A 54,458-nucleotide genomic window follows, 5' to 3' on the forward strand; every position below is an offset into this window, starting at 1 on the left:
CTCCTTGGGAAACGACTTGGGCATGATGACATCCTTCCAGGCCAGCCCTCTCAGCTAGCCACGTTAGATGTCACCTGTTCCTGCATCAGACCCGACCACCATCTGCGGCTTGAGCTCGTCAGGCCGCTCCAGCGCGACGTGCCAGTTCGCAATCGGGTTCACTGTCGTTATATAAGCCGCATTGCGCAAGGTGAACGTGCCGCCGCCATTGGCGCCGTACGCTTCCTGCGCCGCACCCGCCGCGATCGCCACGTCTCGCTGGAGTTGCGACCATCGGTCGTGCGACACGTGCGGCACCAGACGAGCCCGATCCCAATCGCCACCTGCTGGCTCGCAGGCGTTGACTAGCTCGATGAAGGCGCTACGAAAGTCGCTCAAACGATGGCCTTGCTGCTCTATTCGAGTTGGTGGTTTCCCCATGTCTCCATCCTGGTCCGTGACTCGGACACTGCCCCATTGGACACGCGCCCCTCGGGGCGTCTTCTTACCTCCACCCTCACTCTTGCAAAGATCGAGATGAGAGGTTGAATCAAATCGCGGCTTCGCCCACATAACGCGAGGGCGACTCATGTTGCTGGCCCACGTACGAGACAGGAACCAACATGGCCGACCGCGAGCTTGTGGCTAGCCGCTGGCTTCACACCCTCCTAGGTGAGTCGCTTGGCTCGGCCAGGCGAGCGTCGTCACGACGGACACGATCTACTCGCACCTCTCCCCGACCGACTACGCCCAGCACGTCGCACGATTCGAGCGGTTCGCGGCGCAGGTCTAGAAGGCAGAGCTAGAGATACGAGTCGATCGACTGGACAACGGATGCCACCGAGTTGATCGCGTCCAGCGCGTCCGCGTCCGACAATGGTGTGGCTGCCCCTGGGGTCAGAGGGTCGGAGTCCGCTTGATGGACGATGCGGTTGCGCCGCGTAACCACGACGCCGAGCGCAACCTTCGTGGGGCCAGCAGCCGTGCCGAATACACTGCTCCAGACCTTCGGAACGCCGACAAGCGCCAGCGCTGTACCAATGTCATCCGGCTTCTGGAACGTCTCCAATGACAAGCGCTGTGACACGTGCGTGCGAGCCACAAGCTCGAGATCTGCGGGAGTCGCTGCCCCGATCATCTGCCGAACGGCTTCGAAGCTCATTCCAACCTTTGAAGCTGCCGTGCCCGGCGCGGCGCGTCCCACCATGATGTCAACGGCACGGTCCAGCACGACCCCGTGGAAGTAGTGATCCATCGCGGATACGACTTGAACGAGGCCGGATCGATACATGTCGGTGGCATCGACACGGCCAACGGTTAAAGTCCCGATGCGTTGCCCCAGTCCGACCACATCTCGAGCGCGTGTCGCGTCGCTATCGAAATGAGCTAGCCTCGCGGTAGGCATCAGTTCGTTAGGGTTTCGATCCGCTCAGCGAGATCGCTGAACAACTTGTGGAACGAATCAATGCTTGCTTTTTGAGTATCCCAGACGAAGCCGCGGCTCTCAGTGTCGTCCTTCGTGAGGGCGAACACGGGCTTACGAGCCTGCTGCGAGTTCGTGATAAGCGAGTTGAAGTCCGGAATGCTTACCAGTCGCATAGCGCCATCCATGCCGGCCGCCTCGTAGATCTCCTGCGGGAACAGCATGCCCGCCGCTGCCAGCGCGGGCGCAAGGACGGTTTCAACCTGCTGGTCGAGCTCGTCGAAATACGCTCGGAATCCCTCGGTCGCAGAGCCGCTTTTCAGTCGATAACGTTGGATGACTGTCCCCAAGAATCTCAAGTCAGGAGACGGGAACGGGTAGTCAGCGGTGTTAAGTGCATCCAACTTCGCCGCGTTCTCAGCCCATCGGTTCCAGCGAGGAAGGACACGTGCGAGCGATTCGAGAGCCATTACGGAGAAGACGTCGGGACTCGCGGGCACGATGAAATAGTCAGACGTGGCGACGAGATTCTGGTTAATGGCTCCAAGGCCCGGGCTGAGGTCGAGGAGGACGAAATCCGCGTCATACGCGTCGGCCGTCAAATCGAACAAGTAGCGAAAGCTCCCCGGCAAGTTCTTCAGAGCCTGCACTGACTCGGAGAGTTGCTGGGCGATCCCGAGCGAGACCTCGTCTTCAGCTAGACCGACGTGCCCCGGAATGAGAAAGAGATTCTCGATGCCTTCCACCGGGACGCAGTTGACCGCCTCAAGGGGCTTGGGTCGTGAAGCAAACGCGGGTTCCAGAGCATCGCGCAGATTCCGACCCGGGTTCTCGCGGTAGAAGCTCGAAAGGGCGTCCTCTTCCTTGATGTCAAGGACCATGCCAGTCAAGTTGCACTGGGGGTCTGCATCGACCATAACCACCTTGTGTCCGCGCTCAGCGAGCATCCAGCCAAGGTTGAAGGTTGTCGTCGTCTTGCTAACGCCGCCCTTGTTGTTGAACATTGCGATCGTTTTTGCCACTGAGAGTCCTTTGGTCGTCCTTGCGGTCACAGTAGCGCAACTGGTGCACTCGTCCATCTAATTCGGGCGAACGAGGCTAGATGTCGAACGTTGGCAGACCCCACGACGGGTACAGGACGCTGGTCAGCCTCTTTGGTCCTACTAGGCTCAGGCGTAGCGATAGCGGCTTAGGAGAATGCCCGTATGTTCAACCTTTTGATCGGACTCGACGCTGGCGTAGTTCCTGCGGATCGGATGTTTGAGTATACGGACGACCGCGTTCGTCGTGAGCTTGGCGACGAGTATGAATTGCGAATCGAACGACTGCCTGCGCTCTCGATGCCTGAGATCGGGGACGAAAGGTTCGAGCAGGTGGCCACGCTCGGGCGTATCTTGTCGCTTCGCGCGACCGGGCGAACGCACCGGTTCGAGTTTGAGCCGAACCCAAGGCTCAAACCCATACCCGTTGAAACCGTCCGGGAGCTAGCTGACCGTCTCAACGTCGACCCGGAAGGATGGGAGTTCAGGCGGACGCACTGGGCCGTGAAGCAGGCGGAGTTGTTCGAGGTGTTGTTCGAATACGTGGCCGGCGCGCCAAGGAGCATTGACCGGACGTATAGCCCATCCGCCGCCGTCCAGTTCCCTACCGATACGCCGCTGGACTCGAAGCTCGTGGCGGTGATGATGCCGTTCGATCCGAACTTTGATGTGGTCTACGAGACAATCGCGCTGGCCGTAGAGGACATCGGAATGGAGTGTGTTCGGGTGGACAACATATGGGAACACGATCATGTCATGGGAGACGTGCTGTCGTTGCTCTGGCGTGCTCGGATAGTCGTCGCCGACCTCACGGGCCGAAACCCCAACGTGTTCTACGAGACTGGCCTGGCGCATGCCCTCCCGCGACGCACCATCTTGCTCACTCAGAACGCCGACGATGTACCGTTCGACCTTCGATCGATCCGCTACTTGCACTATGGCATCGGCTCGAAAGCTCGCAAGATGCTGCAAGAGCAACTGAGCGATCGCCTCAGGACCTTGTCGAGCTCGCGTCAGTTGTAGGTCATAGCGCCGTCAGCCCACGGACGGGTTCTCGCCGGGATCCCTCTAACAGTGGGTAGGCGGGAACCCCGTGAATCCCGTACCTGTGCGGTGGGCCCCGTGGGGCTCGAACCCACGACCCGCGGATTAAAAGTCCGATGCTCTGCCAACTGAGCTAGAGGCCCTCACCCCCTAGTCTAGGGCGCGCGAAAGAGGGCCGTTGACGACACAGCTACCGTCAACGGCCCTCTTGTCACCTTCTCGCTCCCCTCCTCGAGAGCGAGTCGGCTATGTATCGGGGGTCCCCACCCGATAACCCGTGCTTACTCAGCCGGGGGCATCAGCACCGTGTCGATGAGGTACACGGTGGCGTTCGCGGTCTGGACTCCACCGCAGATGACGGCTGCTTCGCCGTTGACCATCAGTTCGTCTCCGCTGCCGGTGACCTCGAGGTCAGCACCCTGGACGGTGGTGTGCATGCCGACGATGTCGGCCGGCTCGATCTGGCCGGGAACCACGTGGTACGTCAGGATCGAGCTCAGCGTGGCGCTGTCGGTCTTGAGACCCTCGATGGTGGCCGGGTCGATCTTGGCGAAGGCGTCATCCACCGGTGCGAAGACCGTGAACTCGTCGCCGTTGAGCGTGTCGACGAGGTCGACGTCGGGGTTGAGCTGGCCGCTCACCGCTGCGGTGAGGGTGGTCAGCAGCGGGTTGTTCGAGGCGGCGACAGCTACCGGGTCCTGAGCCATGCCGGCGACGGATCCTGCACCGTCCGGAACGGCGTCTGCGTAGGCCGCGCATCCGGCGCCGACGAGGTTGGCGGCCGGGTCCATCGACGTGTCGGGGGTCGACTCCGACGTCTCGGGAGCCATCGGCTCCGACGACTCCTCCGAGGTCGTGCTTCCCATCGAACAGGCGGAGAGCAGGAATGCGCTCGCCAGAGTAAGGGTGACTGCTGCAGTGATCTTCTTCTTGGTGCTGAACATGTCGAGCTCCTTGGATGACTTTCGCCGCGGCCTCTCCGTGGCGTTGAAAGGTGTTCGGAGCCCCGAGGAGATCGGATGGGAGAAAGTTCAGAAAAGTTTCGGACGGAGCGGATTCGTCGTCGAATCCGCCCTTCGCCTTAAGGGAGGTACGTCGCGCCGTTCGTCGAAGAGGGCGAGCATGCGGCATGCTGGTATTGATGGTCATCGATGGGATGGATGTTCCTGAGGACGGATCGGCGCGTGACGCCGTCGCCGACCTCCTCGTCCGCATATCCTCGGGCGACCAGAACGCCTTCGCAGAGCTCTACGACATGCTCTCCGCCCGTGTGTTCGGCCTCATCCTCCGGGTGCTCGTTAACCGTTCGCAGAGCGAGGAAGTGCTGCAGGAAGTTTTCCTCGAGATCTGGCAATCCGCTTCGCGTTTCGCTCCGAACAAGGGCCAAGGACGAACATGGATAATGACGATCGCACACCGCAGGGCAGTGGACCGCGTTCGAGCTTCGCAGTCCAGCACGGATCGAGATGTCCGCGCCGGGCTTCGAGACATCGGAGTGGCCCACGACAGCGTGGCGGAACAGGTCGAACTGAGCATCGAAGGGGAGCGCGTCGTCGGCGCACTCTCCGGGCTTCCTGAAGCTCAGCGCGAGGCGATCGTGCTCGCCTACTACGGCGGATACAGTCAGAACGAAATTTCGGTGCTTCTGGGAGCACCGCTGGGAACGATCAAGACACGGATGCGAGACGGGCTCACCCGTCTCCGAACGGCAATGGGGGTGACGGCATGAACGAGAAGGACTTCGCAGAGCTCGCGGCCGGTGCCGCCCTGCACGCGCTGTCTCCCGACGACGAGCGACTCTTCCGTCGTGTCCTCGCCGAGCATCCCGAGTGGGAATCGATCGTCGAGGCGGATGCCGCGACCGCGGTGCACCTCGCCGCTCCTTTCACCGCCGAGGTTCCGCGTCCCGACATCCGTGCGGCGCTGCTCGCGCAGATCGCCACCACGCGGCAGAACGGCGATGACGATCGTCCGTCGGCCGATACCCGCGTCGACACCGATACGGATGCCGTCGGGCACAGTGAGAGCAGGAGCGACGATGCCACTGCCCTCCGCCCGCCTCGCCGCTGGTCGCGCGCGATCTTCGCGCTCGCCGCATGCCTGGCCGTACTGGTCGGCGTGGGCGCCGGCGCTGTCGCGCTCAACGACTACCTGAATCGTCCGGCGAGCGTCGTGGCGCTGCAGCAGATCGAAGCAGCCGACGACGCCTCGCAGGCCAGCGTCACGCTCGACGACGGCACGACCGCGACAGCGCACTGGTCGCCGTCTCTCGGGTCCGCCGTTCTGGTGGCCGACGGGCTGGCGGCCCCGGCCGACGGCATGACGTACGAACTGTGGTTCGTGCGGGGCGAGACCCCCGTCTCGGCCGGCGTCTTCGACGTCGACGATGGTGACGCGACCGCTGTCCTCTCGGGCGACATGCACGAGGGCGACGTCATCGCGGTGACGGTCGAGCAGGCGGGCGGATCGCCCAGCGGGCTGCCGACGTCCGACCCGGTCATCATCATCCCCACGGCCTGAACGTCGGCGATCCCGCGTACCCTGGTGGGATGCCCGAGCAGCACCACCGCCCTGTGCGGCGACCGTCCAGCGCCTTCGACAACATCGTGGGCTCGCACGATCCCGCCGAAGAGACGCGCATAGCGCACGCCACGGCATCCGCCCTGCTCGCCCGCGTCCGCGCCGACGAGAGCGGAGTGAGCGCCGACCGCCTCGTCGCGTTCACCGCCGAGCACGGGATCGACGAGATCGCAGAGCTGTGGTCGAAGGCGCAGGCGCGCACGCTGCCCGGGGCGCTCTGGCGCCTGTATCTGCTGCAGCTGGCCATCCATGCCGATCCGCAGACCGCCGCGCTGCTGTACGAGCGAGGTCGCGTGGAGCTGGCGTCGGCCGATGCAGCGATCGCCGGCGCCCCGGTGCCCGCGAGCCCCGATGAGATCGTCGCCTTGATCGACATGATTCTGCGGGGAGCCTTCCGCGGTGACTTCGCCGTCGCCCTGGAGCGCGCGGCCGCGTTCTGCCGTCTGCAGGCCGCGGGAGCGACGCACACCGCCGACGACTACGAGGCGACGGAGCCGGCGCGCGCGAGCGAGCTGACGACCCGTGCTCTTCGGCTGGCCAGCTACGCGCAAGACCTCTCGGCGGCCAGCGTGCTCTGGCGCAGCGGGGGACTCGCCTGAGCGGAATCGCTCAGGGCTACCGCGCCCACATCCGGGCAGAGAAAGACCGGGCCGCAAAAACGCCTCTCGGCGGAAGGCCGCTCAAAGCGGCAAAAAATGGAGCCCGGGGTTATGCGGCCCGGCACGAACAATTATAACGCGACCCGGGCGAGGGTATTCCCCGCCGTCTAGGCTCGGAGCATGACCCGGCGCTTCGCACTGATGATCGATCCCGTCACCGCTGACGCAGAGGGCGGCGACGCGGATCGCCCCGATTACGGTGACACCTTCACCCTCGTCGACGCGGCCGCTCCCGCCCTGAGCGTCGGCGAGCTGAGTACCCAGCGCGGCGACGGCGTGTTCGAGTCGATCGGTGTGGTCGACGGTCACGCGCAAGAGGTGGTGCCGCACCTCGAACGCCTCGCGCACTCGGCGCGGCTGTGCGACCTGCCCGTCCCGAACCTCGTGCAGTGGCGTCAGGCGATCGATCGAGCCGCCGCCGAGTGCGGCGACGGTGAAGCGGTCATCAAGCTGATCCTCAGCCGGGGCGTCGAGCACGGACCCACCCCGACCGCCTGGGTCACGGTGGCCCCGGCGTCCGACTTCCGTGGCGTGCGCGAGAACGGCGTTCGCGTGGTGACCCTCGACCGCGGGTACGACCTCGGCGCCGCCGAGCGCGCGCCGTGGCTGCTTCTGGGCGCCAAGACCCTGTCGTACGCCGTCAACATGGCGGCGCTGCGCGAAGCGCACCGCCGCGGTGCCGATGATGCGATCTTCCTCTCGAGCGACGGATTCGTGCTCGAGGCGCCGACGGCGTCGCTGATCCTGCGCTTCGGCGACCGCTTCGTCACCCCCGCGCCGAACGGCGGCATCCTGCACGGCACCACCCAGCTCAGCGTCTACGACCACCTCGCTGCCCGGGACTTCGAGGTCGGATACGACCGGATCCCGGCATCCGACCTCCCCCGTGCGGATGCCGCGTGGCTCGTCTCGAGCGTGCGCCTCGCCGCCGCGATCACCGCCGTCGACGGAGCGGCGCTGCCCGTGGACCAGGCCCTGACCGACGAACTCAACGAGTACCTGCTCTCGCCTCGCGACTGAGGCATCTGCCGTGCGAAAACAGAGACCGATGGCGTTGTCTCCGGTGAGTCGAAGGCCGACATGCCGAGACAGGGCGGATGGGTCTCTGTTCTTCGCTCGACGGAGACGACGTCGAACCGGGCGGATGCTCAGAGCGATCCCAGGAGGTGTGCGCCTCGGGCCATCATGCCGAGGATCGCAGCTCGTACGAGGTGCCATTCCCTGACGATGAGCGCGTAGGTGAAACGGAGGGTTGTGTAGCCCCCGGATGCGGCGATCGCGTCTCGGCGAAGATCCTTCAGGCGCTCCCTCTCCCGCTCGTGATTCTCCCGACCGTCCGCCTCGACGATCAATCGGTCCCCGATGACGAAGTCGACCTCCCCGACGCGGTCGATCTGCACCTGACTGCGCACTTCGATGCCGATTCGATGCAGCCTCAAGCGGATCAACGATTCCAGTCCGCTGTCCGCATCTGCTCGCGCGAAACCGATCAACCACCGCATCGCGAGCGGAAGGCGGCTACGAAGCCAGACCAGTGCTCCGGGGGAGAGGAGCGAGCGCCGCAGGGCGGATTCGAGGGTGGCGAAGAAGGCATCCTCCCCGCAGCACGTCGCCATCTGCAGAAGTACGTTTGCGGTGGGTGGCGTCTCTCCGACGCGAACGCGGCCGGAATCCCAGTGCATGACGCAGTCCTCGCAAGCCGATCGCGGAGTTCCAGCCTCTCCCATCCATACGTGGTGTCGGCTTGGCTGCTCGAGGACCCACAGGCCCTGGACCGAAGCAGCTTCAGCGCATCCGAGGGTTCCCCCGTGCGATGCAGCGTGCAGCAGGGCGGGCGCTGAATCGGGCAGGGCATAGACTCCCTGCCGCGGCCGGATTACCTCTCCCGCGTGAACCGCTCGCCTGAGCTCGGCCGAACTCACTCCACGGGCCCGCAACTCCGAGGCGCGCGCCATTCTCCCGAGTGTTCGAAGGGCGGAATCTGCACGGGCGAAGGACACGGGTCGATCCTGCGCTCGGAGAGACCGCCCCGACGCACCGGAACGGCGGAGTGTGGATAGGTCACACGCATCCGCCGGTTGTGCAGGGAGCAGTCGAGCGGCCGACACAAGACAACAAAACCCAGACCATCGGTACCCGGGGCGGCGTGTCAGAAGATCACACGCCGCCCCGGAGCGAGAAGGTCTGGGTTTTGTGAAGTCTCAGGCGAACAGCCTCAGCTCAACCGAAGCGGCCGGAAACGTAGTCCTCGGTGGCCTGCACGGTCGGGGTGGTGAAGATCGACGTGGTGTTGTCGTACTCGATGAGCTTGCCCGGCTTGCCGGTGCCGGCGATGTTGAAGAACGCGGTCTTGTCGGAGACGCGGCTCGCCTGCTGCATGTTGTGCGTGACGATCACGATCGTGAACTCGTTCTTGAGCTCGCCGATCAGCTCTTCGATCGCGTAGGTCGAGATCGGGTCGAGGGCCGAGCACGGCTCGTCCATCAGCAGCACCTCGGGAGAGACGGCGATCGCGCGGGCGATGCAGAGACGCTGCTGCTGTCCACCCGAGAGACCGGAGCCCGGACGGTCGAGACGGTCCTTGACCTCGTTCCAGAGGTTCGCGCCGGTGAGGGACTTCTCGACCAGGGCGTCCTGGTCGCTCTTCGACATGCGGCTGTTGTTGAGCTTCACGCCCGCGAGCACGTTCTCCTTGATCGACATCGTGGGGAACGGGTTCGGCCGCTGGAAGACCATGCCCACCTGGCGGCGCACGAGCACGGGGTCGACGCCGGGACCGTAGAGGTCCTTGCCGTCGAGCAGCACCTCGCCCTCGACGCGCGCGCCGGGGATGACCTCGTGCATGCGGTTCAGGGTGCGCAGGAACGTGGACTTGCCGCAGCCGGACGGGCCGATGAAGGCCGTCACGCTGCGCGGCTGGATGTCGAGGGAGACCCCCTCGACGGCCAGGAAGTTGCCGTAGTAGACGTTGAGGTCGTTGACTTCGATGCTCTTGGACACGTGAATTCCTGTTCTGAGTGGTCGGGCGCTCAGCGGCCGGAGGTCTTCGGTGCGAACAGCTTCGCGATGAGTCGCGCGAGCAGGTTCAGCACCATGACGATGAGGATGAGGGTCAGAGCCGCTGCCCAGGCCCGCGCCAGCGACGCGTCCGGGTTCGTGCCCTGGTTCATGTACTGGTTGTAGGCGAACACCGGCAGGGTCATCATCTGACCGTTGAAGATGTTCGTGTTCATGCTCTGGGTGAATCCGGCGGTGAGCAGCAGCGGGGCCGTCTCGCCGATCACGCGGGAGATCGCGAGCATGATCGAGGTCGTGATGCCGGCGATGGAGGTCGGCAGCACGACCTTGAGGATGGTCAGCCACTTGGGAACGCCCAGCGCATATGAGGCCTCGCGGAGTTCGTTCGGCACGATCTTGAGCAGTTCCTCGCTGCCACGCACGACGACCGGGGTCATCAGCACAGCCAGCGCGAGCGCACCCATGATGCCCATCGAGATGCCCGGCTTGAAGATCAGCGCGAACACCGCGTAGATGAACAGACCGGCGACGATCGAGGGGATGCCCGTCATCACGTCGACGAAGAACGTGATCGCCTTCGCGACCTTGCCGCGCCCGTACTCGACTAGGTAGATCGAGGTCATGAGCCCGATCGGCACCGAGATCACCGTGGCCGTGAGCGTGATGAGAACCGTGCCCCAGATCGCGTGCACGATGCCGCCGCCGTCGCCGACGACGTTGCGCATCGACGAGCTGAAGAACTCGGCGTCGAAGCGCTCGATGCCGTTGGAGACGACCGTCCACAGCAGCGAGATGAGCGGGAGGAGAGCGATGAGGAACGCGGTCGCGACCAGCGCCGTCATCAGCCGGTCGACGGCCTTGCGGCGGCTCTCGACGATCGAGGAGATCACCGTGATGAGAACCATGTAGAGCAGGATGCCGATGATCGCGGCACCCGAGATGTTGAAGTCCGCGAGCGAGCCGACGGAGGTCACCGCGAAGATCGCAGCGCTGACGGCGAAGGATCCTGCCAGAAGCGCCCAGGGAGCCCACTTGGGGAGCTTGCCGGCGGTGAGGGCCGAGGACGGAGCCGCGGCCGAGACGGTGGTCGGGGTGGGGGTGAGGACGGTCATGTCAGTTCGCTCCCGAGAACTCGGCGCGGCGGGCGACGATCCAACGCGCCAGCGCATTGACCGCGAAGGTCACGACGAAGAGGATCAGGCCGGTCGCGATGAGCGTGTTGACGCCGGTGCCGTGGGCCTCCGGGAACGCCAGGGCGATGTTCGCGGGGATCGGCGTGGGGTTGGTCGCCGTGAGCACGAGGAAGCTGACGACGGCCGAGGGAGAGAGCACCATCGTCACGGCCATGGTCTCGCCGAGTGCGCGTCCGAGGGCGAGCATCGCGGCCGAGACCATACCGCCGCGGGCGAAGGGCAGCACGGCCATCCGCACCATCTCCCAGCGGGTGGAGCCGAGCGCGAGCGCGGCCTCTTCGTGGAGCTTCGGGGTCTGCAGGAAGACCTCGCGGCAGATGGCCGTCATGATCGGGATGCACATCACCGCGAGCACGAGGGATGCGGTGAGGATCGTCTTGCCGGTGGACGAGACCTGGCCACCGAAGAACGGGACCCAGGAGGCGTTCGCGTTGAGCCAGGCGTAGATCGGCTGGAGCATCGGTGCCAGCACGAGGCCGCCCCAGAGCCCGAAGACGACCGAGGGGACGGCGGCGAGCAGGTCGATGATGTAGCCGAGGAAGGCGGCGAGGCGACGGTGCGCGTAGTGCGAGATGAAGAGCGCGATGCCGATGGCGATCGGTGCGGCGATGAGCAGAGCGATGAAGGATGCCCAGAGAGTGCCGAAGACGAGCGGCCACACGTACACCCAGAAGGACTGGCCCTTGAGGATGTGGTTGTCGGTGGTGTCGAGCTGGAACGCCGGGATGCTCTGGATGATGAGGAAGGCGGCGACGAGCGCGAGGACGACGAGGATGATGATCCCCGCTCCGAGCGCGGTACCGGAAAACACCCGGTCGCCGAGCCGCTGCTTGGCCTTGATCGGTGCGGGCGGCGCTGCGGGCGCCTGCGCGGTCGTGCTCATGGTCTCCCTGTCTCGGGGCTGAGTGGATCGGGGGCTGACCGGGCGGAGCCCCCGCGTCCGATCAGGACGCGGGGGCACTGCCATCAGTCGGTCGGCTGGATCAGCCGACCTGGATCAGGTCGATCGCGGCCTGAACCTGCTCGCGCAGGCTGTCCGAGATCGGGGCGCTGCCGGCGTTGTCCGCGGCGGCTTCCTGGCCCTCGGCGCTGGCGATGTAGGTCAGGTACTCCTTGACCAGCTCGGCCACGTTGGTGTCCTCGTACTGCTCGCACGCGATCAGGTAGCTGACCAGGGCGATCGGGTACGAGCCGTCGGCGGCCGATGCCGGGTCGACGTCGAAGACGAGGTCGCCTTCGCCGCGGCCCTCGACGAGCGGCGAGCCTTCGACGAGTGCTGCGGCAGCCTCGGCGGAGTAGGCGACGAATTCGCCACCGACACCGACGTGCACCTGACCGAGGTCACCGACCTGCGAGGCGTCGGCGAAGCCGATCGCGCCGTTGCCCGCGGTGATGGCCTGAACGACACCCGAAGTGCCCTGAGCGGCTTCGCCACCCTCGATCGGCCAGACGTCGGCCGGCTCGTAGGTCCAGACGTCACCGGCGGTGGCGCTGAGGTACTTGGTGAAGGTCTCCTGCGTGCCCGAGGGGTCGGAGCGGTGGACCGGCGAGATCGCCAGGTCGGGCAGCTCGACACCCTCGTTGAGGGCGGCGATCTCCGGGGCGTTCCAGTTGGAGATCGTGCCGGCGAAGATGCCCGCGATCGTGGCGGCGTCGAGGTTGAGCGTGTCGACGCCCTCGAGGTTGAACGCGACGGCGACCGGCGAGATGTAGAGGGGGACCTCGACGATGTCATCGGTGGTGCAGGCACCGAAGCCGCCGGCGGCGATCTCCTCGTCGTTGAACGCACGGTCGGAGCCGATGAAGTTGCTGCCGCCTTCGAGGAAGTTCTCGCGGCCGGTGCCGGAGCCGGTGGGCTCGTAGTTGACGGTGACGTCGGGGTTCGCGGTCTGGAACGCGGCGACCCAGGCTTCCTGGGCGGCGGTCTGCGACGAGGCGCCGGTGGCGTCGATGGTGCCGGAGAGCGTGGACTCGGTCGGCGCGTCGGACGAGCCGCCGGTGCCGCTTTCGTTCGCGGCGCAGCCGGCGAGAGCGAGAGCAGCGACGGCGCCGATGGCGCCGATGCGAGCGATTCGGGAGATCTTCACTGTGGATCCGTTCGATCGGTGATGGGGTGAGGCCCGGTGCAGGGCACACAGTGACGCTAAGCGCGGCGGTTAACGAGACTCTCCCGCACGGGTGAACGGAAGGTGAACGACTGGCGACTCTCTGGGGTGGTTCCGCGGGATTCCGCGACCTTCGACGAGTTCAGAGATCCAGGAAAAGCGTCACACCTTCGGAATGTGCGTCTCGATCGCGATGATGCCGGAGCCGGGGTTCGTCGCTGACAGATGCACGACGGAGAAGGCGGCGGGCTCGAGATCGGCGGCCCCGCGGATGTACGAGCCGCGGATGGTTCCGGTCGCGAGGGCGATCTCTTCGAGCAGCCCGGGTAGAACCGGCCCGTGGCTGCACAGAATGGCGGCCTTGCCCGCGCGCACGCGTTTGCCGACGACGGTGCGAAGGTCGTCGCTGCCGTCTTCCCACGCATCCTGGCTGATGAGCTCGGTGCGGGTGATCTTGCGCTCGAGCGCCTTGGCGAGGGGCTGCACGGTCTGGATGCAGCGCACGGCGTCGCTGCTGACGATCTTGCGCACGCCGAAGGCACGCAGAGGGCCGACGATGGACTTGGCCTGTGTGCGGCCGCGTTCGGTCAGTGGGCGGGCGGCGTCGGCTCCGTCCCGGTCCGACCGGGAGAGCGCCTTTGCGTGCCGGAGGGCGATCAGCGGAAAAGTGCGCAGAGCGCCGTCGGCGACCACGCCGGCGAAGAAGTCGAGGATCTCGAGGTCGACCGGGTAGCTGAGACGCTCGCGCGCCTTCTTGAGGCTGACCCATTCGAGTGCGGCGATCTCGCGGTTGGGCACGAAGGTCGACGCCCGGATCGCTTCGTCCGTTGCCTCGGCAGCCCAGTAGTGCACGACCTTCTGCTTCTTCGAGGCGAGGTGATAGCGGCTCACTCCGACGGGAACGCCGAGCGAGACCTGGATGCCGGTCTCCTCATGCACCTCGCGCACCGCCGTCTCGGCGAGCATCTCGCCCGGATCGACCTTGCCCTTGGGCAGGGTGACGTCGCGATACTTGGTGCGGTGGATGAGGAGTACGCACAGCTTGTCGTCGACGAGTCGCCACACAACGGCACCGGCCGCGTAGACGGCCTTGTCCGTCCACTTCGAGCCCACCACCTGCTCGGTCTGGCCGAAGGTCATCGAGCCGCTCGCGCTCGACGACGTCGTTGGATCAACCCCATGGTCTTATCCTGCAGGTCGACGAGCGGGTTGCCGTCGGCGTCCACGGCGTGGCGCTCCCAGATTCCTCCGGCGCCGAGGTGCCACGAGCTCGTGCCCGGGTCCATGGCGAGCTCGAAGAAGGCGAGCAGCTCCTTGAGGTGGGCCGGGTCGATCACCCGCACCAGTGCTTCGACGCGTCGGTCGAGGTTACGGTGCATCATGTCGGCGCTGCCGATGTAGACCTGCGGGTCGCCGGCGTTGTCGAACGCGAAGATCCGCGAGTGCTCCAGGTAGCGGCCGAGGATGCTGCGCACCGTGATGTTGTCGCTGATCCCATCGAGGTCCGTGCGGAGGCTGCAGATGCCCCGCACCCAGACGTCGACCTTCACGCCCGCCTGGCTCGCCCGGTAGAGCGCGTCGATGATCTCCTCGTCGACCATGGAGTTCACCTTGATGCGGATGTGGGCGGGCTTGCCGGCCACCGCGTTCTTGCGCTCGTTGTCGATCTGGCGGATGAGCCCCTTGCGCAGGTGCAGCGGGGCGACGAGGAGACGCTTGAACTTCTTCTCGATCGCGTAGCCGCTGAGCTCGTTGAACAGACGGGTGAGGTCTTTACCGACCTGGGGGTCGGCGGTGAACAGGCCGAAGTCCTCGTAGATGCGGCTGGTCTTGGGGTTGTAGTTTCCCGTGCCGACGTGCGAGTAGTGCCGCAGCATCCCCTCTTCCTCGCGGATGACGAGAGCGAGCTTGCAGTGCGTCTTCAGACCGACCAGGCCGTACACGACGTGCACGCCGGCCTTCTCGAGCTTGCGGGCCCAGACGATGTTGTTGGCCTCGTCGAATCGCGCCTTGACCTCGACGAGGGCGAGCACCTGCTTGCCGGCCTCGGCCGCGTCGATGAGCGCCTGCACGATGGGGCTGTCGCCCGAGGTGCGGTAGAGCGTCTGCTTGATCGCGAGCACGTGCGGGTCGCGGGCCGCCTGCTCGAGGAAGGCCTGCACACTCGTCGCGAACGACTCGTACGGGTGGTGCACGAGCACGTCGGACTTGCGGATGGCCTTGAACATGTCGGCGCGCGTGTTGCTGTCGCCCGGCTGGAAGGCCACCGCTGTGGTGGGCACGTGCGGCGGGAAGCGCAGGTCGGGGCGCTCGACGCGCGAGAGGCTGAACAGACCGCGCAGGTCGAGCGGCCCGGGGAGGCGGTAGACCTCCTGGTCGGTGATGTCGAGCTCGGTCACCAGCAGCGCGAGGGTGACCTCGTCCATGTCGTCGGTGATCTCGAGACGGATGGGCGGCCCGAATCGGCGGCGCAGCAGCTCGGCTTCGAGCGCCTGGATCAGGTTCTCGCTCTCGTCTTCCTCGATCGCGACGTCTTCGTTGCGGGTGAGGCGGAAGGCGTGGTGATCGAGCACCTCCATGCCCGGGAAGAGATCGCCCAGGTGGTTGGCGATCAGCTCTTCGAGCGTGAGGTAGCGGGTGATCTCGCCGGAGCCGGGGACCTCCACGAACCGGGGGAGCATCGGCGGCACCTTCAGGCGCGCGAACTCCTGGCGCCCGGTGCGGGCGTTGCGGATGCGGATGGCGAGGTTCAGCGACAGGCCGGAGATGTACGGGAACGGATGCGCCGGGTCGACCGCGAGCGGCATGAGGACCGGGAAGACCTGCGCCTGGAAGTACTCGGTGAGCTTGAGGCGCTCGTCTTCGGTGAGAGCGGACCAGGCGGTGATCTCGACGCCGGCGTCTGCCAGCGCAGGGCGTACGAGGGAGTTCCAGGCGTCGGCATGGCGCAACTGCAGTGCGTGCGCCTCGCGCGAGATGTCGGCGAGAGCATCGGCGGGGGAGCGGCCGATGTTCGTGGGCACGGCGAGCCCGGTGACGATGCGGCGCTTGAGGCCGGCGACGCGCACCATGAAGAACTCGTCGAGGTTGCTCGCGAAGATCGCCAGGAAGTTCGCGCGTTCGAGTTCGGGAAGGCTCGCGTCTTCGGCGAGTTCCAGGACGCGCTGGTTGAATGCCAGCCAGCTCAGCTCCCGGTCGAGGTACCGGTGGTCGGGGAGGAGCGAGTCGGGGGACTCGACAGCGTCGAAGTCGTCGTCTTCAGCGTCGCCGAGACCTGCGTCGGCGAGAGCGGGATCCATCATGGGGTACATCTAAGCACCGTGAGGTGACACGCGCGTGAACGGAGGTGTTCCGTTACCGCGTTCCGACGAGCGAATCGTCGTCGTAGACGTTGAAGCGGTAGCCCACGTTGCGCACCGTGCCGATGATCTGCTCCTGGTCGCCGAGCTTCGCGCGCAGTCGCCGCACGTGCACGTCGACCGTGCGCGTGCCGCCGAAGTAGTCGTATCCCCACACCTCGCTAAGCAGCTGCTCGCGTGTGAACACGCGGGTCGGGTGCGTCGCCAGGAAGTGCAGGAGCTGGAACTCCTTGTAGGTGAGATCGAGCGGTTTGCCGTGCAGCTTCGCCGAGTAGGACTGCTCGTCGATCGTGATGCCGGAGGCCTGTACGCGTGTCGGTGCCGCGGCGTCGTCGCGCCGGGCGATCGCGAGACGCAGACGCGCATCGCTCTCGGCGGGGCCGGCCGTGGCGAGCAGGACGTCGTCGATGCCCCAGTCGCCCGAGACCGCACTCATCCCGCCCTCGGTGACGACGAGGAGGAGCGGAGCATCCTGACCGGTGGCACGCAGCAGACGGCACAGCGATTTCGCACCGGCGAGATCCGATCGACCGTCGACGATCACGATGTCGTACTCGGGGGCGTTGACGAGGCGGGCCGGTTCCGCCGGGATCTGGCGCACCGTGTGGCTCAGCAGTTCCAGGGCGGGCAGGACCGGCTCCTCGGTCGGAGCGTTCGTCAAGACCAGGACCTGGGGCACACGTACTCCTCACCGACACGGATTCGACGCCGTGCCGCAATGATACCGGGGTGAATGAGTCACAATGGACTCATGACGCAACCTGCACTCGCTCCGCGCAACGCCTTCACGGGCGTGGTCGTCGTGTGGGCGGTGGCATTCCTGGCCGCGGCCGCGATCGGCATCTTCGTCGCGGAGGACTGGCGGATCCCGTGGATGCTGGTCGGATTCGGCGGCGCCGTGCTGCTCTCCTTCGCCGTCCAGCTCTGGTACGGGCGCACCGACGGATTCATCTTCCGCGTGGCGGGCAGCATCATCGGAGCTCTGCTTCTGATGGGCGTGATCTCGATCGGATTCGGCATCGCGGCGCTGATTCCCGCCTGACACCACCCTCGGGGCGCGATAAGGTGGAGTCATGGATCTCATGGCGCTCGAAATCTTCTTCATCGGCCTGCTGGGTCTTGCGAGCCTCGCGATCGTCTTCGTCTCCGTCGTGGTGCTACGCAACCTCTTCCGCGGCCAGCGTTGAGCGCATCGTGATCGAGCTCCCCACAGACCTTCCCGCTGATCTCGTCCCGCTCGCGTGGCTGATCGGCGTGTGGGAGGGCACCGGGGTGATCGACTACCCCGTCGGTGAGAACCACCTGCAGGGGGAGTTCTCCCACCGGGTGAGCTTCAGCCATGATGGTGGCCCGTTCCTGAACTACTCCGGCACGGCGACGTTCCTCGGGACCGACGGCTCGGATTCGATGCCGCTGATCGCCGAGACCGGCTTCTGGCGCATCGCGCGGCAGGCGACGGATGCCGATGCCGGTCCCGCTCTGCTGCCTCCGACGGCTCCGGCCGTGGCGCGCACCGTCGACGACGTCGAGGCTCTGCGCACCGAGAACGGCGGCTTCCCGCTGGAGGTCTCGCTGGCGCACGCCGATGGCGCCCTCGAGCTCTACCTCGGAGAGATCAAGGGCCCGCGGGTCGACATCGCCTCGGACGCGATCGTGCGCAGCGCCACGTCCAAGGCGCACACGGCATCCGCTCGCATGTACGGTCTCGTCGACGGGCACATGCTGTGGGCGTGGGACATCGCCGCCCTCGGCACTCCGTTGCGCTCGCACGCGTCCGCCCGCCTGGCGAAGGTCTGATGTGACCGGCTTCGACGATCTCGACGGCGCCGTGGTCGACGGACCGGCGATCCTGCACTTCGGCGATGTCTTCCGTGAGCAGCGCCGCCTCTCCGCCGGAGAAGCGGTCGCGCCGCTCGGCGACCGTACGGTGATCGAGGTCGCCGGCCCGGAACGCCTCAGCTGGCTCGATTCGATCACCTCGCAGTACGTGGGGCGTCTCGCCCCGGGCGAGAGCACCGAGATGCTCGTGCTCGACCCGCAGGGTCGCGTCGAGCACGCCGCCGGAGTCCTCGACGACGGCTCATCGACCTGGCTGATCGTGGACGAGGCCGATGCCGAGGGTCTCGCCGGCTGGCTGACGCGCATGAAGTTCCGCACGCAGGCGACGGTGGGCATCCGATCCGACGTCCACCTGGTCGGGTTCGTCGACGGCGGTCCGGCTGCGACGGCCGTGTCGGGTGCGGCGCTCGCTCCGAACGGCGTCCCGCTGATCTGGGTCGACCCCTGGCAGCGGGTCAGCGCCGGCGGTCACCAGTACGCGCAGGTCTCCGATCACCCCGCGGCGGCTCTCGCCTGGCGGGTCGGCATCGTCTCCGACGACGCGATCCTCGCGCTCGCCGCGAGCAGTGACGCCGACCGCGTCGCCGGTGTCCTCGCAGCCGAGGCGCTGCGCATCGCCGCCTGGCGACCGCGGTGGAAGACCGAGGTCGACGAGCGTTCACTTCCGCACGAGTCCGACTGGATCCGCAGCGCGGTGCATCTCAACAAGGGCTGCTACCGCGGACAGGAGACGGTCGCGAAGGTGCACAACCTCGGGCACCCTCCCCGTCGCCTCGCCGCCCTCCAGCTCGACGGCAGTGATGCGGTGCTGCCCGAATCCTGGGCATCCGTCTTCGCCGGAGACGACGAGGTCGGCCACATCACCTCGGCGGCGCGCCACTTCGAAGACGGTCCGATCGCTCTCGCGATCCTCAGCCGCCGCGCGCCCGTCGGCGATCTCGTGGTGCGGGCCGACGGCGTCGAGATCTCGGCCTCGCAGCAGGTGATCGTGCCCGCAGACGCGGGAGCGGTCGCCGACGTGCCGCGCCTCACGCGTCTCTCACGCCGCCCGTCGGCACCGGATCCGCGCGCTCAGGCCTGAGACCCGTCGCGCGGGGCGACCGCCTCCCAGGGGAGCGTCAACTCGCCGAGCCGCCAGCGGGGTCGTCCGCCGAGCACCGGCCAGCCCTGTGCGCGCAGCGCGGAGACCGCGGCGAGGAAGCGCTGCGTCGCCCCGAACGTCGACAGCGCCGCGGCGCGGTCCCATTCGCGGTCGAGGTCGACCAGGAGAGCGTGGATGCGCTCGCCCGGGACGTTGCGGTGGATCAGCGCCTTCGGCAGCCGTTCGGCGACGATGCTCGGATGCTCGAGATCGGCGAGGCGCAGCGAGAGGGTGAAGCGCAGCGGATCGCCGTCGACGCCGACGTCGATCCAGCTCGCGACGCGCCCGATCTCGTCGCACGTGCCCTCGACCAGCAGGCCGCCCGGAGCGAGTCGCCGGGTCATGGTGCGCCACGCGCCCGCGACATCGCCCTCGTCGTACTGCCGCAGCACGTTCATCGCGCGGATCACCGCCGGCCTGCGGTCACCGGGCACCGGCACCTCGAAGCCGCCGCGCGCAAACGAGACCGGCAGATCCGGGGCGAACGACGTACGCCCCGCGCGCACCTCGGCGAGCTGCGCCTCCGCCGTCGCCACTCGGGCGGGGTCGATCTCCAGGCCGCGCACGTGCACATCGGGCCGCACGCGTACGAGCCGTGCGGCGAGCTCGAAGGCGGTCACTCCGCTGGCGCCGTAGCCGAGGTCGATGACGAGGGGGTCGGATGCGCGGCGCATCGCGTCGCTCGCGGCGATCCAGCGGTCATTGCGCCGGAGCCGGTTGGTCCCCGTCGTGCCGCGGGTCGGCCGACCGAGGGGAGATGACGCCATGTCTCAATCCTCCCAGCATCCGACCGTGCGTCACGGACGCGGGCCGATAAACTGACGACATGACTGCGAAGCGCACCCTCATCCTGCTCCGTCACGGCCGGAGCGAATGGAACGAACTGAACCTCTTCACCGGCTGGGTGGACGTCCGCCTGAACGAGCAGGGTGTGAAGGAGGCGCGCCGCGGCGGCGAGCTGCTCGCCGAGTCCGGCATCCTTCCCAACGTGCTGCACACGTCGCTGCTGAGCCGCGCCATCCAGACCGCGAACATCGCCCTCGACGCCGCCGACCGGCTGTGGATCCCGGTGACGCGTTCGTGGCGTCTCAACGAGCGCCACTACGGCGCCCTGCAGGGTAAGGACAAGGCGCAGACGCTCGAGGAGTTCGGCCCCGAGCAGTTCCAGCTGTGGCGCCGATCGTTCGACGTGCCGCCGCCCGTGCTCGACGACGACAGCGAGTTCAGCCAGGTGCACGACGTGCGCTACGCCGGCATCGACGGCGAGGTGCCGCGCACCGAGTCGCTGAAGCTCGTGATCGATCGCCTGCTGCCCTACTGGGAGAGCGCGATCGTCCCCGACCTCGACGCCGGCAAGACCGTCCTCGTCACGGCGCACGGCAACTCGCTGCGGGGTCTCGTGAAGCACCTCGAGGGCATCAGCGACGACGACATCGCCGAGCTCAACATCCCCACCGGCATCCCGCTCGTCTACGAACTCGACGAGAACAACGTGCCGACCGGTCCCGGCCGTTACCTCGACCCCGAGGCCGCCGCCGCCGGTGCTGCCGCGGTCGCCGCGCAGGGCAAGAAGTAAGGGTCCGAGACCCCGGAGATACACGAAACCCCCTGGCGCGGAGCTCCGCACCAGGGGGTTTCGTGGTGAAGCGTGGAGCCGATCAGGCGTGCCCGAGCTCCTGCTGCTCGACGGCGAGGGCGATGTCGTCTTCTGCGACCGCCCAGTCGCCGGTGGCGAGGTAGACGACCTTCTTCGCGACGGCGACCGCGTGGTCGGCGAAGCGCTCGTGGTAGCGGCTGGCGAGCGTGGCATCGACGGTCGCCGTGGCCTCGCCCTTCCAGTTGTCGCTGAGCACCTTCTCGAAGACGGTGGCGTGCAGCTCGTCGACGTCGTCGTCCGCGTTGCGGATCTCGTCGGCGAAGCGGAGGTCCTGCGTGCGCAGCAGCTCGGACAGCGTGCGCGCGACCTCGACATCGAGCTCGCCCATCTTCACGAAGGTGCCCTTGAGGCCCTTCGGGATCGCGCGCTCCGGGAAGCGCAGGCGGGCGAGCTGGGCGATGTGCTCGGACATGTCGCCCATGCGCTCGAGTGACGCGCTGATGCGCAGCGCCGAGACGACGATGCGCAGATCGCGGGCGACCGGCTGCTGACGGGCGAGGATCTCGATGGCCTGCTCGTCGAGGGCGACGGCCAGCTCGTCGATCTTGGCGTCATCGGCGATGACCTCTTCGGCCAGCGCGACGTCGCTGGTCGCGAAGGCCCGCGTCGCCTTGTCGATCGAGACGGTGACGAGGTCGGCGATCTCCACGAGGCGGGACTGCAGATCCTCGAGGGACAGGTGGAAGACTTCGCGCATGATGGGGCGCAACCTTTCATGTGTATCTCGGCCGTGTGGTCAGCGCGAGAGGGCGGGTCGTCCGCACGAGAGTGTCGGACCCGCGCACCCGCGCAGGCCCGTAGCGATTGTGTGCTCCGAAGGTTAACGGACGGTGCCCAGCGAGTGAATAGTACTTCTCTCCTTGCCGCTCAGGCCCGGAAACCCGCCGGAGCGGCGGTGAACGCACTCTACGCTGGAGTCATGACCGACCCGCAGATCGCGCTGATCGCACTCGCCGTGGGGTTGGCGATCGGCGTCGGTTTCTCCCTTCTCATCGCCTGGGCGTATCGGGCGAGGGCCCGCGTGGCGGAGGAGACCTCCAGCGCCGTTCCCGAGGGCATCACCGATGTGCTCGCGAGCATGGACGACGCGGCGTGCGTCGTGGACGCCTCTGGTCTCGTGCTCGCATCGTCGCAGTCCGCCTCGCGATTCGGCATCGACGTGGGGTCCACGCTCGACAACCCGGAGCTGCGGTTGCTCGTGCGCGGTGTGCGCACGGCCGGCGGCACGGCGACGGAGTCGATGCGCATCACCCGCGGTGGACTGAGCCTCGACCCGCGGCTCGTCTCCGCCCGCGCGAGCGTGCTCGGGCCGCGCCTGACCCTGCTGATCATCCGCGATGTCACCGAGCAGGAGCGTCTCGATCAGATGCGCCGCGACTTCGTGGCGAACACCAGCCATGAGCTGAAGACTCCGGTCGGTGCCGTGACGCTTCTCGCCGAGGCCATCGAATCCGCCGCCGACGATCCGGCGCAGGTGCGCATCTTCGCGGCGCGCATCTCCGCCGAAGCCGGGCGGCTCGCCCAGCTGACCGGGCGCATCATGAGCCTCTCGCGGCTGCAGGCCGACGACGGGCTCGGCGATGTCGGCCCCGTTGCGATCGACGAGGTGATCGCCGCCTCGATCGAGGCGCACGTCGTGCAGGCCGATGCCGCCGGTGTCGAGATCCTGCGCGGGGGCGACCGCGGCGTCTGGGTCAGCGGAGACTCGCAGATCCTGGTCGAAGCGGTGGGCAACCTCATCGCGAACGCGATCGTGTACTCGCCGCTCGGGTCTCGCGTCGGAGTGGGCGTGCGCGCCGACGACGGCATCGTCGAGATCGCCGTCTCGGATCAGGGCATCGGCATCGCCGAGACCGACCGGGAGCGCATCTTCGAGCGGTTCTACCGCGCAGACGAAGCGCGCTCGCGCCGCACCGGTGGCACGGGACTCGGCCTCTCGATCGTCAAGCACGCGACGCAGCGGCACGGCGGAGAGGTGCGTCTGTGGTCGCGCCCCGGCCGTGGCTCGACGTTCACGGTGCGCCTCCCCCTGATCGATGCACCTCCGAAGCCGGACATCGACAAGAAGAGCAAGAAGAAACGCGAGCGCAAGGCGGCGAAGGCCGCCACGGCACGCGTCAAGAAAGGTGACCGCGCATGACCCGCATCCTTCTCGTCGAAGACGAGCCCGATCTCGCCGATCCGTTGGCGTACCTGCTGCGTCGGGAGGGGTACGAGGTCGAGATCGCCGAAGACGGCCCCGCGGCGCTCACCGCGTTCCGGGAGCGCGGCGCCGACATCGTGCTGCTCGACCTCATGCTCCCCGGGATGCCGGGAACAGAGGTCTGCCGCCAGATCCGTTCGTCGTCGGCTGTGCCCATCATCATGCTCACCGCCAAGGACTCCGAGGTGGACATCGTCGTGGGTCTCGAACTCGGAGCCGACGACTATGTCACCAAGCCGTATTCCTCGCGCGAGCTGCTCGCCCGCATGCGGGCGGTGCTGCGCCGCGTGGTGCAGGCCGACAGCGAGCTCGACGAGCGGGTGCTCGATGGAGGACGCGTGTCGCTCGATATCGATCGCCACACCGTGTCGGTCGCGGGCTCGCCCATCAACATGCCGTTAAAGGAGTTCGAGTTGCTCGAGGTTCTGATGCGAAACTCCGGACGCGTGCTCACGCGCGGGCAGCTCATCGACCGGGTGTGGGGAAGCGACTACTTCGGCGACACGAAGACGCTGGATGTGCACATCAAGCGCATCCGCTCCCGCATCGAGGTCAACCCGAGCGAACCGGTGATGCTCGTCACCGTCCGCGGTCTGGGGTATCGCTTCGAGGCGTGACCCCCCCCCGCACGACGAAGGCCGGCCACCCCGAGGGGCGACCGGCCTTCGTGCGTCAGACGGGCGTCAGTTCTCTTCGGGCACCAGGTCTGCGTAGTACGAGAGCGATCCGTCGAGCACCGGCACGGCAGCCTTGACGCCGGTCGAATCGCCGGACTGGAAGTGGATCTCGATCGTGGCACCGGGCATGGTGTCGAGGTCGACGATGCGCAGGGGCTCGGCGTTGGCGCCGAGGCTGATGCTGTCGCCCGCGGGCACCGTGATGGTGAACGTGTCGCTGCCCGGGAGGGAGATGGTCAGGGTGGCGCGCTCATCGGTCGGGTTCACGATGGCGCCGATGAGGTTGCCGACCGAGCCGTCTTCGGTGGCGACGACGAACACGTTGCGCACATCGATGGGGCCGTCGGCGTCGGAGACGTTGACGCCGTCAGAGGCGGCGTATTCGATCTTCGTCGCCTGGGGCGAGATGAACGTGCAGCCCGTCGCGCCGAGAAGAACGAGGGCGCTGAGGGCAGCAGACGCGACAAGGCGCAATTTCACGGGTCCTCCTGGAGTGCGACGGGATATCCGCAACCATTCTACGGGTATCGACGCCGGGCGTCCGGACGAAGGGGCGCAAACCTTAGCGCATAACCCCTGTGGTATCCTTGAGGTTGCTGAAAGGATACATTTTTATGCTTTTTGAGGTTGGCGAGACCGTCGTCTATCCGCACCATGGCGCTGCGACCATCATCGAGGTCAAGGAGCGCATCATCAAGGGTGAGGCGAAGAAGTACCTGAAGCTCAACGTGACGCAGGGAGACCTCATCATCGAGGTCCCGGCCGAGAACGTCGACCTGGTCGGCGTGCGCGATGTCATCGGCAGAGAGGGCCTGGATCAGGTCTTCGAAGTGCTGCGCGCGCCGTTCACCGAAGAGCCGACCAACTGGTCGCGTCGTTACAAGGCCAACCTTGAGAAGCTCGCCTCCGGCGATGTCATCAAGGTGAGCGAGGTCGTGCGCGACCTGTGGCGTCGTGACCAGGACCGCGGACTGTCCGCGGGCGAGAAGCGGATGCTGGCGAAGGCTCGCCAGATCCTCATCTCGGAGCTGGCTCTCGCGGAGAAGACAGACGAGGACAAGGCGGGCGCACTGCTCGACGAGGTCCTCGCCTCCTGATGTGAGTTTCCCGAAGGGGACGGATGCCTCGTGCATCCGTCCCCTTCGTCGTCCCCGGCAGGCGGTAGCGTGTGAGCGTGACTCTGCTTCCCGTGCCGCACACCGCGATCATCGTCGTCGCCGCAGGCTCTGGCTCCCGGCTCGATGCGGGGGCGCCGAAGGCCTTCGTCGGCATCGATTCCCGCTCGATCCTGCGTCATGCGCTCGACGGCGTCTTCGCGGCATCGCCCGCGCAGGTGGTCGTCGTCGCTCCGGCGGGGTACGAGGGAGACGCCGAGACCGAGCTGCGCGAAGCCGCCGGCGACCGTGCCGACCTCGGTCGCGTCGTGACCGGCGGCGCGAGCCGTCAGGAGTCGGTCGCGGCGGGGCTCGCGGCGCTCTGGGGCGATGTGCGCACGGTTCTCGTGCACGATGCGGCGCGCGCTCTCACCCCGCCGGCGACGATCGATGCCGTGGCCGCAGCCGTGAAGTCCGACCTCGGTGTCATCCCCGTGCTCCCGGTCGTCGACACGCTCAAGAAGGTCGACGGCGACGCCGTGGTGGGCGGTGTCGACCGTTCGGAGCTCGCCGCGGCGCAGACTCCGCAGGGATTCCCCCGCTCACTCCTCACAGCGGCCTACGCCGCGGCTCGGGAATCGGGCGTCGAGTACACCGATGATGCGGCCCTGTTCACGGCGGCCGGTCACCGGGTGCGGCACATCGAGGGTGCGGCGCGCTCGTTCAAGATCACGACTCCTGCCGACCTCGAGCGCGCTCGACACCTGCTCGCATCGAGCCCCGCTCGCACGACGGTCTCCGCCACCGCGGGTGATGGCTCGGCGCCGCGCGCCCACGCACCCCGTGTGGGCATCGGCACCGACGTGCATGCGTTCGGCGGAGACGGTGACCTCTGGCTGGCCGGACTCTCCTGGCCGGGTGAGCCCGCCCTTTCGGGACACTCCGACGGCGATGCTGTCGCTCATGCGATCGTCGATGCGCTCCTCGGCGCCGCCGGTCTCGGCGACATCGGTGAGCATTTCGGAACCGCGCACCCCGAGTACGCCGGGGCTCACGCCGAGGTCTTCCTGGCGCGCACGCGCGAGCTGCTCGCCGAGGCCGGATTCGAGATCGGCAATGTCTCGGCCCAGTTCCAGAGCAACCGGCCCCGCTTCAGCGGCCGTCGCGCCGAGGCCGAGGGCGTGCTGTCTCAGGCGCTCGGCGGCGCACCCGTCTCGGTGACCGCGACGACCACTGATGGGCTCGGATTCCCCGGGCGGGCCGAAGGGATCGCGGTGACCGCGATCGCCGCGATCTTCCCCCGCGGAGTTCAGGCGTGACGGAGATCACCTACCGCCAGCCGCGGCGGAGGCTCATGATCTTCCTCGTCGTGGCGTACCTCGTGGTGCTCATCGTGCTGGGCGTGGTGTTCGCCGACCAGGCGTCGACGTTCGTGAACCAGCTCGCGCAGGGCGGGGCATCCGGCACCGGTCTGATCGTGGGCGTGATCTGCCTGGCACCGCTCTTCGTCGTACTCGCGCTCGTCACGGAGCGCGTGACGGTGCGGCAGGATGCCGCGACGCTCAGCATCCGCGTCGGGCGTGACGAGACGACGGTGGCGCGTCGGGACATCCACCGCATCCGGGTGAACGAGCCGCGAGTGGCGAGCATCCGGCTGTTCGCGCAGAACGGTGCGCAGCTCGTCGAACTCGCGCCGCGGATGCAGGAGTATCCGCAGATGGTCGACATGCTCACCGACGACGGATCGTTCGTCGAGGTCGAGCGGCGTACGGCCTTCCGCGGTCGCGTCAACGTGGTCACCTACGAGCGCCAGCAGCGCCCGGTGTCGTCGCGACCCTGACGGGGCTGACATGCACAGGGGATGCGGGGATCAGGCCGAGTAGGCTTGAGCGGTGACTCTCCGCCTCTACGACACCCGCGCGCAGGACCTGCGCGACTTCGTGCCGCTCGACCCCGGAAACGTCACGATGTACGTCTGCGGGCCGACGGTGCAGTCGGGGCCCCATATCGGGCACGTCCGCGCGGCGCTGAGCTTCGACCTCCTGCGTCGCTGGCTGGCGCAGCGCTACGGGCGCGTCACCTTCGTGCGCAACGTCACCGACATCGATGACAAGGTGCTCACGAACGCGACCGAATCCGAGCCGTGGTGGGCCCTCGCGTACCGCATCGAGCAGGAGTTCACGGCCGCGTACGCCGGCATCGGCATCCTCCCTCCGACGTACGAGCCGCGCGCCACCGCGTCGATCCCGCAGATGCAGGAGCTCATCTCCGTGCTCATCGACCGCGGGCACGCCTACCCGGCCGCCGACGGATCGGGCGACGTCTACTTCGACGTGCGCTCCTGGGCCGCGTACGGCTCGCTCACGCACCAGTCCGTCGACGCGATGGAAGCGGCCGAAGACGCCGACCCCCGCGGCAAGCGCACCCCCCAGGACTTCGCCCTCTGGAAGGGCAGCAAACCCGACGAGCCGGCCGATGCGACCTGGGCATCGCCCTGGGGCGCGGGCCGCCCGGGCTGGCACATCGAATGCTCGGCCATGGCCAAGCGGTATCTCGGCGCCGAGTTCGACATCCACGGTGGCGGCCTCGACCTGCGCTTCCCGCACCACGAGAACGAGCTGGCGCAGTCGACCGCGGCAGGCGACGGATTCGCGCAGTACTGGATGCACAACGGCCTCGTCACGGTGAACGGCCAGAAGATGTCGAAGTCGCTGGGCAACTTCACGCTCGCCGCCGACGTGCTCGCGCTGCGAGACCCGCTGGTGGTGCGCTACGCGCTCGCGGCGGCGCACTACCGCTCGAGCCTCGACCTGTCGGAGTCGTCGTGGGACGAGGCCGAGGCGGCGCTGGGCCGCATCTCGACGTTCGTCGCCCGCGTGCGCCGGTCGCTCCCTGGAGCGCCCGACGAATCGCGCATCGGCGAAGTGCCCGATGCGTTCGCGGCCGCGATGGACGACGACCTCGGCGTTCCGCAGGCGCTCGCCGTGCTGCACGACACGGTACGACGCGGTAACGCGGCGATCGACGCCGCGGAGAACGACGAGGCATGGGATGCTTTCGTGCAGGTGGACGCCATGGTCCGGGTCCTCGGACTCGACGGACTCATGGTCAGCGGCGGGGGAGACCTCGCCGAGCATCGCACTCTGGACGCACTCGTCCAGACGATGATCGCCCAGCGCGCACAGGCGCGGGCAGACAAGGACTGGGCGGCGGCGGATCGCATCCGAGACGCGATCGCCGCCGCAGGAATCACGCTGGAAGACTCTCCAGCCGGAACTCATTGGAGTATTGATGGTTAAGCCACAGCGCCCCGGCGCGAACAAGGGAAACAAGAAGGGCCCCCTCAAGGGCACCGGTGGTCTGGGTCGCAAGGCCCTCGAAGGACGCGGACCCACGCCGAAGGCGGAGGATCGCGCCTGGCACCCCGCCGGCAAGCGCAAGGCCGCCGCCGAGCGCTACGCGGCATCGGGCGGCAAGGGCAAGCCCGGAGCCGGCCAGCGGCAGACGTCGGGTGGAAACCCGAACCGTTCCGCCCGCGGCAAGGACAACACGACCGACACCGAGACGGTCACCGGCCGCAACTCCGTGCTCGAGGCCCTGCGCGCCAAGATCCCTGCGACGGCGTTCTACATCGCGCAGCGCGTCGAGATGGACGACCGCGTCAAGGAGATGCTCTCGATCGCGACCAACCGGGGCATCCCGGTCATGGAGGTCACCCGTCAGGAGCTCGACCGCATGGCCGGCTTCGACGGCGTGCACCAGGGCGTCGCCGTCAAGGTGCCGCCGTACGAGTACGCGCACCCGCAGGATCTGCTCGAGAAGGCGATCCACCGGGGGCAGACCCCGCTGTTCGTCGCGCTCGACGGCATCACCGATCCGCGCAACCTCGGTGCGATCATCCGCTCTGCCGCGGCGTTCGGCAGCCACGGCATCATCCTGCCGCAGCGTCGCTCGGCGGGCGTGAACTCCGCCGCCTGGAAGACGAGCGCCGGTGCGGCTGCGCGCCTTCCCGTCGCCCTCGCCACGAACCTCACGACGCAGCTCAAGGAGTTCAAGAAGCAGGGCGTCTTCATCCTCGGTCTGGCCGGCGACGGCGACGTCGACCTGCCCTCGCTGCAGCTGGCGGATCGCCCGGTCGTCATCGTCGCGGGATCCGAAGGCAAGGGCCTGTCGCGTCTCGTGCGCGAGACCTGCGACCAGATCGTCTCGATCCCGATCTCGACGGCCACCGAGTCGTTGAACGCCGGAATCGCCACGTCGGTCGCGCTCTACCAGGTCGCGACGATCCGTAACAGCAAGAAGTAGCACCGCGTCGGGTGCGGCATCCTCGCCGCGCCCCGACCGCATCCTGAATGGAAGAAGTCGCATGAGCCGCATCGTCGTTCTGGGAGGGACCGGCTACGCCGGTCGTCACATCGTCGCCGAAGCGGCGCGCCGCGGGCATGAGGTGGTCGCGGTCGCGCGGTCGGTGCCCGAGGATGCGGTCGACGGCGTCGCCTACATCCAGGGCTCCGCCCTCGACCTCGCGCCGCTGGCCGGTGCGTTCGCCGGAGCGGATGCCGTGGTCTCGGCGCTCTCGCCGCGCGGCGACATGGCAGACCGGGTTCTCGACGCGCTCGAAGGCGTCGCGCGGCAGCTCTCCGGCACGGGAACGCGCCTCGGGGTCATCGGGGGAGCGGGTGGGAGCCTGGTCGCTCCCGGCGGCCCGCGCCTGTTCGATCAGGACTTCCCCGAGGAGTACAAGCACGAGGCCCAGGTGGGCATCGACTCGCTCGCCTTCCTGGAGTCGACGGATGCCGGTCTCGACTGGTTCTTCATCCACCCCGCCGAGGTCTTCGGACCGTGGGCGGAGGGGGAGCGCACCGGGCACTACCGCGACGGCGGCGACGTGCTGGTGCGCGATGCCGACGGGAAGTCGACCATCTCGGGTGCCGACTTCGCGGTCGCCGTGGTCGACGAGATCGAGCAGGGCAACCACCACCGCGAGCGGTTCACAGTCGGATACTGAGCTGTCGGCTCCGGACGGGGTCAGACCAGGTCGCGCCAGTCGACGTCCTCATCGTCGTCATCGTCTGACGTCGGGGTGACGCCGGTGATGACGGGGAGGCTCATCGTCTCGGTGGGCGGACCCATGATGGTCGCCTCGTCGCGGCGGTGCCGCAGCACCTCGTTGATGTAGCTGGTCAGCACCTCTGCCAGCGGCACGGGGCGTCCCTGCGCCTGCGACAGGTACCACCGGTGCTCCAGCACCTGATGGAACACCTCGGCGGGCTCCAGCTTCGCCCGCAGCTCGTACGGGATCGCGCGCACGACGGGCTCGAAGACGCGGGTCAACCATTCATGCGCGTACATCTCCTCGTCGACCCACTGCTTCGTCGAGCGCGCGCGGAACTCGTCGAGGTCGTTGAGCAGGCGGCGCGCCTGGTTCTCTTCGACGTCGAGTCCCGTGAGACGGATCAGGCGGCGCTGATGGTGCCCGGCATCCACCACCTTCGGCTGGATCTCCACGACCGCACCGTCGGCGGTCGTCGTCATCGACATCTCGTCGATGTCGAAACCGAGGGCGTTCAGTCGCTCGACGCGTTCGGTGATGCGCCAGGTCTCGGCGGCCGAGAACGAATCCTGGGCGGTCAGCTCGGCCCACAGCGACCGGTACGACGACACGATCCCATCGGCGATCGCCACGGCATCCACACCGTGCTCCAGTCGTCCGCCGGCGGCCAGATCCATGATCTCGCCGGCGATGTTGGTGCGGGCCAGATCGAGGTCGTAGGAGCGCTGGCCGTCGGTCAGACCCTCCTCGTGCAGTTCACCGGTCTCGGCGTCGACGAGGTAGGCAGCGAACGCCCCCGCATCGCGGCGGAAGAGCGTGTTCGACAGCGACACGTCACCCCAGTAGAAGCCGACGTTGTGCAGGCGCACGAGCAGCAGCGCGAGAGCATCGACCAGACGGGTGGCTGTGTCCGGGCGCAGCACGCGCGTGAACAGCGCACGGTACGGCATCGAGAAGCGCAGGTGCGCGGTGACGAGGGCGGCCGGGAGCGGTTCGCCGTCGGCATCCGTCCGTCCACCGATCACGGCGACACGGTCGACGCAGGGCACGTCGAGGCGGGTGAGATTGCCGAGCATGTCGTACTCGCGGCGGGCCATCTCCTCGGTCGTCTCCTTCACGGCGATGACGCGCCCCGAGAGGTCGGCGAAGCGCACGAGATGGCGGGAGAGACCCTTGGGGAGCGACACGATGTGCTCCGACGGCCACCGGGCGAGGGTCGTCGACCAGGGCAGGCCCAGCAGGCCGGGGTCGACCGTGCTCGCGGTGATGCGCAGCGAGTCCTTCATGGCAGCTCCAGAGAGAAGAGGGCGAACACAGACGCGGCGCGGGCGACCGAAGTCGACCCGCGCCGCGCGTGTGTGGAACCGATCAGACTGCGGCGACCGGTGCGGTGTTCAGGCGCTCGCCCGTCTCGAGGTCGAACGCGTGAGCGTGGCCCGGGTTCGCAGCCAGCGTGACGGTCTCGCCGGCGTTCGGGTGGCTGCGACCGTCGACGCGTGCGACCAGGTCGGTGCGCTTGCCGTTGATGTCGGCGTGGCCGTAGAGGTAGCCATCGGCGCCGAGTTCCTCGACGAGGTCGACGACGACCGAGAGGCCCTTTCCATCGGCCGGTCCGACCGTGATGTCCTCGGGACGCACGCCGACCGTGACCTGCGTTCCGCTCGCGCGGGTAACGGTGTCGCGGTCGAGCGGAACGACCTCGGTGCCGAAACGGACGCCGCCGTCGGCGAGGTCGGCGGTGAACAGGTTCATCGCGGGCGACCCGATGAAGCCGGCGACGAATACGTTGCTCGGCTTCTCGTACAGGTCGCGCGGCGTACCCACCTGCTGCAGGAGGCCGTCCTTGAGGACCGCGATGCGGTCGCCCATGGTGAGGGCCTCGGTCTGGTCGTGGGTGACGTAGACCGTGGTGACGCCGAGGCGACGCTGCAGCGACGCGATCTGCGTACGGGTCTGCACGCGCAGCTTGGCGTCGAGGTTCGACAGCGGCTCGTCCATGAGGAAGACCTGGGGCTGGCGGACGATCGCGCGACCCATGGCGACGCGCTGACGCTGACCACCGGAGAGCGCCTTCGGCTTACGGGTCAGGTACTCCTCGAGGTCGAGGAGCTTCGCAGCCTCGAGAACGCGGGTGGCGCGCTCTTCCTTGCCGATGCCGGCGATCTTGAGCGCGAAGCCCATGTTCTCGGCGACGGTCATGTGCGGGTACAGCGCGTAGTTCTGGAAGACCATCGCGATGTCGCGGTCCTTCGGCGGGACGTCTGTCACGTCGCGGTCGCCGATGAGGATGCGGCCGGCGTTGACCTCTTCGAGGCCGGCGAGCATGCGGAGCGAGGTGGACTTACCGCAACCGGAAGGGCCGACCAGGACGAGGAACTCGCCGTCTGCCACCTCGAGGTTGAGCTTGTCGACGGCCGGACGGGTGCCGCCCGGGTAGAGGCGGGTGGCCTCGTCGAAAGTCACAGATGCCATTGTGTTTCTCCTTCACCGGCAGGTACGTGCCGGACGATCCGTAGTGATGGATGCGGCGGGAGACCCGCCGTGACCCCTCATTGGGTCGCGTTCAGTATGACATGAACGGTGGCACCTGGGTATTTCTCAGGTGCAATGGTTAACATCGAACTCGGCCGCGCATCGCGGCGATCGTCGCCTACCGATTTCCGATGATCGGGGCCACCCTGCCCCCAGTGAGACTTTCAAGAGGAACGATGTCGAGCGACGAAACGCCGAACGTCCCCACCCCTCGCAACTCCCGCGAGGCTGTGCGGGAGAAGGCCCAGCGAGTGCATGCCCAGCAGTCCCGCGCGCGCATCATGCGACGGATCATCATCGGAACGGTGGCCGTCGTCGCCGTCGGTGCGATCGGCACGGCGGTGACTCTCGCGGTGTCCGCTCAAGTCACGAAGCCGCAGCTCGCCCCGAGCGGCATGGACGGCGACGGCGTCGTCGTGTCGGAGATCTCCGCATCTGCGGCATCCGAAGACGGGGTCGCCGCTCCGAGCGCCGAGTCCTCCGAAGCCGATGCGCCCGCCGAGCCGACGCCCGCGCCGACCGCCACCGAGAAGGTCGACATCCACATCTACGTCGACTACCTGTCGGCCGATGCCGGCGAGTTCGAGCGATCCAACGCCCGTCAGCTGACCAACTGGATCACCGAGGGCGCCGTCACCGTAACCTACCACCCGGTCGCTCTGCTGACCGCGAGCTCGAACGGCACGAAGTACTCGCTGCGTTCGGCTGCGGCCGCCGCCTGCGTCGCGACGCACTCACCCGCGCAGTTCTACGCCTTCAACCACGACCTGCTCGACGACCAGCCCAAGCTCAACAGCGACGGCCTGTCCGACATCGAGCTCGCCGATCTCGCCGGCGCCGTCGGCGTCGACAACACGAAGGCCGTGCGCTCGTGCATCGAGAACGGCGACTTCGTCACCTGGGCGAAGGATGCCACGACCCGCGCCCTCGACGGCCCCCTCGCCGGCTCCGACGATCTGGTGCTCGCATCCGCGCCCATGATCGTGGCCAACGGCGAGGCCTATGTCGGCGCGCTCGACGACCCCGCGGAGTTCTCGCAGTTCGTGCTCACCGTCGCCAGCGACGCGTACTACAAGGCGAACGAGACGCCCACGCCGACCCCGACGCCCACTCCGGCTCCGTAATTCGAAGCGCGTCGCCGCCATCGCTAAGCTGGTGGCACCCGCCGACTTGGCGCAATTGGTAGCGCACCGTACTTGTAATACGGGGGTTGCAGGTTCGAGTCCTGTAGTCGGCACAGTATCGTCCACACATGGGGTTTTCGCCGTGGGGTCTCGCCGTGAGCGTCGCCGTGCTGGCGCCGAATCTGCTGCTGGTGTGGTTTCCTCCGCGGCAGCCATTGCCCCGCGTTTCGGTTCCCTGGCCGATCGGCGTCGCCGAACGGGCGGGCCAAGCGCTGTGCCTCGTGGTTCCGGCGGTCACGGACCCGGGCGCGATGCGGTGGGGATGGGGTGCGGTCGTCGCCGCATCGGTGGCGGGTTATTGGATGCTGTGGGGACGGTACCTCGTGACCGGCCGTCGTGCTCACGCGCTGTATGCGCCCGTGTGGCGCGTGCCGGTCCCGATGGCCCTGCTGCCGGTCGTCGCGTTCCTGGCGACGGGCCTGTGGCTCGACGACCTCTGGGTGGTCGTGGCGGCCATGGTGCTCGCTGCCGGCCACATCCCCGTCGCGGTGCTGACGGCGCGGACGTGGGACCGCGCCTGACCGGGTGGCTCGTGCGACGCGAACGCACATCGGCGCGCAATGAGCAAGGGTGAAGACAGCAGGACTCGACCGTGTTCGACTCGCAGGCGTCGAGTGACACCACCGGGTGTCGCGAAAGGAGCCGAAATGTCCGATCCGTCTTCCGTCCCGTCCGTGCCCTCCGTCCCGGGCGAGCAGCCGACCGGCCCCGGCCCGGCCGACCCTGGTCAGACCCCTCCCGGCCCCGCGGTGCCGTCGCCCTCGCAGCCCTCACCGGCGTTCCCCGACGAGCCCTCGCCGACGCACCCGAACGAACCGCTGGCGCCGACGCCCCAGGAGCCGCTCGCTCCGAATCCGAGTGAACCGCTGGCGCCGAACCCGGAAGAGCCCCTCGCTCCGAACCCGGAAGAGCCGCAGTTCACCGCATAGTCGTGACGGTCTGCTCATTGGTCGCCGTGTCGCAGGTCGTGATCTGCCACGCGGCGGATCCCTCGTCCATGACGCGCGCCATTTCGATGATGAGCGGACTCGGGTAGGTCTCGCCTGCGCGATCGGCGGCGGAGTAGGCGCCGGATCCGGCCGTCTGCTCCGCCTCCGTGAGCTGCACATCCCGGGTCGCGAACGGCTCCAACGTGCGCACGTCGACGAGCGCCTCCCTGCCGGCGGCGGGATCTTCGACGCGCTCGCCGAAGATATCCGTGCGCTCCGCCGCGCTGCGGATGCGCCAGGCCCAGCGCTCACCGACGTACTCGAGCCGCAGACCGACGACGGCGCCGCCCACCGCGGAGGATTCGCTCGGCAACGCCTCGAGGAAGTCGGTGGGCCAGGTGAGTTCGGAGGGCATGCAGGTGCCCGGGTAGTCCTCGCCGAGCGTTGCGGGCGGGTCGGGCATGGTCGCGCACCCGGTCACGATGAGCGCCGCGGCCACGATCGCGCCGCCCCCGACGAATCGGCGCGGACCCATCGACGCTGCGGGGAGACCCTCTTTCATCCGCACAGGCTATCCGAGGCTCGTGACGACGGGGCGGAGCGCGTGCCCGTGCAACACGCCGTCATGGGGAAATAGCTCGGCGCGGGCGACGGTTGTCCCGAGTATGACTCGTATCGGAACCAGTGATCTTGATGTCTTCCCGCTCTCGCTCGGCGGCAACGTATTCGGTTGGACGGCCGATCGCGACACGTCGTTCGCGGTGCTCGACGCCTTCGTCGCAGGCGGCGGCGACTTCATCGACACCGCCGACGGGTACAGCGCGTGGGTGCCGGGGAACTCGGGCGGCGAGAGCGAAACGATCATCGGCGAGTGGCTGGCATCGCGCAAGCCCGAGAACGTGGTCGTCGCGACCAAGGTGAGCACGCATCCGGACTTCCGCGGGCTCGCAGCATCCACCGTGCGCAAGGCCGCCGAGGCATCGCTCGCCCGCCTGGGCGTCGACACCATCGACCTCTACTACGCGCACTTCGACGACGAGAGCACCCCGCTCGAGGAGACGGTCGGCGCATTCGGCCAGCTCGTCGCCGACGGCCTCGTGCGCAACGTGGCGGTCTCCAACTATTCGGCGGAGCGCATCCGCGAGTGGATCTCCATCGCTCAGCGCACGGGAGCCGCGCTCCCGGTGGCGGTGCAGCCGCACTACAACCTCGTGCATCGCAACGACGTCGAGAGCTCGATCATCCCCGTGGCCGAAGAGTTCGGACTCGGGCTCGTGCCGTACTACTCGCTCGCGAGCGGGTTCCTGACGGGCAAGTACCGGTCGACCGAGACCGCGGGCCAGTCGTCGCCCCGCGCGCAGGGTGCGGCCAAATACGCCACCGACGCCGGTCTGCGCATCATCGACGCCCTCGAAGAGATCGGTCAGGCCCACGGCGCATCGATCGCCGCGACCTCGCTCGCCTGGCTTCGTGCCCAGCCGACCGTGGTCGCACCGATCGCGAGCGCGCGCACGGTCGAGCAGGTGCCGGATCTGCTCGCGGGCGCCCGTCTCGAACTGACCGCTGACGACGTGCAGACCCTCAACCGCGTCTCGGAGTGGACGCCCTCTCAGGCCTGATCCGCGCCGATGCGATCAGCTGAAGAGCACGATCGCATATGCGGCGAAGGCCGCCAGGTGGGTGACCCCGTGCATCGCGGTCACCCGCTTGGCGCTGAAGGTCGTCACCGAGAGCAGCAGGGTCACGCCGAGCATGAGGAGGTTCGCGGGCAATTCCGCGAGCACCACCGTCTGACCGGTGAGCATGCCGATGATGAGAACGGCGGGGATCGTAAGGCCCACGGTCGACACGAGCGCGCCGTGGCAGAGGTTGTTCACGCGCTGCGCCTCGCCACCGAGCGCGGCGCGGATCGCCGTGATCGATTCGGGGAGGAAGACGATCGCGGCGATGAGCACGCCCGCCAGAGCCGCGGGGGCGCCCAGGCGTCCGAGCCCGTCGTCGAGCAGCGCGGCCATGTCGTGCGAGAGCAGCACGATCGGCACGACGGTGATCACCAGCAGCGACAGACGCACGACGATCTCGACGCGGTGGGTGGCGAGTGTCTCGCGGATGCCGGGTCGTGACGTCGTGGCCGCGGCATCCTGCTTCCGGCGCAGACGTTCGTCGACCTCGGTGAAGTCGCCCGCCTGCGCACCCATCTGACGGAACAGGAAGAACGCGTAGATCGCGAGCGTCAGCACGATGATCGGGATCGCCTGGGCAGGGGTGTACGAGCCGTCGTCGCCGATGAGCGCGGGCAGGGCGAACGCCAGCGCGACGAGCACCACGAGCATCGACAGGTAGGCCGATGTGCCGGTGCGGTTGTGCGCCAGGCCGCGGTGGCGGAGTCCGCCCAGCAGCAGCGCCAGACCGATGACGAGGTTGAGGATGATCATCGCGACCGCCATCACGGAGTCGCGCGCGATGGTCGCATGCTCGCCCGGCCCGAGCATGACCGCCGAGATCAGGATGACCTCGATGAGCACGATCGACAGGGTCAGGACGAGCGAGCCGTATGGGTCGCCCAGGCGGTGGGCGAGCGCCTCGGCCTGCTTCACGACCCCGAACGCGCAGACGAGGATCACGGCGATGATCACGCCGAGGGCGACGAGCAGCAGCGGCGCCGGCACGGGAGCGGCGAGCAGCGGGTGGGCGAGCAGCACCACCCCGTAGATGCCCCAGCCGAGGGCGATGCGGGCGATGTCGGATGCTCCGACGAACCGTCGTGCTGCGGTGAGTGTCATCATCTGACTCCTTCGAGGTGGGGTCGTCCCCGGATGATGACGAGAATCGGGTCGTCCCGACTGCCGCGTGTGCGATGCACTGCTTCGATGGTACCGGCTCGGTCTGCGCGTGTCCTGGGCAGGAACGTACGGGCGGATGCTCGCTACCGGCCTGACATGCCGGAATGCAACCCCATGGCCGCCGGTGTGCGCGGCGGCTACCGTCGTGCACGGAGAGGGAGGCCCGTGACACAGACAGACTCTGCGATACGCCGTCGTGCGGCGTCTCTCGCGCGACCCCTGCGACAGGCGACGAGCCGGGCACGTCTGCTGCTCGCCACCAAGACGGCGCTCGCGGTCGGCCTCGCCTGGGCCATCGCCCCGCACATGCCCGGGGTCACACAGCAGTACCCGTATTACGCGCCGCTCGGGGTGCTCGTCGCCATGTACCCCACTCTGATGGGCTCGGCCAAGACCGTGCTCCAGACGCTGCTCGGCCTTGCGACCGGAATCGCTCTGGCCGCCCTTGCCGTGCTCACCGTCGGCCCCAACTGGTGGTCGATCCCCGTGGTCGTCGGGCTCGGCGTGCTGGTCTCCGGCACCGGGTGGTTCGGCGCCGGGCGCGAATACGTGCCGATCGCGGCGCTGTTCGTGCTCATCATTGGCGGGCAGAACGCCGATGACTACTCGCTCGGGTATCTGACGCAGATGGCGGTCGGTGCCGTCGTCGGCCTCGTCGTGAACGTCGTGATCGCCCCCGCGCCGCTGACCGCGTACGCCGCGGCCCAGGTCGATGCGCTCCGTGCGAAGCTGTCGCTCCACCTGCACGACATCGGTGACGCCATCTCCGAGTCCTGGCCGCCCGAGCACGAGCAGTGGGCGCGCGACTCCACCTCTGTCGCGAGCACGACTCACGATGTGCAGGCCGCGCTCGCCGAAGCCGACGAGAGCAGGCGCGGAAACCCTCGAGCCATGCGCGGGCGGGGTCAGACGCGCGATGTGCATGCGCAGCTCGATGCGCTCGATCGCATCGCCCACCACATCCGCGACATCTCCGACTCCATCGCCGACACGATCTGGGATCGTCCGGCAGCCTTGGAACTCGATCCCGCTCTTCCGGAACCACTGACAGCCGCGTGCCATGCCGTCGCCGACGTGATCGCCCTCGACGACGACGGCTCCGCCGAGGTCCACCGCGCTCGGGGTGCGGCCGCCCGCGCCGTGCGCCTGCTGCTCGAGACGGTCGATGATCGCACCCTGCAGGTGCGGCGATCGATGGGTCCGGGAGTGCTCACGGCGATGCACCTGCGGCGCATCCTGATCCTCAGCGGTCAGCAGCCCGACACCGACACCACCACCACCGACGACTGAATCAGTCCCCCGGTTCGCTGTCGTCGCGCAGGTGCGCGATGTGCGCGGCGTGACGGCGGAGGTGATTCGGCGAGCGGCGCACGACGAGCCAGGCGACGAACAGCAGCGCGAACCAGATCGGTGTCACGAGCAGGGGGATCAGCGTGTCGCGCTGCGTCGTGAGGGCCCACAGGATGAAGACGAAGAACGCGAGCACGACGTAGACCATGAACACGCCGCCCGGCATGCGGAAGGTCGAGGCCGCTGCCTTCTCGGGGCGTCGGCGGCGGTACACGACGTAGCTGAGCAGGAAGATCGTCCACACGAACATGAAGCACACGGCCGACACCGTGGTCACCATTTCGAAGGCGGTGCCGATGTCGTCACCGGCATAGAGCAGCACGACGCCGGAGAGCAGCAGGATGCAGGAGAGGAACAGTGCATTGCGGGGCACCCGCCGCGTCGACAGCCGCCCGAACAGTCGGGGCGCGTCGCCGTCCTGCGCGAGACCGAAGACCATGCGCGAGGTGGAGTAGATGCCGGAGTTCGCGCTCGACATCGCCGAGGTGAGCACGACGAGATTGACCACCGTCGCGGCGATGCCGAGCCCCGCCAGGGCGAACATGGCGATGAACGGACTCTCGCCGGCCACGTACTCGGTCCACGGGGTGACGGCCATCAGCACGACGAGTGCGCCCACGTAGAACAGCAGGATGCGGATCGGGATCGCATTGATCGCCTTCGGCAGATTGCGCTTCGGATCCTTGGTCTCCGCCGCGGCAGTGCCCACCAGCTCGATCCCGACGAACGCGAACACCGCGATCTGGAACCCGGCGACGAAGCCCAGGAAGCCGTGCGGGAACATGCCGCCGTGATCCCAGAGGTTCGCGAAGCTCGCGGTGCCGGCATCGTGCTGGAAACCGGTGAAGATCATCACGAGGCCGGTGACGATGAGCGCCACGATCGCGATGATCTTGATGAGCGCGAACCAGAACTCCATCTCGCCGAACGCCGCGACCGTCGGCAGGTTCAACGCGAGCAGGATGACGACCACGGCCACCCCGGGGATCCAGAGCGGGATGCCGGGGATCAACGTGTTCGTGTACCCCGCGATGGCGATCACATCGGCGACGCCCGTGACGACCCAGCAGAACCAGTAGGTCCAGCCGGTGAAGAACCCGGCCCAGGGCCCGAGGAGATCACTCGCGAAATCGCTGAACGACTTGTACTTCAGGTTCGACAGCAGCAGCTCGCCCATCGCCCGCATCACGAAGAAGAGCATGAAGCCGATGATCATGTACACGAAGATGACCGACGGCCCGGCGACCGAGATCGTCTTCCCACTGCCCATGAACAGGCCGGTGCCGATGGCTCCGCCGATCGCGAGCAGCTGGATGTGGCGGTTGCTCAGCGCCCGTCGCAGGTGCTGGTCTTCATCTTCGGAGGTCTGCGTCTGCTTCGTCACCTGATGCACAGTAATGCACGTCGGGGGTGCTGCCCGAACCGGCCCGGATGCTCGGACATGACGGATGTCATCCCGATGATGTGACATCGGCCTCCGGCATCCGGCCGTCGCCCGCGGTTGGGTGGGAGCATGAGCCAACCAGCCCTCGCCCCCATCGATCGATCGCCGTCGGGATCCGCTCCCGCCGTCGAGCTGACCGGAATCGTGCGTCGCTTCGGCCACGGTGCCCACCGTGTCGTCGCGGTCGACGGCATCGACCTGCGCATCGAGCGCGGAGAGGTCGTCGCCCTCCTCGGACCCAACGGCGCGGGCAAGACGACGACCATCGACGTGCTCCTCGGCCTCTCCGAACCCGATGAGGGGACCGCACGTGTGCTGGGCACCGACCCGCGTCATGCCGTCGCTTCGGGGCGGCTGGCCGCCGTGCTGCAAACCGGGGGCCTGCTCTCCGACCTCACGGTGCGCGAGACCGTCTCGGTCGTCGCGGGACTGCACGGAGCCAGCGGACGCATCGCCGACGTCATCGAGCGGGCCGACCTCGGAGCGATCGCCCGCCGGCGCGTGGGCAAGTGCTCCGGCGGCGAGAAGCAGCGGGTCAAGTTCGCCCTCGCGCTGCTGCCCGACCCCGACGTGCTCGTGCTCGACGAGCCGACCGCGGGCATGGACGTCACGGCACGTCGCCGGTTCTGGGAGGCGATGCGGGCGGATGCCGATGCGGGCCGCACGATCCTGTTCGCCACTCACTACCTCGAAGAGGCCGAGCAGTTCGCGCGGCGCACCATCGTCGTCAACCACGGGCGCATCGTCGCCGACGGCGCGACCGCGCAGCTGCGGGCGTCGCTCGGCGGACGCTCGGTCTCGGCGACACTGCCCGGCCCCGCGCTCGCCGCACTCGTCGACGAACTGCGCTCCGACGCCGCGGTCGCAGAGGTGTCGACCGACGCCGATCGCCTCACCGTGCGCACCGAAGCATCCGATGTGCTCGCCGGACGGCTGCTGTCTCTCGGCGCGACAGATCTGGAGATCACCGCGCCGACCCTCGAATCCGCTTTCACCTCGCTCACGGAGGACCCGTCATGACCACGCTCGTCGCACCCGCGCTGTATCGCACGGAGCTCGTACGCCAGATCCGCAACCCGTACACGCTCGCCTTCACGCTCGCGATGCCCGTCGCCATGTACCTGCTCTTCGGGGCGAGCATGTCGTACGCCTCGCAGAGCGTGGGCCAGGCGAACGTGTCGTTCTACGTCATGGTCTCGATGGGGGCCTACGGCACGGCGACGGCGATGAGCTCGCTCTGCTCGCTCGCCGCCTCGGAGGTCGGGCAGGGGTGGGGAAGGCAGCTCGCCCTCACGCCGCTGACCACGCTGGGCTACGCCGTGACGAAGGTGCTCGCAGCCGTCTCGTTCTCGGCGCTCGCGGTGATCTTCGTCTACGCGGCGGGCTTCGCCACCGGTGCCGAAGCCGACGACGCCTGGCGCTGGCTCGCCGCGGCGCTGATCACGCTCGGTCTCGGACTCGTGTACGGCCTGTTCGGTCTGGGCGTCGGGCTGGCCTTCAACTCCGACTCGGCCGCGGCGCTCGCCTCGATCTCGATCACGTTCTTCGGCTTCTTCGGCAACGTGTTCATCCCGCTCGACGGGGCGATGCTCGACATCGCGAAGTTCACCCCGATGTACGGCTACGTCGCTCTCGTGCGCTGGCCGGCGACCGACGGCGCGCTGGTCGCCGGGGGAGCGGACCCGCTCTGGGCCGTGCTGCTCAACGTCGCCGTCTGGGCCGTTCTGTTCGCCGCGCTCGTGCGCCTCGGGGTCTCCCGATCGCGGCGCCGTCGTTAGGCTGAGCGCATGACGACCGAGGGCGCCCCCACCGCGCGCGCCACCACCGAGGTGCAGTCGCACACCGGTCCCTGGGAACGCTGGGGCTGGCTGATGGCGGTCGTCTGGATGGTGTTCCTCGTCTACCCGGTGTTGTCGCTGCTGAGATCGGATGCCGCGACCGGATGGGTGGCGCTCGGATGGGTGGCACTGGTGTCGTTCGCCGTCGTGTACGTCATCGGATTCGTCATCGGCATGCGGTCGGAGTGGGGTAAGCCGAAGCCCCTGGTGCGGAACCTCTTCTGGGTGCAGATCGTCTGCGCACTCGCCACCGTCCCGGCGATCGATTCGCAGGCGTTGAGCTTTCTGCCGTACCTCATGTCTTACGCCAGCTACGGTCTTCGGGGTGCCTGGCACTGGGTGACCACGGTCGGGAGCATCGCGACCGCGACGATCGTGATCCTCGTCACCGGGCGATTCGAGTACCACTTCCAGATCCTCGTGATCGTGTTGCTCATCGCGGTCGTCAACACCGTCAACGCGTGGCTCATCGGCCGCTCGGTCGACGCCGACAGGGTGCGGGTCGAACTCGCCACCAGCGACGAGCGAGCATCGATCGCCCGCGACGTGCACGACCTGCTCGGGCACACCCTTACCGCCGTGAAGCTCAAGGCCGAGCTCGCCGAACGGCTGGTCGACCAGGATCCCGAGCGCGCGAAGGCCGAGCTCGCGCAGATCGTGCACCTCACGGGCGAAGCGATCGCGGGCGTGCGCAGCACCGTCACCGGCATCCGCGGTGCAGCGCTTTCGGAGCAGATCCAGGCGAGCACGCTGGCGCTGGAGTCGGCCGGTCTGCAGGTGCGCGTCGAGGGCGACCCCGCTTCGCTGTCTCCGGCGCAGTCCCTGCCGGCCGGCTGGATCCTGCGCGAGTCGACGACGAACATCCTGCGGCACGCGGCAGCCCGGCGCGTGCGCATCACGATGGCGCCCGGCGTTGTGGCGATCGAAGACGACGGCCGGGGGTCGCGCGGCCCCGCCGGCAACGGCCTGCGCGGCATGGCGGAGCGCGCAGCCGCAGCCGGAGGGGTGCTGGCCGTGGAAGACGCCGACGACGGCGGAACGAGAGTGAGCGTGACCTGGTGACCGATCCCATCCGACTGCTGCTGGTCGACGACCAGGCGCTCGTGCGCGGGGCGATGGGCGCGCTGCTCGAACTCGAAGACGACCTCACCGTGGTCGCGGAGGCAGCGGACGGCTCGCAGGCTGCCGAGCGGGCCGCCGAGACGCACCCCGACGTCTGCCTGATGGACATTCAGATGCCCGGGGTCGGCGGGGTCGACGCCACCCGTCTCGTGCGCGAGGTGAGCCCCGCCACACGGGTGCTCGTCGTGACGACCTTCGCGCGACCGGGATACCTGCGTCAGGCGTTGGACGCCGGAGCCAGCGGATTCATCGCCAAGGACACCCCGGCCACCCAGCTCGCGCATGCCGTTCGACGGGTGCACCAGGGGCTGCGCGTCGTTGATCCCGTGCTCGCCGAGGCCTCGTTGTTCGAGGGGGCGAACCCGCTGAGCGAACGCGAGCAGCAGGTGCTCCGGCTCTCGGCCGATGGGCGGGCGATCGCCCAGATCGCCGCCGAGGTCTTCCTCTCGGCGGGGACGGTGCGCAATCACCTGTCGTCGGCGATCGGCAAGACCGCGACGGAGAACCGCGCGCAGGCCGCCCGGACGGCGCGCGACAAAGGCTGGATCTGAGAGCCGAGCGCGGCGGACGCCACTCTGCGGGCCGTCGTGTGCGTCAGGCGGGCGGGCGGCCGAACAGATCGGGATCGACCGGCCGCTGAGCCCGCGGCAGCTTCTCGACCACGAGCAGGTACGACTCGGTGACGAGTTCGGTGACGAGCCCTTCTTCGAGGGAGTCACCGGGAGTCAGCGTGATCCAGTGCTTTTTGTTCATGTGATAGCCGGGGACGATGTCGGGGAACGTCTCGCGCAGGGCGACCGCGTCGTCGGGATGCGACTTGAGAGTCACCCGCCCCGTGCCGTCGAGGGGCAGGAGCAGGAAGACCTTGCCGCGCACCTTGTAGACGTCCCACTCCGGCCCGAACGGATTCTCGCGCTCGGCACCCGGGAGTTCGTCGGCGCGCGCGGCCGCGGCGGCATTCAGCTCAGTCGAATCCATGGTCTCAGAACAGCCGTTCCGTGCCTTTGTCGTCGCTTCGCGGCGTCGCGATCACACGATCGTCGAGGGATGCCGCGGCGAGCAGCGCCTCGTCGATGAGTTCGCGATCGCCCTGCGCGGTGAGCCAGTCGTGCGCGAACGGCGTGGGAATGAGCACCGGCATGCGATCGTGCACGTCGGCGAGGTGGGCGGGCGCCGGGCGCATGACGATGGAGTAGCAGGTGAACCACTCGCCGTCGGCGGTGCGCCCGCGCTGCGTCACGGCCGCCATGCCGAACAGGGCGCGACTGTCGACGCCGAATTCGTGCCAGACGCGTTCGGGCTTCTTCAACTCGAACCACCCGGTGGCCGGAACGATCGCCCGGGACTTCAGGCTGCCCGGTCGGTCTTGCAGTCGCTCGGAGCGCGTGTTGATCGAGGGGAACTTCGCCGGCTGTCCGTCGACCAGAAACCCCCACCAGGCGGGTTCGAGCGTCGTCTCACCGTCGGTGTCGACGACGATCGGGTTGAGGTTGCGCAGATTCTTGCCGGTCGGGCGCAGGGTCTCTTCGGCGTTCTGCTCGGCCCAGTGCCGCAACCCGTCGAGAAGCTCGGCATCGGCCTCGGCCAGCAGCTCGGCATCGGTGAATCGGGGATCGAGCCCGTAACTCGCGCACATGCCCACAGGTTAGCCCCGGCCACCGACATCGCGGCAGGGGCGGTGCATTCCTCCGGTACCGTGAAACGAGTGACCGCCACCCGCTCGCTGCCCGTCCCTCTCGCCATCGGCGGAGCCGTCGCGATCGGTGTGATGACCGCGGTGCAGGCGCGCATCAACGGGGTTCTCGGCATCCGCCTCGGCGACGGGGTCGTCGCAGGTCTCGTCTCGTTCATCGTGGGAACCGTCGCGCTCGCGCTCATCGTCGCGGCTCTCCCGACGGGGCGTGCGGGGATGGCCCGGCTCGCGCACGGCATCCGCACCCGCACCGTTCCGCCGTGGATGCTCCTGGGCGGCGCGTGCGGGGCCCTTACCGTCTCGACCCAGGGGTTGACGGCCGCGGTGCTCGGCGTCTCGCTGTTCACCGTGGGCGTCGTGGCCGGACAGACCGTGCACGGTCTCGTGCTCGATCGGATCGGCTTCGGCCCGGCCGGCGTCGTCGCGGTCACGATGGGACGCGTCGCCGGGGCGGCGCTCGCGCTCCTCGCCGTGGGCGTCTCGATGGGCGGCGACGTGCTGCGCACCGCCCCGCTATGGATGCTCGTGCTCCCGTTCGCCGCGGGCGTCGGCATCGCGTGGCAGCAGGCGGCGAACGGTCGGTTGGCGCAGCGGGTCGCCTCTCCGATGGCGGCGACGATGACGAGCTTCATCGCGGGCACTCTCGTGCTCGCCGTCGCCGCCACCGTCAGCGTTCTCGTGCAGGGCGCGCCGCACGCCCTTCCCGCCGAGCCCTGGCTGTATCTGGGCGGTTTCCTCGGCGTCGTCTACATCTTCCTCGGCGCGTTCCTCGTGGCCCACACCGGGGTGCTGCTGCTCGGCCTCGGGTCGGTGCTGGGGCAGCTGGTGGCGGCCGTGGTGATCGACATGTTCTGGCCGACCGAGGCCGGCCCCGCCGCCTGGCAGATCGTCACGATGGTCGTGATCGCCGTGGCATCCGTTCTGGTCGCCCTCGCGCGGCGCCGGCCGGAACGCCACCGCTGACTACTTCTTCGCGCCCTTCGCCGGCATCCGCGTGAGCAGCGCATCGGCATCCACCGGCTTGCGGCGACCCGGCTCCTTGGCGGGCTTGCCGCCGACGTAGAGCCAGCCCAGCAGCTGCTCGTTCTTCTTCAGGCCGTGTGCCTTCGCCACCGCTTTCGACCGCGTGTAGCCGCCGGTGCGCCAGAAGACGCCCCACCCGGCTTCGTCGAGCAGCAGGCTGAGGGTGTGGGCGACGCCCGAGGCGACGGCCTCCTGCTCCCACACGGGCACTTTGTGCTTCGTGCGGTAGCTGCCGACGACCGCGATGAGCAGCGAGGCCCGCAGAGGCTTGGTCGAGGGGCTCTTGTCGCCCTCCGCCTTCGCGATCGCTGCACCGAGAGCGAGCCGGTCGTCGCCGCGCAGCTCGATCAGGCGCCAGGGACGCAACGACGAGTGGTCGGCCACGCGCCCCGCGGCGGCGATCAGCGGCAGCAGCTCCTCGCGTGAGGGGGCGTCTTCGGTGACCTTCGACCAGGACTGGCGCGCGCGGACCGCATCGAGGGCGCTCACGCCTCCGACGCCTCCGGCGTGAAGGTGAGCGCCAGCGAGTTCATGCAGTAGCGGTCGCCGGTCGGTGTGCCGAACCCGTCGGGGAACACATGCCCGAGGTGCGACCCGCAGTTGGCGCAGCGCACCTCGGTGCGCACCATGCCGAGCGTGGTGTCGTCGATGAGCTCGACCGCGTCGGGACGGATCGACTCGTAGAAGCTCGGCCATCCGCATCCGGAGTCGAACTTCGTACCGCTCTTGAAGAGTTCGGCACCGCAGGCTCCGCACGCGTACAGACCGGAACGCTCCTCGTCGAGCAGCTCACCGGTCCACGCGCGTTCGGTGGCGGACTGCCGCAGCACCGCATACTGCTCGTCGCCGAGTTCCTCGCGCCACTCTTCTTCGGTCTTTTCCACGCTGTACGACATGCGTCCTCCTTGGTCGCTTCCATTCTCTCGTGCCTGCGGCGGTGTTGGCGCGCGGGCGGCGACAATGGACGGATGACGGATGCTGTCCAGCAGCGCTACGCGCGGTTCGCCGACCACGAGGCCCCCGGCCGCAGTGCGCTGTACGCCGAGTGGGCCGCGGGGATCGCCGCCGATGCGGAGATGCGCGACATCCTGGCGAGGATCCCGGAGACGCACCGCCAGCCGCCGCTCGTGTTCGCGGTCACGCGGATGCTCGGCGCACCCCTCGAGGGCTATCCGACCTGGCGGGCGTTCGTGCTCCGCAATGCCGACCGGGTCGTCGCGGAGTGCGCGGCGCGCTCGTTGCAGACCAACGAACCGCTGCGGCTCGCGGCACTGCTGCCGGTGCTGAGCGAGATCGAGGGGCCGATCGCGCTGCTCGAGATCGGGGCATCCGCCGGACTGTGCCTGTATCCCGACCGCTACTCGTACCGTTTCGTCGACCACGACGGCACGCTGCGGCTGGGCCTCGATCCGGCGGATGGTGTGTCGCGCGTCGTGCTCGAGAGCCGTGTCGACGGCGACCTCCCGAGCATCCGAATGCCGAACGTGGTGTGGCGCGCCGGCATCGATCTCTCCCCGCTCGACGCGCGCGACGCGCGGGACAGGGCGTGGTTGCGCGGGCTCGTGTGGCCGGGGGAGGAAGGCCGCGAGGCGCGCATCGATGCGGCGCTCGACATCGCGGCCTCCGATCCGCCCCTGCTCGTGCGCGGCGATGCGGGCGAGCAGCTCGATGCGCTCGTCGCCGAGGCGCCGGCCGACGCGACCCTCGTCATCACTACGCCGGGCGTTCTCGTGCACATCCCGCGTGCGGCCCGCATCGCCCTGGTCGAGCGCCTTCTCGAGCATCCTGCGCGGTGGATCACGATCGACCCTCCCGCTCTCCTCGACGTGTGGAGCCCTGCGCTGACCGCCGACGGGTGGCCGGGATTCGTGGTCGCGCTCGACGGCTCCGTGCGCGCCGCCGCCGATCCTCTCGGCGCCTGGTGGGAGTGGCGTGCAGCCCTGGCATCAGACCCGTCCTAACCTGGACTCATGCTGGGAGACCTCACGGAGCGCGACCGCGCGATCCTCACCCTGGAGACCACATGGCCTCGCCACGGCGGCGCCAAGGAGGAGGTCATCCGTGCGCAGCTCGGGATGAGCGCTGCGCGCTATTACCAGTTGCTGGGGCGGCTGATCGAGTCAGACGACGCTCTCGAGTACGACCCGATGCTGATCCGCCGACTGCGGCGGCTCCGCGACTCGCGAGCACTGCGGCGCAACGCCCGCACCCCGGGGTTTCGTGAGCTGAGTTGTCACTCGGCTAGCATCGAGGGGTGTCCAAGCCCTCCCGAGATCGTTTCGACGACGTTCCCCGTTCCTCCGGACGCGTGGGAGCGCACCGCGCCGAAGCGCCGGGGATGAACGGATGGGTGGTGCTGCTGTGGTCGTTCGTCGCGGCTCTCGTGCTCATCATCGCCGGCATCTTCGGCTCGCTCGTTGTCATGGGACGCATCAACCTCTTCCCCGAGGCCGTGCCGACGGCGACCCCCACGCCGGTCGAGACCGGTGTGGTCGACACGACGTTCGAAGTCACGATCCTCAACGCGACACCCGATGAGGGCCTCGACGCGCAGATGAAGGACACGCTGCTCAACGCCGGCTTCACCACGGTGTACGCGAGCGACAGCGGCAGCCAGGACTTCACGACGACGACCGTCTACTACGTCGACGACGCCGACCGGCTCGCCGCCGTCGGTCTCGCCGATGTGATCGGCGGGGCGGCGGTCGAGCAGAGCGACTTCTACGCGGGTCTCAACGACGGCGACGCGAAGCAGCTGACCATCGTCATCGGCCTCGATCGCTCGGCCTCGGCGCCCGAGACGCCGGCCGAGACACCGGCCCCGTAGATCGCGCGGGCGACCCGTCGCCCGCAGCTTGCACTCGAAGGGGTCGAGTGCCAGAATGGCGTTAGCACTCTCTTACTCCGAGTGCTAAACCCAACGTCTACGTCCAGGAGGGACGAAAAAACTCATGGCAAAGATCATTGCTTTCGATGAGGAGGCCCGCCGCGGCCTCGAGCGCGGCCTCAACATCCTCGCCGACGCGGTCAAGGTGACCCTCGGCCCGCGTGGCCGCAACGTCGTGCTCGAGAAGAAGTGGGGCGCCCCCACGATCACGAACGACGGTGTGTCCATCGCCAAGGAGATCGAGCTGGACGACCCGTACGAGAAGATCGGCGCGGAGCTCGTCAAGGAGGTCGCCAAGAAGACCGACGACGTCGCAGGTGACGGAACCACCACCGCGACCGTCCTCGCTCAGGCGCTCGTCCGCGAAGGCCTGCGCAACGTCGCAGCCGGCGCCGACCCGATCTCGCTCAAGCGCGGCATCGAGAAGGCCGTCGCCGCGATCACCGAGGAGCTGCTCGCCAGCGCCAAGGAGATCGAGTCGAAGGAGCAGATCGCCGCTACGGCATCCATCTCCGCCGCTGACCCCGCGATCGGCGAGCTCATCGCCGAGGCGATCGACAAGGTCGGCAAGGAGGGTGTCGTCACCGTCGAGGAGTCGCAGACCTTCGGCACCGAGCTCGAGCTCACCGAGGGCATGCGCTTCGACAAGGGCTACCTGAACCCCTACTTCGTCACGGACCCCGACCGCCAGGAAGCCGTCTTCGAAGACGCCTACATCCTGATCGCGAACCAGAAGATCTCCAGCATCAAGGACCTCCTGCCGATCGTCGACAAGGTGATCCAGGACGGCAAGGAGCTCGTCATCATCGCGGAAGACGTCGAGGGCGAAGCTCTCGCGACTCTCGTGCTCAACAAGCTCAAGGGCATCTTCAAGTCGGTCGCCGTCAAGGCTCCCGGCTTCGGTGACCGCCGCAAGGCTCAGCTGCAGGACATCGCGATCCTCACCGGTGGTCAGGTCATCACCGAAGAGGTCGGCCTCAAGCTGGAGAACGCCACGCTCGACCTGCTGGGTCGTGCGCGCAAGGTCATCGTCACCAAGGACGAGACCACGATCGTCGAGGGCGCCGGCGAAGCCGAGCTCATCGAGGGTCGCGTGACCCAGATCCGTCGCGAGATCGAGAACACCGACAGCGACTACGACCGCGAGAAGCTGCAGGAGCGCCTCGCCAAGCTCGCCGGTGGCGTCGCCGTCATCAAGGCCGGCGCGGCAACCGAGGTCGAGCTCAAGGAGCGCAAGCACCGCATCGAAGACGCCGTCCGCAACGCGAAGGCAGCCGTCGAAGAGGGCATCGTCGCCGGTGGTGGCGTCGCTCTCATCCAGTCCGGTGCCAAGGCTCTCGACGCTCTCTCGCTCATGGGCGACGAGGCGACCGGTGCGAACATCGTTCGCGTCGCGATCGAGGCTCCGCTCAAGCAGATCGCGCTGAACGCCGGTCTCGAGCCGGGTGTCGTCGCGAACAAGGTCGCCGAGCTCCCCCTGGGACAGGGTCTCAACGCCGCCACGGGCGAGTACGTCGACATGTTCGCCGCCGGCATCATCGACCCGGCGAAGGTGACGCGATCGGCGCTGCAGAACGCAGCCTCGATCGCAGCGCTCTTCCTCACGACCGAGGTCGTCGTCGCCGACAAGCCCGAGCGCGCTGCTGCTCCCGTCGGTGACCCGTCGGGTGGCATGGACTTCTGATCCAGCACTCATGACAGAACGCCCCCGGCTCCGGCCGGGGGCGTTCTGCGTTTGTGCGCCCCTGGGGGCTGTGCGGGTCAGCGGAACAGGTTCGCCGAGTACTGGTCGGCGTCGGCGTACTGCGTGGCCGTCGTGCCGAGCGCGGTGCCGATCGAGTCGAGCACCTGCTCGACGTGCAGGGCGGCGCCGCGCCACTGCTCCGCGCAGCCCTGGAACGCGGTGGACGCGCTCCCGACCCAGGACGACTGCAACTGCGAGAGCTGCGCCATGAGGGTGGTGGACTCGGTCTGCAGACGCTCCATGGTGGCGCGGGCTGCGCCGTGCGCGGCCTGCACGGCATCGGTGTCGACGGTGAAGACGGACATGGGAACTCCTTCGTGGTTGGGGTTCCGACGCTAGGCTGCGTGCGCCCGCAGCATCCGCCCTTGTCGCCGGGAGCTCCGGGCGCGGGGGAGAAGCGCTCCGAATCGTCGGCGGTGCAGGAGAGCCGACCTAGAGGTCGAGGCGCTCGAGCGGCTGCGTGTCTTCGAGGAGATGCGCGGGCGTTGCGCGCGAAGGCGCGAGGGGAAGCGTCATGGTGAAGGTCGCGCCGCCGCCGGGGGTCTCCGACACCGAGACGCTGCCGTGCAGCGCCTTCATGATCGACGCGACGATCGCGAGCCCCAGGCCCGAGCCGCCCGTCTCGCGCGCGCGCGACGTGTCGGCGCGCCAGAAGCGTTCGAAGATCTGCTCACGGATCTGCGGGGGGATGCCCTCACCGTGGTCGACGATCGAGATGCTGGCCGTTCCACGCACCCGATCCGAGTCGACGACGAGCTCGATCGGTCCGTCTTCGGGCGAGAAACGGCGCGCGTTGCCGAGCAGATTGGTCACGACCTGGCGCACCTTGTTCTCCTCTCCGAGCACGATCGGAGGGGTGCGCACCGGGATGTCGGGAGCCTCGGAGAAGTCGATCGCCGGGATCTGCTCGGTCGTCGGGCGGGAACGGCGCCGCAGACGCGACAGGGCCGCCCGTGAGAGTCCGCGCGGCGGCTGCGGGAGCGGGGGGACGGGAGCGATGCGCACCTGGGCGGTGGTGGTCGTCTCGACGGTGCGGTCGATCACCGTCACCGTGCGCCCGGGCGCGGCCGCACGCAGGTCGAGAGCGGCGTCACGGGCCACCGGACGCAGATCGAGGGCGACGATCTCGGGCTCGCGCTCCTCATCGAGGCGGGCGAGGGCCAGGAGGTCTTCCACCAGCACGCCCATGCGGATCGCCTCCTTCTCGATGCGCTCCATGGCACGGGCGGTGTCCTCCTCGCCCTGGATCGCCCCCATGCGGTAGAGCTCGGCGTATCCGCGCACGCTCACCAGGGGGGTGCGCAGCTCGTGGCTCGCGTCGCCGATGAAGCGCCGCATGTGCTGCACGGTGCGCTCGCGCTGCGCCAGAGAGCGGTCGACGCGGTCGAGCATCGTGTTGATGGCGCCGTTGAGTCGACCGACCTCGGTGGTGGGTTCGAGGTCGGTCAGGCGTTGGCTGAAGTCACCGGCCGCGATCGACATCGCCGTCGCCTCGACCTGACCGAGCCGACGGAACGTCAGGGTCACGAGCCCCCGCGTCGCCAATGCGGCGATGAAGATCGTGATCAGTGCGATCGTGATGTAGATGCCGAAGTACTGCCCGATGATGCGGTCGGCCTCGGCGAGCGGCATCGCGACGAGCTGGATGCGCAGTGCGCCGCCCTCGGCCGACACGATCGCCACGGCGGAGCGGTAGACGCTGCCGTCCTTGCCGAGCAGATCCTTGATCTCGTCTTCGTTGGCCTTGGCCGTGAGCAGGGAGTACTCGGCGGGGAAGTCGGGGGAGGACTCCGTGTTCTCGCCGGCGGTGCCCTGCAGCATCCCCTCGGCGTCGTAGATCGCGACCGAGAAGTCTCGCGGCGTCTCGTTCTGCGTGTACACGAGGCGGCCGTCGACCGTCGAGGTCTCGAAGTAGCGGTCGACCAGATCGCTCGACACCAACGACGGCAGCTGCGCGTCGATGTTCGCCACGAGAGCCGTGCGCAGCATCGGCACGGTGCCGACACCGGCGACCAGCAGCCCGAGCGCGAGCACACCGACGGTGACACCCGTGACCTTCGCCCGCAGGCTGATCCGCCGCCACCAGGAGGTGACCGCATCCGGCTTCTTCGCCATGCGGTCCTCCCGTGTGCGGCGTGGATGTGTGGACGCGAGTGTCAGGCGGACTTGCCGACCTTGAGCATGTATCCGAAGCCGCGCTTGGTCTGGATGAGCGACTCTTCGGTGTGCGGGTCGATCTTGCGACGCAGGTACGAGATGTAGCTCTCGACGATGCCGGCGTCACCGTTGAAGTCGTACTCCCAGACGTGGTCGAGGATCTGCGCCTTCGAGAGCACCCGATTCGGGTTGAGCATGAGGTAACGCAGCAGCTTGAACTCGGTCGGGCTGAGCTCGATCGGCTCCTTGCCCACGTGCACGTCGTGCGTGTCCTGATCCATCGCGAGCTCGCCCGCGCGGATGATCGACTCCTCGTCGGCCTGCATGGTGCGGCGCAGGATGGCCTGCGCACGGGCGACGATCTCATCGAGGCTGAACGGCTTGGTGACGTAGTCGTCGCCGCCGGCGTTCAGGCCCTCGATCTTGTCGTCGGTGCCGTCCTTCGCCGTGAGGAACAGGATCGGAGCCGTGAATCCGGCGCCCCGAAGCCGCTTCGTCACGCTGAAGCCGTTCATGTCGGGCAGCATCACGTCGAGGATGATGAGGTCGGGTTCTTCTTCGAGCACAGCCGAGATGGTGGCGGCGCCGTTGGCGACCGTCTTCACCTGGAACCCCGCGAAGCTGAGCCCGGTGGAGAGCAGGTCTCGGATGTTCGGTTCGTCATCGACGACCAGGATGCGCGCAGCAGTCATGACCCCATTATGGTGACTTCAGCGATGCGCAGGCTGATTATCTTCCGGTGCGCCCCCGGTATCAGCGGTCAGCGAACGACGACGCGAGGTCGTCGGCGTCGAGGATCGTGTAGCTGTACCCCTGTTCGGCGAGGAATCGCTGCCGGTTCTGCGCGTAGTCCTGGTCGATGGTGTCGCGGGCGATCAGCGTGTAGAAACTCGCCGTGTGACCGGACTGCTTCGGGCGCAGCAGGCGGCCGAGGCGCTGGGCCTCTTCCTGTCGCGACCCGAACGAGCCGGAAACCTGGATCGCCACGGATGCCTCCGGCAGGTCGATCGAGAAGTTCGCGACCTTCGACACCACGAGAAGCTCGATCTCGCCCTCGCGGAACTGGCGGTACAGCTCTTCGCGCTCGTCGATCGGGGTCGCCCCGGTGATCTGGGGGGCGTCCAGCGCCTGCGACAGGGTCTCGAGTTGGTCGAGGTACTGCCCGATCACGAGGATGCGCTCACCGGGATGCTTCGCGATGAGCTCGCGCACGGCGCTGATCTTGGCGGGCGCGGATGCCGCGAGACGGTAACGCTCGTCGTCGGTCGCGGCGGCGTACTCCAGCCGGTCGTCCGGCGGCAGGTCGACGCGCACTTCGTAGCAGGCGGCGGGGGAGATGAAGCCCTGCGCCTCGATCTGCTTCCAGGGGGCATCGAAGCGCTTGGGGCCGATGAGGCTGAAGACGTCGCCCTCGCGGCCGTCCTCGCGCACGAGGGTGGCGGTGAGGCCGATGCGGCGGCGGGCCTGCAGGTCGGCGGTGAGCTTGAACACGGGTGCGGGCAACAGGTGCACCTCGTCGTAGACGATGAGTCCCCAGTCCAGGGCGTCGAGCAGCGCCAGGTGCGCGTACTCGCCCTTCCGCTTCGCGGTGAGGATCTGGTAGGTCGCGATCGTGACCGGCTTGACCTCTTTGGACTGCCCCGAGTAC

At 68.0% G+C, this 54,458-nt stretch carries 59 protein-coding genes, 2 tRNA genes and 1 pseudogene (1 of these 62 running past the window's edge); 32 read left to right on the forward strand and 30 right to left on the reverse strand.

Annotated elements, in window-relative coordinates:
* Positions 1–63: 63 nt before the first annotated feature.
* The 3 genes from ACIOSY_RS16380 to ACIOSY_RS16390 form a co-directional block, all read right to left on the reverse strand.
* Positions 64–420, reverse strand: coding sequence for a hypothetical protein (locus ACIOSY_RS16380; protein ID WP_400855161.1), 357 nt, complete (start codon positions 418–420; stop codon positions 64–66).
* 361 nt (positions 421–781) lie between these two features.
* Positions 782–1,234, reverse strand: coding sequence for a hypothetical protein (locus ACIOSY_RS16385; RefSeq protein ID WP_400855162.1), 453 nt, complete (start codon positions 1,232–1,234; stop codon positions 782–784).
* Positions 1,235–1,383: 149 nt separating this feature from the next.
* Positions 1,384–2,424, reverse strand: a complete 1,041-nt coding sequence (locus ACIOSY_RS16390; RefSeq protein WP_400855166.1) for a ParA family protein — start codon at positions 2,422–2,424, stop codon at positions 1,384–1,386.
* A 183-nt stretch (positions 2,425–2,607) separates the two neighbouring features.
* Between ACIOSY_RS16390 and ACIOSY_RS16395 the strand changes: the two genes are divergently transcribed.
* Entirely contained in the window at positions 2,608–3,465 is an 858-nt protein-coding gene (locus tag ACIOSY_RS16395; RefSeq protein WP_400855167.1) for a hypothetical protein, read from the forward strand.
* A 91-nt stretch (positions 3,466–3,556) separates the two neighbouring features.
* Here the strand turns inward: ACIOSY_RS16395 and ACIOSY_RS16400 are convergent.
* Both ACIOSY_RS16400 and ACIOSY_RS16405 read right to left on the reverse strand, forming a co-directional pair.
* Positions 3,557–3,629, reverse strand: a tRNA-Lys gene (locus tag ACIOSY_RS16400).
* 138 nt (positions 3,630–3,767) lie between these two features.
* Complete coding sequence (locus tag ACIOSY_RS16405) at positions 3,768–4,430, reverse strand: fasciclin domain-containing protein (protein ID WP_400855168.1); 663 nt, start codon at positions 4,428–4,430, stop codon at positions 3,768–3,770.
* Positions 4,431–4,615: 185 nt separating this feature from the next.
* Between ACIOSY_RS16405 and sigK the strand changes: the two genes are divergently transcribed.
* The 4 genes from sigK (at position 4,616) to ACIOSY_RS16425 (ending at position 7,745) form a co-directional block, all read left to right on the forward strand.
* On the forward strand, positions 4,616–5,215 hold the full coding sequence (gene sigK, locus ACIOSY_RS16410; protein WP_400855170.1) for an ECF RNA polymerase sigma factor SigK: 600 nt from the start codon (positions 4,616–4,618) through the stop codon (positions 5,213–5,215).
* The gene (locus ACIOSY_RS16415) at positions 5,212–6,006 is read left to right on the forward strand and encodes an anti-sigma factor domain-containing protein (RefSeq protein ID WP_400855171.1); all 795 of its coding nucleotides are present in this window, start codon (positions 5,212–5,214) and stop codon (positions 6,004–6,006) included. Before sigK ends, ACIOSY_RS16415 begins: the two co-directional genes overlap by 4 nt.
* Before the next feature lie 29 nt (positions 6,007–6,035).
* Positions 6,036–6,665, forward strand: coding sequence for a DNA-directed RNA polymerase subunit beta (locus ACIOSY_RS16420; protein WP_400855173.1), 630 nt, complete (start codon positions 6,036–6,038; stop codon positions 6,663–6,665).
* Between the two features lie 180 nt (positions 6,666–6,845).
* Positions 6,846–7,745: an aminodeoxychorismate lyase gene (locus ACIOSY_RS16425; protein WP_400855175.1), complete on the forward strand. Its 900-nt coding sequence runs from the start codon at positions 6,846–6,848 to the stop codon at positions 7,743–7,745.
* A gap of 128 nt (positions 7,746–7,873) precedes the next feature.
* On the opposite strand, the gene ACIOSY_RS16430 is transcribed toward ACIOSY_RS16425, so the two are convergent.
* The 9 genes and pseudogenes from ACIOSY_RS16430 to ACIOSY_RS16470 form a co-directional block, all read right to left on the reverse strand.
* The gene (locus tag ACIOSY_RS16430) at positions 7,874–8,407 is read right to left on the reverse strand and encodes an endonuclease domain-containing protein (RefSeq protein ID WP_400855312.1); all 534 of its coding nucleotides are present in this window, start codon (positions 8,405–8,407) and stop codon (positions 7,874–7,876) included.
* A gap of 174 nt (positions 8,408–8,581) precedes the next feature.
* Positions 8,582–8,680 (reverse strand): annotated as a pseudogene (locus tag ACIOSY_RS16435) (type IV toxin-antitoxin system AbiEi family antitoxin domain-containing protein); the annotation flags it as partial.
* A gap of 265 nt (positions 8,681–8,945) precedes the next feature.
* On the reverse strand, positions 8,946–9,725 hold the full coding sequence (gene pstB, locus ACIOSY_RS16440; protein WP_400855176.1) for a phosphate ABC transporter ATP-binding protein PstB: 780 nt from the start codon (positions 9,723–9,725) through the stop codon (positions 8,946–8,948).
* Between the two features lie 29 nt (positions 9,726–9,754).
* Positions 9,755–10,855 (reverse strand): phosphate ABC transporter permease PstA, encoded by a 1,101-nt coding sequence (gene pstA / locus ACIOSY_RS16445; protein ID WP_400855177.1) that lies wholly within the window; start codon positions 10,853–10,855, stop codon positions 9,755–9,757.
* Between the two features lies 1 nt (position 10,856).
* Positions 10,857–11,819 (reverse strand): phosphate ABC transporter permease subunit PstC, encoded by a 963-nt coding sequence (gene pstC / locus ACIOSY_RS16450; RefSeq protein WP_400855178.1) that lies wholly within the window; start codon positions 11,817–11,819, stop codon positions 10,857–10,859.
* A gap of 100 nt (positions 11,820–11,919) precedes the next feature.
* The gene (locus tag ACIOSY_RS16455; protein WP_400855179.1) at positions 11,920–13,023 is read right to left on the reverse strand and encodes a phosphate ABC transporter substrate-binding protein PstS; all 1,104 of its coding nucleotides are present in this window, start codon (positions 13,021–13,023) and stop codon (positions 11,920–11,922) included.
* A 180-nt stretch (positions 13,024–13,203) separates the two neighbouring features.
* Complete coding sequence (locus tag ACIOSY_RS16460) at positions 13,204–14,181, reverse strand: NUDIX domain-containing protein (protein ID WP_400855180.1); 978 nt, start codon at positions 14,179–14,181, stop codon at positions 13,204–13,206.
* Positions 14,178–16,343: an RNA degradosome polyphosphate kinase gene (locus tag ACIOSY_RS16465; protein ID WP_400855181.1), complete on the reverse strand. Its 2,166-nt coding sequence runs from the start codon at positions 16,341–16,343 to the stop codon at positions 14,178–14,180. Before ACIOSY_RS16465 ends, ACIOSY_RS16460 begins: the two co-directional genes overlap by 4 nt.
* 52 nt (positions 16,344–16,395) lie before the next feature.
* Complete coding sequence (locus ACIOSY_RS16470; RefSeq protein ID WP_400855182.1) at positions 16,396–17,079, reverse strand: winged-helix domain-containing protein; 684 nt, start codon at positions 17,077–17,079, stop codon at positions 16,396–16,398.
* A gap of 72 nt (positions 17,080–17,151) precedes the next feature.
* Here ACIOSY_RS16470 and ACIOSY_RS16475 point away from each other — a divergent pair, with 72 nt between their 5' ends.
* The 3 genes from ACIOSY_RS16475 (at position 17,152) to ACIOSY_RS16485 (ending at position 19,320) form a co-directional block, all read left to right on the forward strand.
* On the forward strand, positions 17,152–17,442 hold the full coding sequence (locus ACIOSY_RS16475) for a hypothetical protein (RefSeq protein ID WP_400855184.1): 291 nt from the start codon (positions 17,152–17,154) through the stop codon (positions 17,440–17,442).
* A gap of 152 nt (positions 17,443–17,594) precedes the next feature.
* The gene (locus tag ACIOSY_RS16480) at positions 17,595–18,197 is read left to right on the forward strand and encodes an FABP family protein (RefSeq protein WP_400855185.1); all 603 of its coding nucleotides are present in this window, start codon (positions 17,595–17,597) and stop codon (positions 18,195–18,197) included.
* Between the two features lies 1 nt (position 18,198).
* Complete coding sequence (locus ACIOSY_RS16485; RefSeq protein WP_400855186.1) at positions 18,199–19,320, forward strand: YgfZ/GcvT domain-containing protein; 1,122 nt, start codon at positions 18,199–18,201, stop codon at positions 19,318–19,320.
* Here ACIOSY_RS16485 and ACIOSY_RS16490 read toward each other — a convergent pair.
* Positions 19,311–20,147: a class I SAM-dependent methyltransferase gene (locus tag ACIOSY_RS16490; protein ID WP_400855187.1), complete on the reverse strand. Its 837-nt coding sequence runs from the start codon at positions 20,145–20,147 to the stop codon at positions 19,311–19,313. The genes ACIOSY_RS16485 and ACIOSY_RS16490 overlap by 10 nt on opposite strands.
* A gap of 59 nt (positions 20,148–20,206) precedes the next feature.
* Between ACIOSY_RS16490 and ACIOSY_RS16495 the strand changes: the two genes are divergently transcribed.
* Positions 20,207–20,956: a phosphoglyceromutase gene (locus ACIOSY_RS16495; RefSeq protein ID WP_400855189.1), complete on the forward strand. Its 750-nt coding sequence runs from the start codon at positions 20,207–20,209 to the stop codon at positions 20,954–20,956.
* Between the two features lie 82 nt (positions 20,957–21,038).
* Here the strand turns inward: ACIOSY_RS16495 and phoU are convergent, their stop codons facing one another.
* On the reverse strand, positions 21,039–21,734 hold the full coding sequence (gene phoU, locus ACIOSY_RS16500) for a phosphate signaling complex protein PhoU (RefSeq protein WP_400855190.1): 696 nt from the start codon (positions 21,732–21,734) through the stop codon (positions 21,039–21,041).
* Between the two features lie 222 nt (positions 21,735–21,956).
* On the opposite strand from phoU, the gene ACIOSY_RS16505 reads away from it, so the two are divergent.
* Positions 21,957–23,177 carry a sensor histidine kinase gene (locus ACIOSY_RS16505; RefSeq protein WP_400855192.1) on the forward strand — a complete coding sequence of 407 codons (1,221 nt, stop codon included), beginning with the start codon at positions 21,957–21,959 and terminating at the stop codon, positions 23,175–23,177.
* Positions 23,174–23,857: a response regulator gene (locus tag ACIOSY_RS16510; RefSeq protein ID WP_400855194.1), complete on the forward strand. Its 684-nt coding sequence runs from the start codon at positions 23,174–23,176 to the stop codon at positions 23,855–23,857. Before ACIOSY_RS16505 ends, ACIOSY_RS16510 begins: the two co-directional genes overlap by 4 nt.
* 66 nt (positions 23,858–23,923) lie before the next feature.
* On the opposite strand, the gene ACIOSY_RS16515 is transcribed toward ACIOSY_RS16510, so the two are convergent.
* Positions 23,924–24,397 (reverse strand): DNA modification methylase, encoded by a 474-nt coding sequence (locus tag ACIOSY_RS16515; RefSeq protein ID WP_400855196.1) that lies wholly within the window; start codon positions 24,395–24,397, stop codon positions 23,924–23,926.
* A gap of 134 nt (positions 24,398–24,531) precedes the next feature.
* Between ACIOSY_RS16515 and ACIOSY_RS16520 the strand changes: the two genes are divergently transcribed.
* The 6 genes from ACIOSY_RS16520 (at position 24,532) to ACIOSY_RS16545 (ending at position 30,019) form a co-directional block, all read left to right on the forward strand.
* Positions 24,532–25,014, forward strand: coding sequence for a CarD family transcriptional regulator (locus ACIOSY_RS16520; RefSeq protein WP_400855197.1), 483 nt, complete (start codon positions 24,532–24,534; stop codon positions 25,012–25,014).
* A 77-nt stretch (positions 25,015–25,091) separates the two neighbouring features.
* Positions 25,092–26,330, forward strand: coding sequence for a 2-C-methyl-D-erythritol 4-phosphate cytidylyltransferase (ispD, locus tag ACIOSY_RS16525; RefSeq protein ID WP_400855198.1), 1,239 nt, complete (start codon positions 25,092–25,094; stop codon positions 26,328–26,330).
* Complete coding sequence (locus tag ACIOSY_RS16530; RefSeq protein WP_400855200.1) at positions 26,327–26,851, forward strand: hypothetical protein; 525 nt, start codon at positions 26,327–26,329, stop codon at positions 26,849–26,851. Before ispD ends, ACIOSY_RS16530 begins: the two co-directional genes overlap by 4 nt.
* Before the next feature lie 52 nt (positions 26,852–26,903).
* Positions 26,904–28,310, forward strand: a complete 1,407-nt coding sequence (cysS, locus tag ACIOSY_RS16535; RefSeq protein ID WP_400855202.1) for a cysteine--tRNA ligase — start codon at positions 26,904–26,906, stop codon at positions 28,308–28,310.
* Positions 28,303–29,316 (forward strand): 23S rRNA (guanosine(2251)-2'-O)-methyltransferase RlmB, encoded by a 1,014-nt coding sequence (gene rlmB, locus ACIOSY_RS16540; protein ID WP_400855203.1) that lies wholly within the window; start codon positions 28,303–28,305, stop codon positions 29,314–29,316. Before cysS ends, rlmB begins: the two co-directional genes overlap by 8 nt.
* Before the next feature lie 61 nt (positions 29,317–29,377).
* Positions 29,378–30,019: an NAD(P)-dependent oxidoreductase gene (locus tag ACIOSY_RS16545; protein ID WP_400855205.1), complete on the forward strand. Its 642-nt coding sequence runs from the start codon at positions 29,378–29,380 to the stop codon at positions 30,017–30,019.
* A 20-nt stretch (positions 30,020–30,039) separates the two neighbouring features.
* Here ACIOSY_RS16545 and ACIOSY_RS16550 read toward each other — a convergent pair whose 3' ends face one another.
* Positions 30,040–31,350, reverse strand: a complete 1,311-nt coding sequence (locus ACIOSY_RS16550) for a DUF4032 domain-containing protein (RefSeq protein WP_400855207.1) — start codon at positions 31,348–31,350, stop codon at positions 30,040–30,042.
* An 82-nt stretch (positions 31,351–31,432) separates the two neighbouring features.
* Positions 31,433–32,536: an ABC transporter ATP-binding protein gene (locus ACIOSY_RS16555; RefSeq protein ID WP_400855209.1), complete on the reverse strand. Its 1,104-nt coding sequence runs from the start codon at positions 32,534–32,536 to the stop codon at positions 31,433–31,435.
* 236 nt (positions 32,537–32,772) lie between these two features.
* On the opposite strand from ACIOSY_RS16555, the gene ACIOSY_RS16560 reads away from it, so the two are divergent.
* From ACIOSY_RS16560 to ACIOSY_RS16575, 4 genes are all read left to right on the forward strand, one after another.
* Entirely contained in the window at positions 32,773–33,720 is a 948-nt protein-coding gene (locus ACIOSY_RS16560) for a DsbA family protein (protein ID WP_400855210.1), read from the forward strand.
* Between the two features lie 40 nt (positions 33,721–33,760).
* Positions 33,761–33,833, forward strand: a tRNA-Thr gene (locus ACIOSY_RS16565).
* 15 nt (positions 33,834–33,848) lie between these two features.
* A complete protein-coding gene (locus ACIOSY_RS16570; protein ID WP_400855211.1) occupies positions 33,849–34,301 on the forward strand; it encodes a hypothetical protein in 453 nt (150 codons plus the stop codon).
* Positions 34,302–34,427: 126 nt separating this feature from the next.
* Positions 34,428–34,709: a hypothetical protein gene (locus ACIOSY_RS16575; protein ID WP_400855213.1), complete on the forward strand. Its 282-nt coding sequence runs from the start codon at positions 34,428–34,430 to the stop codon at positions 34,707–34,709.
* Here ACIOSY_RS16575 and ACIOSY_RS16580 read toward each other — a convergent pair.
* A complete protein-coding gene (locus ACIOSY_RS16580) occupies positions 34,699–35,271 on the reverse strand; it encodes a hypothetical protein (RefSeq protein WP_400855214.1) in 573 nt (190 codons plus the stop codon). The two genes, ACIOSY_RS16575 and ACIOSY_RS16580, sit on opposite strands and share 11 nt — an antisense overlap.
* A 103-nt stretch (positions 35,272–35,374) precedes the next feature.
* Between ACIOSY_RS16580 and ACIOSY_RS16585 the strand changes: the two genes are divergently transcribed.
* Positions 35,375–36,328, forward strand: coding sequence for an aldo/keto reductase (locus ACIOSY_RS16585; protein ID WP_400855215.1), 954 nt, complete (start codon positions 35,375–35,377; stop codon positions 36,326–36,328).
* A gap of 15 nt (positions 36,329–36,343) precedes the next feature.
* On the opposite strand, the gene ACIOSY_RS16590 is transcribed toward ACIOSY_RS16585, so the two are convergent.
* Entirely contained in the window at positions 36,344–37,492 is a 1,149-nt protein-coding gene (locus ACIOSY_RS16590) for a calcium:proton antiporter (RefSeq protein WP_400855217.1), read from the reverse strand.
* 225 nt (positions 37,493–37,717) lie between these two features.
* Here ACIOSY_RS16590 and ACIOSY_RS16595 point away from each other — a divergent pair, with 225 nt between their 5' ends.
* Positions 37,718–38,842: an aromatic acid exporter family protein gene (locus tag ACIOSY_RS16595; RefSeq protein ID WP_400855219.1), complete on the forward strand. Its 1,125-nt coding sequence runs from the start codon at positions 37,718–37,720 to the stop codon at positions 38,840–38,842.
* Between the two features lies 1 nt (position 38,843).
* Here the strand turns inward: ACIOSY_RS16595 and cycA are convergent, their stop codons facing one another.
* Positions 38,844–40,373: a D-serine/D-alanine/glycine transporter gene (gene cycA / locus ACIOSY_RS16600; RefSeq protein WP_400855220.1), complete on the reverse strand. Its 1,530-nt coding sequence runs from the start codon at positions 40,371–40,373 to the stop codon at positions 38,844–38,846.
* A gap of 42 nt (positions 40,374–40,415) precedes the next feature.
* On the opposite strand from cycA, the gene ACIOSY_RS16605 reads away from it, so the two are divergent.
* The 4 genes from ACIOSY_RS16605 to ACIOSY_RS16620 are packed head-to-tail and all read left to right on the forward strand — an operon-like array spanning position 40,416 to position 43,857.
* Positions 40,416–41,366 carry an ABC transporter ATP-binding protein gene (locus ACIOSY_RS16605; protein WP_400855221.1) on the forward strand — a complete coding sequence of 317 codons (951 nt, stop codon included), beginning with the start codon at positions 40,416–40,418 and terminating at the stop codon, positions 41,364–41,366.
* Positions 41,363–42,124: an ABC transporter permease gene (locus ACIOSY_RS16610; RefSeq protein ID WP_400855222.1), complete on the forward strand. Its 762-nt coding sequence runs from the start codon at positions 41,363–41,365 to the stop codon at positions 42,122–42,124. The genes ACIOSY_RS16605 and ACIOSY_RS16610 overlap by 4 nt, the downstream gene beginning before the upstream one ends.
* A gap of 9 nt (positions 42,125–42,133) precedes the next feature.
* Positions 42,134–43,246, forward strand: coding sequence for a sensor histidine kinase (locus ACIOSY_RS16615; protein WP_400855223.1), 1,113 nt, complete (start codon positions 42,134–42,136; stop codon positions 43,244–43,246).
* A complete protein-coding gene (locus tag ACIOSY_RS16620; RefSeq protein WP_400855224.1) occupies positions 43,243–43,857 on the forward strand; it encodes a response regulator in 615 nt (204 codons plus the stop codon). The genes ACIOSY_RS16615 and ACIOSY_RS16620 overlap by 4 nt, the downstream gene beginning before the upstream one ends.
* 43 nt (positions 43,858–43,900) lie before the next feature.
* Here ACIOSY_RS16620 and ACIOSY_RS16625 read toward each other — a convergent pair whose 3' ends face one another.
* Entirely contained in the window at positions 43,901–44,284 is a 384-nt protein-coding gene (locus ACIOSY_RS16625; RefSeq protein WP_400855226.1) for an MmcQ/YjbR family DNA-binding protein, read from the reverse strand.
* A 4-nt stretch (positions 44,285–44,288) separates the two neighbouring features.
* Complete coding sequence (locus ACIOSY_RS16630) at positions 44,289–44,942, reverse strand: SOS response-associated peptidase family protein (protein WP_400855227.1); 654 nt, start codon at positions 44,940–44,942, stop codon at positions 44,289–44,291.
* A gap of 69 nt (positions 44,943–45,011) precedes the next feature.
* Between ACIOSY_RS16630 and ACIOSY_RS16635 the strand changes: the two genes are divergently transcribed.
* Positions 45,012–45,962, forward strand: coding sequence for a DMT family transporter (locus tag ACIOSY_RS16635; RefSeq protein WP_400855229.1), 951 nt, complete (start codon positions 45,012–45,014; stop codon positions 45,960–45,962).
* On the opposite strand, the gene ACIOSY_RS16640 is transcribed toward ACIOSY_RS16635, so the two are convergent.
* Together ACIOSY_RS16640 and msrB are read right to left on the reverse strand one after the other, a co-directional pair.
* Positions 45,963–46,511, reverse strand: coding sequence for a nitroreductase family protein (locus tag ACIOSY_RS16640; protein ID WP_400855230.1), 549 nt, complete (start codon positions 46,509–46,511; stop codon positions 45,963–45,965). It abuts the gene before it with no gap.
* The gene (gene msrB / locus ACIOSY_RS16645) at positions 46,508–46,918 is read right to left on the reverse strand and encodes a peptide-methionine (R)-S-oxide reductase MsrB (RefSeq protein WP_400855232.1); all 411 of its coding nucleotides are present in this window, start codon (positions 46,916–46,918) and stop codon (positions 46,508–46,510) included. The genes ACIOSY_RS16640 and msrB overlap by 4 nt, the downstream gene beginning before the upstream one ends.
* Before the next feature lie 72 nt (positions 46,919–46,990).
* Here msrB and ACIOSY_RS16650 point away from each other — a divergent pair, with 72 nt between their 5' ends.
* The 4 genes from ACIOSY_RS16650 to groL all read left to right on the forward strand — a co-directional run bounded on the left by ACIOSY_RS16650 (position 46,991) and on the right by groL (position 50,593).
* Entirely contained in the window at positions 46,991–47,983 is a 993-nt protein-coding gene (locus ACIOSY_RS16650) for a DUF2332 family protein (protein WP_400855233.1), read from the forward strand.
* A 9-nt stretch (positions 47,984–47,992) separates the two neighbouring features.
* Positions 47,993–48,364 (forward strand): DUF3263 domain-containing protein, encoded by a 372-nt coding sequence (locus ACIOSY_RS16655; RefSeq protein ID WP_400855235.1) that lies wholly within the window; start codon positions 47,993–47,995, stop codon positions 48,362–48,364.
* Positions 48,361–48,849 carry a LytR C-terminal domain-containing protein gene (locus ACIOSY_RS16660; protein ID WP_400855237.1) on the forward strand — a complete coding sequence of 163 codons (489 nt, stop codon included), beginning with the start codon at positions 48,361–48,363 and terminating at the stop codon, positions 48,847–48,849. Before ACIOSY_RS16655 ends, ACIOSY_RS16660 begins: the two co-directional genes overlap by 4 nt.
* A gap of 124 nt (positions 48,850–48,973) precedes the next feature.
* Positions 48,974–50,593 carry a chaperonin GroEL gene (gene groL / locus ACIOSY_RS16665; protein ID WP_400855239.1) on the forward strand — a complete coding sequence of 540 codons (1,620 nt, stop codon included), beginning with the start codon at positions 48,974–48,976 and terminating at the stop codon, positions 50,591–50,593.
* A 77-nt stretch (positions 50,594–50,670) separates the two neighbouring features.
* On the opposite strand, the gene ACIOSY_RS16670 is transcribed toward groL, so the two are convergent.
* The 4 genes from ACIOSY_RS16670 to ACIOSY_RS16685 form a co-directional block, all read right to left on the reverse strand.
* Entirely contained in the window at positions 50,671–50,958 is a 288-nt protein-coding gene (locus ACIOSY_RS16670; RefSeq protein WP_400855240.1) for a WXG100 family type VII secretion target, read from the reverse strand.
* Between the two features lie 127 nt (positions 50,959–51,085).
* On the reverse strand, positions 51,086–52,768 hold the full coding sequence (locus ACIOSY_RS16675) for a sensor histidine kinase (RefSeq protein WP_400855241.1): 1,683 nt from the start codon (positions 52,766–52,768) through the stop codon (positions 51,086–51,088).
* Between the two features lie 41 nt (positions 52,769–52,809).
* Entirely contained in the window at positions 52,810–53,502 is a 693-nt protein-coding gene (locus ACIOSY_RS16680) for a response regulator transcription factor (protein WP_247624986.1), read from the reverse strand.
* 61 nt (positions 53,503–53,563) lie between these two features.
* On the reverse strand, positions 53,564–54,458 hold the 3' portion of the coding sequence (locus ACIOSY_RS16685; protein WP_400855242.1) for a DNA repair helicase XPB. 761 nt of this gene lie beyond the right edge of the window; the window shows 895 of its 1,656 coding nt (coding positions 762–1,656); its start codon lies off the right edge, out of view; the stop codon is at positions 53,564–53,566.

This window comes from Microbacterium sp. NPDC087665, from assembly GCF_044743285.1.
Lineage (GTDB): Bacteria > Actinomycetota > Actinomycetes > Actinomycetales > Microbacteriaceae > Microbacterium.

What these genes read in the sequence shown, in the direction of transcription:
- msrB (WP_400855232.1), bottom strand. Translation starts at nt 46,918, where the DNA reads ATGTCGTACAGCGTGGAAAAGACCGAAGAAGAGTGGCGCGAGGAACTC.
- ACIOSY_RS16655 (WP_400855235.1), top strand. Translation starts at nt 47,993, where the DNA reads ATGCTGGGAGACCTCACGGAGCGCGACCGCGCGATCCTCACCCTGGAG.
- ACIOSY_RS16615 (WP_400855223.1), top strand. Translation starts at nt 42,134, where the DNA reads ATGACGACCGAGGGCGCCCCCACCGCGCGCGCCACCACCGAGGTGCAG.
- ACIOSY_RS16415 (WP_400855171.1), top strand. Translation starts at nt 5,212, where the DNA reads ATGAACGAGAAGGACTTCGCAGAGCTCGCGGCCGGTGCCGCCCTGCAC.
- ACIOSY_RS16495 (WP_400855189.1), top strand. Translation starts at nt 20,207, where the DNA reads ATGACTGCGAAGCGCACCCTCATCCTGCTCCGTCACGGCCGGAGCGAA.
- rlmB (WP_400855203.1), top strand. Translation starts at nt 28,303, where the DNA reads ATGGTTAAGCCACAGCGCCCCGGCGCGAACAAGGGAAACAAGAAGGGC.
- ACIOSY_RS16385 (WP_400855162.1), bottom strand. Translation starts at nt 1,234, where the DNA reads ATGGATCACTACTTCCACGGGGTCGTGCTGGACCGTGCCGTTGACATC.
- ACIOSY_RS16460 (WP_400855180.1), bottom strand. Translation starts at nt 14,181, where the DNA reads ATGACCTTCGGCCAGACCGAGCAGGTGGTGGGCTCGAAGTGGACGGAC.
- ACIOSY_RS16510 (WP_400855194.1), top strand. Translation starts at nt 23,174, where the DNA reads ATGACCCGCATCCTTCTCGTCGAAGACGAGCCCGATCTCGCCGATCCG.
- ACIOSY_RS16420 (WP_400855173.1), top strand. Translation starts at nt 6,036, where the DNA reads ATGCCCGAGCAGCACCACCGCCCTGTGCGGCGACCGTCCAGCGCCTTC.
- ACIOSY_RS16650 (WP_400855233.1), top strand. Translation starts at nt 46,991, where the DNA reads ATGACGGATGCTGTCCAGCAGCGCTACGCGCGGTTCGCCGACCACGAG.
- groL (WP_400855239.1), top strand. Translation starts at nt 48,974, where the DNA reads ATGGCAAAGATCATTGCTTTCGATGAGGAGGCCCGCCGCGGCCTCGAG.
- ACIOSY_RS16465 (WP_400855181.1), bottom strand. Translation starts at nt 16,343, where the DNA reads ATGATGGATCCCGCTCTCGCCGACGCAGGTCTCGGCGACGCTGAAGAC.
- ACIOSY_RS16550 (WP_400855207.1), bottom strand. Translation starts at nt 31,350, where the DNA reads ATGAAGGACTCGCTGCGCATCACCGCGAGCACGGTCGACCCCGGCCTG.
- ACIOSY_RS16570 (WP_400855211.1), top strand. Translation starts at nt 33,849, where the DNA reads ATGGGGTTTTCGCCGTGGGGTCTCGCCGTGAGCGTCGCCGTGCTGGCG.
- ACIOSY_RS16475 (WP_400855184.1), top strand. Translation starts at nt 17,152, where the DNA reads ATGACGCAACCTGCACTCGCTCCGCGCAACGCCTTCACGGGCGTGGTC.
- sigK (WP_400855170.1), top strand. Translation starts at nt 4,616, where the DNA reads ATGCTGGTATTGATGGTCATCGATGGGATGGATGTTCCTGAGGACGGA.
- ACIOSY_RS16490 (WP_400855187.1), bottom strand. Translation starts at nt 20,147, where the DNA reads ATGGCGTCATCTCCCCTCGGTCGGCCGACCCGCGGCACGACGGGGACC.
- pstA (WP_400855177.1), bottom strand. Translation starts at nt 10,855, where the DNA reads ATGACCGTCCTCACCCCCACCCCGACCACCGTCTCGGCCGCGGCTCCG.
- ACIOSY_RS16555 (WP_400855209.1), bottom strand. Translation starts at nt 32,536, where the DNA reads ATGGCATCTGTGACTTTCGACGAGGCCACCCGCCTCTACCCGGGCGGC.
- pstC (WP_400855178.1), bottom strand. Translation starts at nt 11,819, where the DNA reads ATGAGCACGACCGCGCAGGCGCCCGCAGCGCCGCCCGCACCGATCAAG.
- ACIOSY_RS16560 (WP_400855210.1), top strand. Translation starts at nt 32,773, where the DNA reads ATGTCGAGCGACGAAACGCCGAACGTCCCCACCCCTCGCAACTCCCGC.
- ACIOSY_RS16405 (WP_400855168.1), bottom strand. Translation starts at nt 4,430, where the DNA reads ATGTTCAGCACCAAGAAGAAGATCACTGCAGCAGTCACCCTTACTCTG.
- phoU (WP_400855190.1), bottom strand. Translation starts at nt 21,734, where the DNA reads ATGCGCGAAGTCTTCCACCTGTCCCTCGAGGATCTGCAGTCCCGCCTC.
- ACIOSY_RS16395 (WP_400855167.1), top strand. Translation starts at nt 2,608, where the DNA reads ATGTTCAACCTTTTGATCGGACTCGACGCTGGCGTAGTTCCTGCGGAT.
- ACIOSY_RS16545 (WP_400855205.1), top strand. Translation starts at nt 29,378, where the DNA reads ATGAGCCGCATCGTCGTTCTGGGAGGGACCGGCTACGCCGGTCGTCAC.
- ACIOSY_RS16580 (WP_400855214.1), bottom strand. Translation starts at nt 35,271, where the DNA reads ATGAAAGAGGGTCTCCCCGCAGCGTCGATGGGTCCGCGCCGATTCGTC.
- ACIOSY_RS16585 (WP_400855215.1), top strand. Translation starts at nt 35,375, where the DNA reads ATGACTCGTATCGGAACCAGTGATCTTGATGTCTTCCCGCTCTCGCTC.
- ACIOSY_RS16505 (WP_400855192.1), top strand. Translation starts at nt 21,957, where the DNA reads ATGACCGACCCGCAGATCGCGCTGATCGCACTCGCCGTGGGGTTGGCG.
- ACIOSY_RS16380 (WP_400855161.1), bottom strand. Translation starts at nt 420, where the DNA reads ATGGGGAAACCACCAACTCGAATAGAGCAGCAAGGCCATCGTTTGAGC.
- ACIOSY_RS16590 (WP_400855217.1), bottom strand. Translation starts at nt 37,492, where the DNA reads ATGACACTCACCGCAGCACGACGGTTCGTCGGAGCATCCGACATCGCC.
- cycA (WP_400855220.1), bottom strand. Translation starts at nt 40,373, where the DNA reads ATGTCACATCATCGGGATGACATCCGTCATGTCCGAGCATCCGGGCCG.
- ACIOSY_RS16625 (WP_400855226.1), bottom strand. Translation starts at nt 44,284, where the DNA reads ATGGATTCGACTGAGCTGAATGCCGCCGCGGCCGCGCGCGCCGACGAA.
- ACIOSY_RS16430 (WP_400855312.1), bottom strand. Translation starts at nt 8,407, where the DNA reads ATGCACTGGGATTCCGGCCGCGTTCGCGTCGGAGAGACGCCACCCACC.
- ACIOSY_RS16520 (WP_400855197.1), top strand. Translation starts at nt 24,532, where the DNA reads ATGCTTTTTGAGGTTGGCGAGACCGTCGTCTATCCGCACCATGGCGCT.
- ACIOSY_RS16610 (WP_400855222.1), top strand. Translation starts at nt 41,363, where the DNA reads ATGACCACGCTCGTCGCACCCGCGCTGTATCGCACGGAGCTCGTACGC.
- ACIOSY_RS16675 (WP_400855241.1), bottom strand. Translation starts at nt 52,768, where the DNA reads ATGGCGAAGAAGCCGGATGCGGTCACCTCCTGGTGGCGGCGGATCAGC.
- ACIOSY_RS16670 (WP_400855240.1), bottom strand. Translation starts at nt 50,958, where the DNA reads ATGTCCGTCTTCACCGTCGACACCGATGCCGTGCAGGCCGCGCACGGC.
- ACIOSY_RS16605 (WP_400855221.1), top strand. Translation starts at nt 40,416, where the DNA reads ATGAGCCAACCAGCCCTCGCCCCCATCGATCGATCGCCGTCGGGATCC.
- ACIOSY_RS16630 (WP_400855227.1), bottom strand. Translation starts at nt 44,942, where the DNA reads ATGTGCGCGAGTTACGGGCTCGATCCCCGATTCACCGATGCCGAGCTG.
- ACIOSY_RS16425 (WP_400855175.1), top strand. Translation starts at nt 6,846, where the DNA reads ATGACCCGGCGCTTCGCACTGATGATCGATCCCGTCACCGCTGACGCA.
- ACIOSY_RS16575 (WP_400855213.1), top strand. Translation starts at nt 34,428, where the DNA reads ATGTCCGATCCGTCTTCCGTCCCGTCCGTGCCCTCCGTCCCGGGCGAG.
- ACIOSY_RS16680 (WP_247624986.1), bottom strand. Translation starts at nt 53,502, where the DNA reads ATGACTGCTGCGCGCATCCTGGTCGTCGATGACGAACCGAACATCCGA.
- ACIOSY_RS16660 (WP_400855237.1), top strand. Translation starts at nt 48,361, where the DNA reads ATGAACGGATGGGTGGTGCTGCTGTGGTCGTTCGTCGCGGCTCTCGTG.